This is a genomic window from Streptomyces sp. NPDC088157, from assembly GCF_044741545.1.
In the GTDB taxonomy this organism is placed as follows: domain Bacteria; phylum Actinomycetota; class Actinomycetes; order Streptomycetales; family Streptomycetaceae; genus Streptomyces.
This window is the reverse complement of the sequence record NZ_JBIUSU010000012.1, coordinates 8,201-64,833: the sequence shown is the minus strand read 5'-3', so window position 1 is coordinate 64,833 and position 56,633 is coordinate 8,201. Positions and strand designations below refer to the sequence as shown.

The 56,633-nt window shown below is 71.4% G+C and carries 52 protein-coding genes and 2 pseudogenes (1 of these 54 cut by a window edge); 20 read left to right on the top strand and 34 right to left on the bottom strand.

What is annotated here, in order from left to right:
* Positions 1-1,270, top strand: partial view of an ABC transporter substrate-binding protein gene (locus ACIPFH_RS37555; RefSeq protein WP_401833721.1) — the 3' portion only. It extends 287 nt beyond the left edge of the window; only the last 1,270 of its 1,557 coding nucleotides appear in the window; the start codon falls outside the window, past its left edge; the stop codon is at positions 1,268-1,270.
* 12 nt (positions 1,271-1,282) lie between these two features.
* Here ACIPFH_RS37555 and ACIPFH_RS37550 read toward each other — a convergent pair whose 3' ends face one another.
* The 9 genes from ACIPFH_RS37550 to hemL form a co-directional block, all read right to left on the bottom strand.
* Entirely contained in the window at positions 1,283-1,447 is a 165-nt protein-coding gene (locus ACIPFH_RS37550) for a hypothetical protein (protein ID WP_401833719.1), read from the bottom strand.
* Positions 1,448-1,515: 68 nt separating this feature from the next.
* The gene (locus ACIPFH_RS37545) at positions 1,516-1,704 is read right to left on the bottom strand and encodes an RNA polymerase sigma factor (protein WP_401833717.1); all 189 of its coding nucleotides are present in this window, start codon (positions 1,702-1,704) and stop codon (positions 1,516-1,518) included.
* A gap of 76 nt (positions 1,705-1,780) precedes the next feature.
* Complete coding sequence (gene ccsB, locus ACIPFH_RS37540; RefSeq protein WP_356248420.1) at positions 1,781-2,857, bottom strand: c-type cytochrome biogenesis protein CcsB; 1,077 nt, start codon at positions 2,855-2,857, stop codon at positions 1,781-1,783.
* Positions 2,854-4,587 carry a cytochrome c biogenesis protein ResB gene (locus ACIPFH_RS37535; RefSeq protein ID WP_401833714.1) on the bottom strand — a complete coding sequence of 578 codons (1,734 nt, stop codon included), beginning with the start codon at positions 4,585-4,587 and terminating at the stop codon, positions 2,854-2,856. Before ACIPFH_RS37535 ends, ccsB begins: the two co-directional genes overlap by 4 nt.
* A 3-nt stretch (positions 4,588-4,590) precedes the next feature.
* Positions 4,591-5,361, bottom strand: coding sequence for a cytochrome c biogenesis CcdA family protein (locus tag ACIPFH_RS37530; protein ID WP_401833713.1), 771 nt, complete (start codon positions 5,359-5,361; stop codon positions 4,591-4,593).
* A 1-nt stretch (position 5,362) separates the two neighbouring features.
* The gene (locus ACIPFH_RS37525; RefSeq protein WP_401833710.1) at positions 5,363-6,001 is read right to left on the bottom strand and encodes a TlpA family protein disulfide reductase; all 639 of its coding nucleotides are present in this window, start codon (positions 5,999-6,001) and stop codon (positions 5,363-5,365) included.
* Positions 6,002-6,138: 137 nt separating this feature from the next.
* Positions 6,139-7,449 carry a hypothetical protein gene (locus ACIPFH_RS37520; RefSeq protein WP_401833707.1) on the bottom strand — a complete coding sequence of 437 codons (1,311 nt, stop codon included), beginning with the start codon at positions 7,447-7,449 and terminating at the stop codon, positions 6,139-6,141.
* Between the two features lie 148 nt (positions 7,450-7,597).
* Positions 7,598-8,245 carry a histidine phosphatase family protein gene (locus ACIPFH_RS37515; protein ID WP_401834006.1) on the bottom strand — a complete coding sequence of 216 codons (648 nt, stop codon included), beginning with the start codon at positions 8,243-8,245 and terminating at the stop codon, positions 7,598-7,600.
* A gap of 128 nt (positions 8,246-8,373) precedes the next feature.
* Positions 8,374-9,693 carry a glutamate-1-semialdehyde 2,1-aminomutase gene (hemL, locus tag ACIPFH_RS37510; RefSeq protein WP_356248410.1) on the bottom strand — a complete coding sequence of 440 codons (1,320 nt, stop codon included), beginning with the start codon at positions 9,691-9,693 and terminating at the stop codon, positions 8,374-8,376.
* A gap of 301 nt (positions 9,694-9,994) precedes the next feature.
* On the opposite strand from hemL, the gene ACIPFH_RS37505 reads away from it, so the two are divergent.
* Positions 9,995-10,711 (top strand): hypothetical protein, encoded by a 717-nt coding sequence (locus ACIPFH_RS37505; RefSeq protein ID WP_401833705.1) that lies wholly within the window; start codon positions 9,995-9,997, stop codon positions 10,709-10,711.
* Positions 10,712-10,800: 89 nt separating this feature from the next.
* Positions 10,801-11,658 carry an SAM-dependent methyltransferase gene (locus tag ACIPFH_RS37500; protein WP_356248406.1) on the top strand — a complete coding sequence of 286 codons (858 nt, stop codon included), beginning with the start codon at positions 10,801-10,803 and terminating at the stop codon, positions 11,656-11,658.
* Positions 11,659-11,768: 110 nt separating this feature from the next.
* On the opposite strand, the gene ACIPFH_RS37495 is transcribed toward ACIPFH_RS37500, so the two are convergent.
* From ACIPFH_RS37495 to ACIPFH_RS37465, 7 genes are all read right to left on the bottom strand, one after another.
* Positions 11,769-12,656: a PaaX family transcriptional regulator C-terminal domain-containing protein gene (locus ACIPFH_RS37495; RefSeq protein ID WP_401833703.1), complete on the bottom strand. Its 888-nt coding sequence runs from the start codon at positions 12,654-12,656 to the stop codon at positions 11,769-11,771.
* Positions 12,657-12,804: 148 nt separating this feature from the next.
* Positions 12,805-14,187, bottom strand: coding sequence for an MFS transporter (locus tag ACIPFH_RS37490; protein ID WP_401833702.1), 1,383 nt, complete (start codon positions 14,185-14,187; stop codon positions 12,805-12,807).
* A gap of 101 nt (positions 14,188-14,288) precedes the next feature.
* Positions 14,289-16,733 (bottom strand): SpoIIE family protein phosphatase, encoded by a 2,445-nt coding sequence (locus tag ACIPFH_RS37485; RefSeq protein ID WP_401833701.1) that lies wholly within the window; start codon positions 16,731-16,733, stop codon positions 14,289-14,291.
* Positions 16,734-16,878: 145 nt separating this feature from the next.
* Positions 16,879-18,348, bottom strand: coding sequence for an ATP-binding protein (locus ACIPFH_RS37480; protein WP_401833698.1), 1,470 nt, complete (start codon positions 18,346-18,348; stop codon positions 16,879-16,881).
* A gap of 13 nt (positions 18,349-18,361) precedes the next feature.
* Complete coding sequence (locus tag ACIPFH_RS37475) at positions 18,362-19,087, bottom strand: response regulator transcription factor (protein WP_401833695.1); 726 nt, start codon at positions 19,085-19,087, stop codon at positions 18,362-18,364.
* 211 nt (positions 19,088-19,298) lie between these two features.
* Positions 19,299-19,907 carry an FMN reductase gene (locus ACIPFH_RS37470; protein WP_401833693.1) on the bottom strand — a complete coding sequence of 203 codons (609 nt, stop codon included), beginning with the start codon at positions 19,905-19,907 and terminating at the stop codon, positions 19,299-19,301.
* Positions 19,904-21,013 carry an LLM class flavin-dependent oxidoreductase gene (locus ACIPFH_RS37465; RefSeq protein ID WP_401833692.1) on the bottom strand — a complete coding sequence of 370 codons (1,110 nt, stop codon included), beginning with the start codon at positions 21,011-21,013 and terminating at the stop codon, positions 19,904-19,906. The genes ACIPFH_RS37470 and ACIPFH_RS37465 overlap by 4 nt, the downstream gene beginning before the upstream one ends.
* 253 nt (positions 21,014-21,266) lie before the next feature.
* Between ACIPFH_RS37465 and ACIPFH_RS37460 the strand changes: the two genes are divergently transcribed.
* Positions 21,267-22,061, top strand: a complete 795-nt coding sequence (locus ACIPFH_RS37460; protein WP_401833691.1) for a DUF6597 domain-containing transcriptional factor — start codon at positions 21,267-21,269, stop codon at positions 22,059-22,061.
* A gap of 304 nt (positions 22,062-22,365) precedes the next feature.
* Here ACIPFH_RS37460 and ACIPFH_RS37455 read toward each other — a convergent pair whose 3' ends face one another.
* Positions 22,366-23,247 carry an NADP-dependent oxidoreductase gene (locus ACIPFH_RS37455; RefSeq protein ID WP_401833689.1) on the bottom strand — a complete coding sequence of 294 codons (882 nt, stop codon included), beginning with the start codon at positions 23,245-23,247 and terminating at the stop codon, positions 22,366-22,368.
* A 134-nt stretch (positions 23,248-23,381) separates the two neighbouring features.
* On the opposite strand from ACIPFH_RS37455, the gene ACIPFH_RS37450 reads away from it, so the two are divergent.
* A complete protein-coding gene (locus ACIPFH_RS37450; protein ID WP_401833688.1) occupies positions 23,382-23,816 on the top strand; it encodes a winged helix-turn-helix transcriptional regulator in 435 nt (144 codons plus the stop codon).
* 70 nt (positions 23,817-23,886) lie between these two features.
* Here the strand turns inward: ACIPFH_RS37450 and ACIPFH_RS37445 are convergent, their stop codons facing one another.
* The 4 genes from ACIPFH_RS37445 to ACIPFH_RS37430 form a co-directional block, all read right to left on the bottom strand.
* Positions 23,887-24,651, bottom strand: coding sequence for a TIGR03943 family putative permease subunit (locus ACIPFH_RS37445; RefSeq protein WP_401833686.1), 765 nt, complete (start codon positions 24,649-24,651; stop codon positions 23,887-23,889).
* Positions 24,648-25,682, bottom strand: coding sequence for a permease (locus tag ACIPFH_RS37440; protein WP_401833685.1), 1,035 nt, complete (start codon positions 25,680-25,682; stop codon positions 24,648-24,650). Before ACIPFH_RS37440 ends, ACIPFH_RS37445 begins: the two co-directional genes overlap by 4 nt.
* A 6-nt stretch (positions 25,683-25,688) precedes the next feature.
* Entirely contained in the window at positions 25,689-26,162 is a 474-nt protein-coding gene (locus tag ACIPFH_RS37435; protein ID WP_401833684.1) for a MarR family winged helix-turn-helix transcriptional regulator, read from the bottom strand.
* Between the two features lie 68 nt (positions 26,163-26,230).
* Positions 26,231-26,767: a hypothetical protein gene (locus ACIPFH_RS37430; RefSeq protein WP_401833682.1), complete on the bottom strand. Its 537-nt coding sequence runs from the start codon at positions 26,765-26,767 to the stop codon at positions 26,231-26,233.
* 287 nt (positions 26,768-27,054) lie between these two features.
* On the opposite strand from ACIPFH_RS37430, the gene ACIPFH_RS37425 reads away from it, so the two are divergent.
* The 3 genes from ACIPFH_RS37425 to ACIPFH_RS37415 are packed head-to-tail and all read left to right on the top strand — an operon-like array spanning position 27,055 to position 29,344.
* Positions 27,055-27,831: an SDR family NAD(P)-dependent oxidoreductase gene (locus ACIPFH_RS37425; RefSeq protein ID WP_401833680.1), complete on the top strand. Its 777-nt coding sequence runs from the start codon at positions 27,055-27,057 to the stop codon at positions 27,829-27,831.
* The gene (locus tag ACIPFH_RS37420; protein ID WP_356248378.1) at positions 27,828-28,028 is read left to right on the top strand and encodes a hypothetical protein; all 201 of its coding nucleotides are present in this window, start codon (positions 27,828-27,830) and stop codon (positions 28,026-28,028) included. The genes ACIPFH_RS37425 and ACIPFH_RS37420 overlap by 4 nt, the downstream gene beginning before the upstream one ends.
* Positions 28,029-28,087: 59 nt before the next feature.
* On the top strand, positions 28,088-29,344 hold the full coding sequence (locus tag ACIPFH_RS37415) for a GNAT family N-acetyltransferase (protein ID WP_401833677.1): 1,257 nt from the start codon (positions 28,088-28,090) through the stop codon (positions 29,342-29,344).
* Between the two features lie 157 nt (positions 29,345-29,501).
* Here the strand turns inward: ACIPFH_RS37415 and ACIPFH_RS37410 are convergent, their stop codons facing one another.
* Positions 29,502-30,695, bottom strand: coding sequence for an RtcB family protein (locus ACIPFH_RS37410; protein WP_401833675.1), 1,194 nt, complete (start codon positions 30,693-30,695; stop codon positions 29,502-29,504).
* Positions 30,696-30,922: 227 nt separating this feature from the next.
* Between ACIPFH_RS37410 and ACIPFH_RS37405 the strand changes: the two genes are divergently transcribed.
* The 3 genes from ACIPFH_RS37405 to ACIPFH_RS37395 all read left to right on the top strand — a co-directional run bounded on the left by ACIPFH_RS37405 (position 30,923) and on the right by ACIPFH_RS37395 (position 34,209).
* Positions 30,923-31,744 carry a DUF3558 domain-containing protein gene (locus ACIPFH_RS37405; protein WP_401833673.1) on the top strand — a complete coding sequence of 274 codons (822 nt, stop codon included), beginning with the start codon at positions 30,923-30,925 and terminating at the stop codon, positions 31,742-31,744.
* A 118-nt stretch (positions 31,745-31,862) separates the two neighbouring features.
* Positions 31,863-32,855 (top strand): DUF3558 domain-containing protein, encoded by a 993-nt coding sequence (locus ACIPFH_RS37400; RefSeq protein WP_401833672.1) that lies wholly within the window; start codon positions 31,863-31,865, stop codon positions 32,853-32,855.
* A gap of 76 nt (positions 32,856-32,931) precedes the next feature.
* Complete coding sequence (locus ACIPFH_RS37395) at positions 32,932-34,209, top strand: DUF2637 domain-containing protein (RefSeq protein ID WP_401833669.1); 1,278 nt, start codon at positions 32,932-32,934, stop codon at positions 34,207-34,209.
* Positions 34,210-34,290: 81 nt separating this feature from the next.
* Here the strand turns inward: ACIPFH_RS37395 and lysS are convergent, their stop codons facing one another.
* Positions 34,291-36,030 carry a lysine--tRNA ligase gene (gene lysS / locus ACIPFH_RS37390; RefSeq protein ID WP_401833667.1) on the bottom strand — a complete coding sequence of 580 codons (1,740 nt, stop codon included), beginning with the start codon at positions 36,028-36,030 and terminating at the stop codon, positions 34,291-34,293.
* A 140-nt stretch (positions 36,031-36,170) separates the two neighbouring features.
* Here lysS and argS point away from each other — a divergent pair, with 140 nt between their 5' ends.
* The 3 genes from argS (at position 36,171) to ACIPFH_RS37375 (ending at position 39,235) form a co-directional block, all read left to right on the top strand.
* On the top strand, positions 36,171-37,940 hold the full coding sequence (gene argS / locus ACIPFH_RS37385) for an arginine--tRNA ligase (protein WP_401833665.1): 1,770 nt from the start codon (positions 36,171-36,173) through the stop codon (positions 37,938-37,940).
* Between the two features lie 154 nt (positions 37,941-38,094).
* Positions 38,095-38,244: a hypothetical protein gene (locus ACIPFH_RS37380; RefSeq protein ID WP_401833664.1), complete on the top strand. Its 150-nt coding sequence runs from the start codon at positions 38,095-38,097 to the stop codon at positions 38,242-38,244.
* 157 nt (positions 38,245-38,401) lie between these two features.
* Positions 38,402-39,235 carry a DUF4253 domain-containing protein gene (locus ACIPFH_RS37375; protein ID WP_401833662.1) on the top strand — a complete coding sequence of 278 codons (834 nt, stop codon included), beginning with the start codon at positions 38,402-38,404 and terminating at the stop codon, positions 39,233-39,235.
* An 18-nt stretch (positions 39,236-39,253) separates the two neighbouring features.
* Here ACIPFH_RS37375 and ACIPFH_RS37370 read toward each other — a convergent pair whose 3' ends face one another.
* Positions 39,254-40,507 carry a PLP-dependent aminotransferase family protein gene (locus ACIPFH_RS37370; RefSeq protein WP_401833661.1) on the bottom strand — a complete coding sequence of 418 codons (1,254 nt, stop codon included), beginning with the start codon at positions 40,505-40,507 and terminating at the stop codon, positions 39,254-39,256.
* Positions 40,508-40,575: 68 nt separating this feature from the next.
* Positions 40,576-41,523, bottom strand: coding sequence for an SAM-dependent methyltransferase (locus tag ACIPFH_RS37365; protein ID WP_401833660.1), 948 nt, complete (start codon positions 41,521-41,523; stop codon positions 40,576-40,578).
* Positions 41,524-41,669: 146 nt separating this feature from the next.
* On the opposite strand from ACIPFH_RS37365, the gene ACIPFH_RS37360 reads away from it, so the two are divergent.
* The gene (locus ACIPFH_RS37360) at positions 41,670-41,954 is read left to right on the top strand and encodes a hypothetical protein (RefSeq protein ID WP_401833657.1); all 285 of its coding nucleotides are present in this window, start codon (positions 41,670-41,672) and stop codon (positions 41,952-41,954) included.
* Here the strand turns inward: ACIPFH_RS37360 and ACIPFH_RS37355 are convergent.
* The gene (locus tag ACIPFH_RS37355; protein WP_401833655.1) at positions 41,894-43,243 is read right to left on the bottom strand and encodes a helix-turn-helix domain-containing protein; all 1,350 of its coding nucleotides are present in this window, start codon (positions 43,241-43,243) and stop codon (positions 41,894-41,896) included. The genes ACIPFH_RS37360 and ACIPFH_RS37355 overlap by 61 nt on opposite strands.
* A gap of 187 nt (positions 43,244-43,430) precedes the next feature.
* Between ACIPFH_RS37355 and ACIPFH_RS37350 the strand changes: the two genes are divergently transcribed.
* The gene (locus ACIPFH_RS37350) at positions 43,431-44,183 is read left to right on the top strand and encodes a DUF4232 domain-containing protein (protein ID WP_401833652.1); all 753 of its coding nucleotides are present in this window, start codon (positions 43,431-43,433) and stop codon (positions 44,181-44,183) included.
* 39 nt (positions 44,184-44,222) lie between these two features.
* On the opposite strand, the gene hemB is transcribed toward ACIPFH_RS37350, so the two are convergent.
* Entirely contained in the window at positions 44,223-45,215 is a 993-nt protein-coding gene (hemB, locus tag ACIPFH_RS37345) for a porphobilinogen synthase (protein ID WP_401833650.1), read from the bottom strand.
* A gap of 156 nt (positions 45,216-45,371) precedes the next feature.
* Here hemB and ACIPFH_RS37340 point away from each other — a divergent pair, with 156 nt between their 5' ends.
* Positions 45,372-46,766 carry an FAD-binding oxidoreductase gene (locus ACIPFH_RS37340; protein WP_401833648.1) on the top strand — a complete coding sequence of 465 codons (1,395 nt, stop codon included), beginning with the start codon at positions 45,372-45,374 and terminating at the stop codon, positions 46,764-46,766.
* A gap of 85 nt (positions 46,767-46,851) precedes the next feature.
* On the opposite strand, the gene ACIPFH_RS37335 is transcribed toward ACIPFH_RS37340, so the two are convergent.
* The 5 genes from ACIPFH_RS37335 to ACIPFH_RS37315 all read right to left on the bottom strand — a co-directional run bounded on the left by ACIPFH_RS37335 (position 46,852) and on the right by ACIPFH_RS37315 (position 52,544).
* Positions 46,852-48,558, bottom strand: coding sequence for a uroporphyrinogen-III synthase (locus ACIPFH_RS37335; protein WP_401833646.1), 1,707 nt, complete (start codon positions 48,556-48,558; stop codon positions 46,852-46,854).
* Complete coding sequence (hemC, locus tag ACIPFH_RS37330) at positions 48,555-49,526, bottom strand: hydroxymethylbilane synthase (protein ID WP_356248326.1); 972 nt, start codon at positions 49,524-49,526, stop codon at positions 48,555-48,557. The genes ACIPFH_RS37335 and hemC overlap by 4 nt, the downstream gene beginning before the upstream one ends.
* 5 nt (positions 49,527-49,531) lie before the next feature.
* Positions 49,532-51,250 carry a glutamyl-tRNA reductase gene (locus ACIPFH_RS37325; RefSeq protein ID WP_401833643.1) on the bottom strand — a complete coding sequence of 573 codons (1,719 nt, stop codon included), beginning with the start codon at positions 51,248-51,250 and terminating at the stop codon, positions 49,532-49,534.
* On the bottom strand, positions 51,247-52,011 hold the full coding sequence (locus ACIPFH_RS37320) for a redox-sensing transcriptional repressor Rex (RefSeq protein WP_401833641.1): 765 nt from the start codon (positions 52,009-52,011) through the stop codon (positions 51,247-51,249). The genes ACIPFH_RS37325 and ACIPFH_RS37320 overlap by 4 nt, the downstream gene beginning before the upstream one ends.
* Positions 52,012-52,271: 260 nt before the next feature.
* Positions 52,272-52,544, bottom strand: coding sequence for a glutaredoxin family protein (locus tag ACIPFH_RS37315; RefSeq protein WP_401833638.1), 273 nt, complete (start codon positions 52,542-52,544; stop codon positions 52,272-52,274).
* Positions 52,545-52,646: 102 nt separating this feature from the next.
* On the opposite strand from ACIPFH_RS37315, the gene ACIPFH_RS37310 reads away from it, so the two are divergent.
* From ACIPFH_RS37310 to ACIPFH_RS37300, 3 genes are all read left to right on the top strand, one after another.
* On the top strand, positions 52,647-53,594 hold the full coding sequence (locus ACIPFH_RS37310; protein ID WP_356248318.1) for an HAD-IB family hydrolase: 948 nt from the start codon (positions 52,647-52,649) through the stop codon (positions 53,592-53,594).
* Positions 53,595-53,992: 398 nt separating this feature from the next.
* Positions 53,993-54,772: an ECF subfamily RNA polymerase sigma factor, BldN family gene (locus ACIPFH_RS37305; protein ID WP_401833636.1), complete on the top strand. Its 780-nt coding sequence runs from the start codon at positions 53,993-53,995 to the stop codon at positions 54,770-54,772.
* A gap of 255 nt (positions 54,773-55,027) precedes the next feature.
* Positions 55,028-56,278 (top strand): DUF5667 domain-containing protein, encoded by a 1,251-nt coding sequence (locus ACIPFH_RS37300; RefSeq protein ID WP_401833634.1) that lies wholly within the window; start codon positions 55,028-55,030, stop codon positions 56,276-56,278.
* Positions 56,279-56,351: 73 nt separating this feature from the next.
* Here ACIPFH_RS37300 and ACIPFH_RS37295 read toward each other — a convergent pair.
* Positions 56,352-56,447: pseudogene (locus tag ACIPFH_RS37295) on the bottom strand (glycerol acyltransferase); the annotation flags it as partial.
* A gap of 100 nt (positions 56,448-56,547) precedes the next feature.
* Positions 56,548-56,633 (bottom strand): annotated as a pseudogene (locus ACIPFH_RS37290) (glycerol acyltransferase); the annotation flags it as partial.

Below are 56,633 nucleotides of genomic sequence, written 5' to 3'. Positions count from 1 at the left end.
GAGTCGTGTCACGGTCGCGCTGATGCTGCCGTACACCGCCTCCACCCCCTCGACGCTCAGCGACATCCAGCACGAGGTGCAGGGCGCCTATCTGGCGCAGTGGCAGGCCAACCACACCTCCAACGGGCAGGCCCCGGCGATCCGCCTCGTACTCGCCAACCCGGGTGCCACCAGCGACCACTGGGAGACGATGGTCGACCAGCTGGAGCGGATGGCGAAGGGCGCCGACCGGTTGCGCGCGGTCGTCGGGGTCGGGCAGAGCACCGACAACAACAAGAAGGCGGTGGCGGAACTGACCCGGCGGGGCATCCCGGTGGTCGGCGCCTCCATCACCGCCGACGATCTCGCCAACGGGCAGACCGGCACGGACCCCTTCCCCGGCCTGGCCCGGGTCGCCCCCACCAACACCGACGAGGCGCGCGCCCTGGCCTCGTTCGCCAAGGTCGACGCGGGCCGGGCGCTGCTGGTGTACGACAAGCCCGGCGACCCGTACACGCGGACGCTCCAGACGTCGTTCGCCGCCCTGTTGAAGGGTTCGCCCTACGAGCCGCAGCCGTTCACCCCGCCCGCCGACCGCACCCAGGAGGGGACGACGGCGAACACCTTCCGGCAGATCACCCACCTGGTGTGCGACACCTCGGCGGGGACGGACACGATCCTGTTCGCGGGCCGGCACACACAGCTGCGGCAGTTCATCAACGCGCTCGGCACGCGCGGCTGCCAGAACCGGAAGTTCACGGTGCTGACGGGCGACGAGGGCTCGTACCTGTCCGGCGACAAGAAGCTGGACCGCACCGCCCTCACCCACGACCTCTCCGTCCGCTACACCTCGCTCGCCCACCCCGACGCCTGGGTGAACGCCCCCGCGGGGCAGCCGGGCGGCTCCGCGCAGGACGCGAAGGTCCTCACCGACCTGCTCGCCCGCAGCGCCCGTGAGCCGGTCGGCCCGATCGGTGACCTCGCCCTGGAGGACGGCCAGCTGATCATCGCCTTCGACGCGATGACGCTGGCCATCCACGGCATCCGCGAGGCCACCCCCGACGGCGGGACCGTCCCGCCCCTCGCGGACGTCGGCCTCCAGTGGCCGCAGGTCAAGGGCTCGCTGCGGGTGAGCGGGGCGAGCGGCTGGATCTGCCTGGACGTGCACGGCAACCCGTACGACAAGGCCGTGCCGATCGTGGAACTCCACGCGGACGGCGGCTCCCGCTTCGTACGCATCGCCTGGCCGGAGGGAAAGCCCCCGGCCCGGGACTGCCTGCCGCCGTCCTAGGCCGGGCCTGCCCTACGGCCGCTCGCCCGCCTTGTCGACGACGGCGCGGCGCAGGGCGGCGTTGTCGCGGAGCACCGCCCCCTTCTTCAGGCTGCCGAAGTCCTCGGTGAGGGTCAGCCGCTGCCCGAGGAACGCGTACGTCTTCGCGTCGAGGACCCACTCGACCCGAAGGGGCATTCCCGCATCCTGCCGTGTGACCCCGATACCGTGCCGCCCGAGGGAGTCGACCGCGCCCTCGACCACCTTCACCCCCGGGATGCGGGCGGGAAGGTCAGCGACACGACGTCCTCGGCGACCGCCCACTCCCCCGTGAGCCGGTAGGCGTGGTTGCAGACGGAGCGCGCGTAGGCGTCGAAGAGCTCGCCGAAGGCGTCGTGGCCCCCCGCGCGGATGCGTTTCCTCAGTGTTCCCGTACTGCTCGGAGTCGTATCCACGCCCTTCTACCTGTCCGTACGACGAAGGCCGGTTCCCGTGACCCACGTCATAGAAACCGGCCCGCTGTCCCTTCGGTCAGACGCCCGCGTACGAGTGCTTCCCGGAGACGAAGATGTTGACGCCGTAGTAGTTGAACAGCCAGCAGCCGAAGGCGATCAGGGCCAGGTAGGCGGCCTTGCGGCCCTTCCAGCCGGCCGTGGCGCGGGCGTGCAGGTAGCAGGCGTAGGCGACCCAGGTGATGAACGACCAGGTCTCCTTGGGGTCCCAGCCCCAGTAGCGGCCCCAGGCGTCGCCCGCCCAGATCGCGCCCGCGATGATCGTGAACGTCCACAGCGGAAAGACGGCCGCGTTGACGCGGTAGGCGAACTTGTCGAGCGAGGCCGAGGCGGGCAGCCGGTCCAGCACCGAGTTCGCGAACCTGCCGGGCTTGCCGCCGCTCGCGAGCTTGTTCTCGTAGGCGTCCTTGAACAGGTACAGGATCGTGGCGACCGCGCCGACGTAGAACACCGCTCCGCAGAAGATCGCGGTGGAGACGTGGATGTACAGCCAGTACGAGTGCAGCGCCGGGACCAGCTGGTCGCTCGCCGTGTACAGGACGGTGACCGCGAGACCCAGGTCCAGCAGGACCGACGTGATCAGGAACAGGCCGAGCCAGCGCACGTTCTTCTTCAGCGCCAGCAGCCCGAGATACACGCCGACGGCCACCGTGGAGAAGGTGAGGTTGAACTCGTACATGTTGCCCCACGGCGCCCGCTCCACCGAGGCCGCGCGGGCGATCACGCCCGCCAGCTCGACCAGGAACGCGAGCACCGTGAGGGAGATGGCGATCCGGCCGTACATGTCGCCCTGCTCGTCACCGCCGTGCGCGCCGGGCCCGTCGGGCACGTCCCGCGCGCCGGCGGCCGAGCGGACGACGACCTGCGGCCGCTCCATGACGGCCGTGCCGCCGTTCTTCTTGACGGTGACGGCCGGGCCCTTGGCCACGGCCGTGGCGGTGAGCGCGGCGGCGGTACGGCCGACCTTGCTGCGGCTGCCGAGGAGCCATTCCGCGATGTACGCGAAGAAGGCCAGGGTGTAGACGGCCATCGCGGAGTAGATCAGCGTGTTGCTGATGTTGGCGAGGTTTTCGTTGGTGGCGGCGGCGAGAGTCACTTCTCAGCCCCTTCGGCAGGTACGGCTAGGGGTTCGGAGGAATCGGGGGAGTCGGGGGTGTCGGGGGTGTCGGGGTCTGCGGGCGCCTGGTCGTACAGGATGCCGGCGAGGTCGCCGAGTTCCTCGGGCACCTTGGCGGACTCGCTGCGGCCGAGCCCGCCCATCTCGACGACCGTCACTCCGTCGTCGCCCTGCACCGCGCGCACCCACACCCGGCGGCGCTGGATGAACAGGGAGCCGGCGAGGCCGAAGATCGCGGCGAGGGCGCCGGCCAGCGCCCAGCCGCTGCCGGGCTCCTGGGTGACCTGGAAGTTGGCCCACTGCTTGGTGTCGTCGTAGGTGATCGACCCGGCGCCGTTCGGGAGGGTCATGGTCTCCCCGGGCTTCAGGTTCGACCTGAGCTGCGCGCCCTTGGAGTCCTTGAACTCCTTCATGTGGGTCTTGTCGAGCTGGTAGACGCTCTGCGGGATGCCCGAGTTGACGCCGAGGTCGCCGCGGTACGGCGTCAGGTTCAGCATCGGGTTGCCCAACGCCGGGAACGTGGAGGCGGTCTCGCTGCCCGGCGTGTAGGTCGGCAGGAAGAAGGCCGAGATGCCCAGCTGCTCGCTGACGCCCTTCGCGTTCTTGTAGCCGTCGAGAACCTTGACCACACCGGTGGAGGTGACGTTGGAGTCGAGCGGCAGCAGCGGTACGGCGTCGTGGAAGACGATGTCGCCCTTGCCGTCGCGGACGGTGATGACGGGCGCGTAGCCGTGGGCGGTCAGGTACACCTTCGAGTCGTCGATCTCCAGCGGGTGGTTGACCTGGATGGTGGTCTTCCGGTCCTTGCCGTACGCGCCCTCGCTGTAGGTGAGGCCGGCCTCGTAGGTGCGCGGGGTGCCCTTGTTGGGGCCCGAGGTCTCGTAGGTGCCGGTGAACTTGTCCAGGGTGAAGCTGAACGGGTTCAGGTCGCCGACGTCGAAGAGATTGCCGGACTTGAAGTCGTCGTAGGAGATCAGGGTGTTGGAGAACCCACCGTTGCCCTCGACGAGGAGCTTGTTGCCCTCGGACTTGAAGAGCTGGCCCCAGGCGAAGGCGATCAGCATCACGATCAGCGCGAGGTGGAAGGCGAGGTTGCCCACCTCGCGGAAGTAGCCCTTCTCTGCGGCGACGGCGTCCCCCGCGAGGTGTGCGCGGAAGCGGCGCTTCCTCAGCAGGACGAGCGCGGCCTCGCGGACCTGCTCCGGCTCGGCGTCCGTGCGCCAGGTGGTGTAGGCGGGCAGCCGGGTCAGGCGCTTGGGGGCGCCCGGCGGGCGGCTGCGCAACTGGCCGACGAACTGCCAGGTGCGGGGCACGATGCAGCCGATGAGGGAGACGAACAGCAGGATGTAGATCGCGGAGAACCACGCCGAACCGTAGACGTGGAAGAGGCCGAGCCTGTCGTAGATCGGCGCGAGCGTCTCATGGGCCTTGCGGAAGTCGGCGACCTTGGTCTCGTCGGTGCCGGACTGCGGGATCAACGAACCGGGGATCGCGCCGAGCGCGAGCAGCAGCAGGAGCAGCAGCGCGACCCGCATGGAGGTCAGCTGGCGCCAGAACCAGCGGGCCCAGCCGACGATCCCCAGGGCGGGCCCACTGGCCAGTGTGTCCACGGGCGCGGTGGACAACTGGGAGCCTGCGGCGCCGAGGTCCTGCTCGTCGGGGGCGACCGGGGTCTCGCCGGGCCCGGCGCCGACTGTGCTCTTGCTCATGTGTCAGATCCCCACAGTGAAACCGGCGGACCAGGACTGCATGTCCTGTACGAGGCTGTCCCAGACGCCGGTCAGCAGCAGCAGACCGGTCACGATCATCATCGTGCCGCCGATCCGCATCACCCAGACGTAGTGGCGTTTGACCCAGCCGAAGGCGCCGAGCGCCTTGCGGAAGGCGACCGCGGCGAGCACGAAGGGCACACCGAGGCCGAGGCAGTAGGCGACGGTCAGTATGGCACCGCGGCCCGCACTCGACTGCTGCGAGGACAGGGCGAGCACGGAGGCGAGGGTCGGACCGATACAGGGCGTCCAGCCGACCCCGAAGAGCGCGCCGAGCAGGGGGGCGCTGACCAGTCCGGCCACGGGCCTGCGATGGAAGCGGAACTCCCGCTGGGTCATCCAGGGCATCAGCCCCATGAAGAACACGCCCATGACGATCATGAGCCCGCCCAGCACCTTGGACAGGACACCCTGCTGCTCCTGGAGCGTCGCCCCGAAATAGCCGAACAGGGCTCCGCCGGAGACGAACACGGCGGTGAAGCCCGCCACGAACAGCGAGGCGCCCGCGACCATCCGGCCGCGCCCGGCCTCGGCCAGATCGGTGCCGGTGAAACCGGTGACGTAGGACAGGTAGCCGGGGACCAGCGGCAGGACGCAGGGAGAGAAGAAGGAGACGAGTCCGCCGAGCAGTGCGACGGGCAGGGCGACCAGCAGAGCGCCGTTGAGCACCGTGCCGTTGTAGCCGTCGGCGGCGAGCGTGGTGACCGCGCTCACGTCACTTCTCCGCGAGGACCGGGTTGATCATGGAGCGCAGTTTCTCCTCGCTGATCGCGGCCAGCGAGCGGGCCGCGATCTTCCCGTCCCGGTCGAGGACGAGCGTGGAGGGGATCGCCTGCGGGTTGAGCGTGCCCTTCTTGAAGCGGAGCATCAGCTTGCTGCTCGGGTCGTACAGGCTCGGGTAGGTGACGCCGTAGTTCTTCTCGAAGGCGAGGGCGCTCTGGACCTTGGGGTCGGCGACGTTGATGCCGACGAACTGCACGCCCTTCGCCGCGAGGTCCTTGGAGACCTTCTCGAAGTTGGGGGCCTCGGCGCGGCAGGGGGCACACCAGGAGCCCCACACGTTCACGACGACGACCTTGCCCTTGAACGAGGAGACCGCGAGCTGTTTGGCGTCGATCGTCTTGCCGGACAGGTCCGGGGCCGGGTCGCGCTTGCCCTTCTCGACCGTGGAGATGCCGTCTTCACCCAGGATGAACTTGGTGTCGCCGCCACCGCCGGAGAGGCCTCCGGAGGAGCAGGCGGACAGCAGCAGCGCGGCGGCCGCGGCACCGGTGGCCGTCGTCAGGACGGCACGGCGCGAGCGGATCCAGGTCGTCGAGCTGGTCGAGCACAGGGGGGTGCGGGCGGCACTCATGTGAAAAGTTTCGCATGCCCGTTCCGGGGATCTTGCCCGCCCCCCTTGCGGGGAGAAAACCCCATTTCAGGCGGCGTTGACGGGGACGGCGTCGGCCGCCGTGGACCGGGCCGCGGAGGTGGACGTCAGGCCGACGTCTAGGAGGACGCGGAAGAAGACGCGGAGGTGGACGGGGACGGGGACGCGGAGGTGGTGCTCGCGCCGAGGAACGTCTTCCAGCCGCCGGCCGGCTGCTGCCCGACGTCGAGGGTGCGCAGCTTCTCGAGGACCTCCGGCTTCTGGACGTCGATCCAGTCCACGAACTGCCGGAAGGAGACCAGCCGCACGTCCGCGCCCTTCTCCTTCTCCCGCGCGATGTGCTTGAAGGCCTCCTCGACGGCGTCCATGTAGATGCCGCCGTTCCACTGCTCGAAGTGGTTGCCGACGAAGAAGGGCGCGCGGTTCGTCTCGAATGCCCGCTTGAATCCCTGTATGTACGCCTGCGAGGACTGCTGGCGCCAACCCGGGTAGTTGTGGCTCGGCGCCTTGGTCGAGTTGATCGACTGGTTGGCGAGCATGTTGTAGTCCATCGAGAGGACTTCGAAAGAACGGCCGGGGAAAGGTATCTGCTGCAACGGCAGGTCCCAGAGCCCGCCCTTCTTCTGCGGCCACACCTGACGCCCGCCCGGCGAGGAGGCGTCGTAGCGCCAGCCGAGGGCGCGGGCGGTGGGCAGCAGGTTGTCCTGGCCGAGCAGACAGGGCGTCCGGCCGCCGACGAGCTCCTTGTCGTAGTCGAAGGGCAGCGCGGGCAGGTCGCTCCAGCCGGAGTTGGTCCGCCACTCCTTCACGAACGACTTCGCCTGGTCTATCTCGCTGCGCCACTGCTGGGACGTCCAGTCGCCGACGGTCCCGTGCCCCGAGCAGAAGTGGCCGTTGAAGTGGGTGCCTATCTCATGCCCTTCGAGCCAGGCGCGGCGGACGCCCGCGAGCGTCAGCTTGATGTGCCCGTCGGTGAGGTAGCCGATGTCGGAGGCGCCCCGCGCGTTGTTCGGCGGGTCGTAGAGCCGCTTCTTCGACTCGGGCAGCAGATACAGCCCGGAGAGGAAGAAGGTCATGCTCGCGCCGTGCGCCTTGGCGAGGTCGAGGAAGCGGTCGAAGAGTCCGTTGCCGACCTCACCGGCGCCGTCCCAGGAGAAGACGACGAACTGCGGCGGCTCCTCGCCGGGCTGGAGCGGCACCGGCTTGGCCGGCTGGTGGGGCTGCTTGCCGGTGAAGGAGGTGGAACCGTCGCCGATGGGGCGGGCGGTGACCTTCGGGCTGGGGCTGCCGGACGGCTTCCCCGAGCCGCTGGAACCGCCGCGGGCGCTCGGCCCGTCCGAGTTCGTCAGGCTGCCGCAGCCCACGAGTCCGGCAGCGGCGGCGGCCCCGGCACCGAGTCCGAGTGCTCCCCTTCGGGTGATGGCGCGCATGGCAACCCCGTTCGTCACGTTCGCTGGTGGTCACCCATTCAGAGCACATGACGAACGAGGGGGTTCCGCCGGTACTTCCGGATTCCGTAACAGAGCAGCCGATTTCAGCCACGGGTTCCGGCCACGCGTTCCGGCCGGGAGGCGGCCGCTACGCCCCGAAGGCCTTGCCCTTCCCCTGCACCGGCCTGGCGCCGGCGCGGAGATGGGCGGGCACCAGGTCGATGGCGGGTTCGCTGTAGCCGACAGACACGATCCTGTCGCCCTGGTACGTGAAGGTCGTCAGCGAGGCGAGCGTGCACTGCCGCTTGCGCGGGTCGTGCCACAGCCTCCGCCGCTCCACGTAGGACCGCACGATCCAGATCGGCAGCTGATGGCTGACGAGCACCGCCTCGTGTCCGCGGGCCGCGTCCTTCGCCGCGTTCAGCGCCCCCGTCATCCGGACGACCTGGTCGACGTACGGCTCGCCCCAGGACGGCCTGAACGGGTTGACGAGGTGCTTCCAGTTCTCCGGCCGGCGCAGGGCGCCGTCCCCGACGCCGAACGTCTTGCCCTGGAAGACGTTCTCGGCCTCGAGGAGGCGCGGGTCGGTGGCCAGGTCGAGCCCGTGCGCCTTGGCGATCGGCGTCGCCGTCTCCTGCGCCCGCTCCAGCGGGGAGGCCACGACGTGCGTGATGTCACGGGGGGCGAGGTGTTCGGCGACCCGGTCGGCCATCTGCCGGCCCAGCTCGGAGAGGTGGTAGCCGTCGAGACGGCCGTAGAGGACGCCGTCGGGGTTGTCGACCTCACCGTGCCGCATGAGGTGGACGACGGTGAGGTCCTTGCCGCGCTTGTCGCCCTTGCCGCCCGAGGAGTTCTCGAAGGCGCTCTCGAAGGCCTCCTCGGAGGCCTTCTCGGCTGCGGTCCGGGGTGCGTTTTCCGGGGTGGTCATGCTGCTGTGGCCTCCGCAGCCGCTCGGGCCGCCGCCGGAAGGGCGTCGGCGATTCTCTGGACGGCCCGGTCGTCGTGGGCCGTGGACACGAACCAGGACTCGAAGGACGACGGCGGCAGGTAGACGCCGTTCGCCAGCAGCGAGTGGAAGAAGGCGGTGAAGCGGAACGACTCCTGCGCCCTGGCGTCGTCGTAGTCCCGCACGGGCCGGTCCGTGAAGAAGACCGAGAACATGTTGGAGGCGCTCTGGAGCGTGTGCGCGACACCCTCCTTGGTCAGCGCCTCCGACACCAGGGACTGGATCCGGGTGGAGACGTCGTCGATCGTGGCGTAGGCGGCGTCGTCGAGGAGCCGGAGCTGGGCGAGCCCGGCGGCGGTCGCCACGGGGTTCCCCGAGAGGGTGCCGGCCTGGTAGACGGGCCCGGCGGGGGCGAGGTGCGCCATGACGTCCGCCCGGCCGCCGAAGGCCGCGGCGGGGAAGCCGCCGCCCATGACCTTCCCGAAGGTCATCAGGTCGGGCCGCACGCCGTCGATGCCGTACCAACCGGCCCGGCTGGTCCGGAACCCGGTCATGACCTCGTCGGAGATGAAGAGCGCGCCGTTGTTCTGGCAGGCGTCCTTGAGCCCCTGGTTGAAGCCGGGCAGGGGCGGCACGACCCCCATGTTCCCCGGCGAGGCCTCGGTGATCACACAGGCGATCTCGCCGGGGTGCCGGTGGAACGCCTCCTGCACGGCCTCGAGGTCGTTGTACGGCAGGACGATGGTGTCGCCGGCCTGGGCGCCGGTGACCCCGGGCGTGTCGGGGAGCGCGAAGGTCGCCACCCCGGAGCCGGCCGCCGCGAGGAGCGAGTCGACGTGCCCGTGGTAGCACCCGGCGAACTTGATCACCTTGGTGCGCCGGGTGAAGCCGCGGGCGAGCCTGATGGCCGACATGGTGGCCTCGGTCCCGCTGGAGACGAGCCGCACCTCCTCCAGGGGCTCGATACGGTCGACCATCTCCTCCGCGAGCGTGACCTCGCCCTCACCGGGCGTGCCGAAGGACGTACCGCGCGACACGGCGTCCTGGACGGCGGCGATCACCTCGGGGTGCGAGTGCCCGAGGATCATGGGCCCCCAGGAACAGACGAGGTCGACGTACTCCCGGCCGTCGGCGTCCGTCAGATACGGGCCGGTGCCGGACACCATGAACCGGGGCGTCCCGCCCACCGCGCGGAAGGCGCGCACCGGCGAGTTCACACCACCCGGCGTGACGGCGGACGCACGGTCGAACAGCGCCTGCGATACAGGCGCATCGTATGAATAGGGCAGTTCGCTCATGACCTGCGACTTCTCCGACCTTTTCCGACTTGCTGGACTCCGGTTGCCAGTGACCTCCCAGAGTAGGCCAGCGACGGCCGGGACCGGCGGGGCCGTGATCCGCTTCGCCATCTGCGAAACTGAGTCGGAACAGGCCTGCTGGACGTAGCTCACACCGACCGTGTGTCCAGTGGCTGCGAAGATCCTGCGGACAGGTGTTTCAACGCACGTTTCGGCGGGCGGCCGTGGGGGAGGTCACTGACACGATGATCGGGTTGCGCGGCGGGGGCCTCGCGTCCTAGAAAAGCAGTCGGGTGGAGATATGCATCGCGGTGGTGGACTGGGCGAGGGGACTGACGACCTGGGTCCTCGACGTGCCCGGCGGGGAAAGCACCGGCGCGACGCGGAGGAAGCGAACGAAGCACGCCAGACGCAGGCACAAGGTGTACCGAGTGAGCCCGAGCGGATCGACCGCATCGATCAGATCGACCGGCTCGACCGGATCGAGGGGTTCGACCCGATCGAGGGGTTCGACCCGATCGAGCGGCGAGTCGACCAGCGGGTCGAACCCCTTCGTGCGGGGAGCAGGAATGGTGGTCGGGTGGGGGTGACGTACAAGTACTTCGGCGCGCCCGACGGAGCGACCGCGGCCCGCGTCCCGATCTCGATGCGCCCCGAGGAACTCGGCGGCGACGAGCTCGGCATGAACGGCATGTTCACCAAGATCAAGCCCGAGACGATGGCCGCGATGGTGCTGACCGGCATCCAGGGCGTCCCCCTCAACAAGGTGCCCCCGCTGGAGCTGGTCGTCCTCCACCCCGACTACGCCGTGGTGAAGCTCCCCATGACGGTCGTGGACCCCCTGCGCGAGATCGGCGAGGAAGCGGTGGGCGCGGCGGCCTTCATCTGGTCCACGGTCCCGGACCGGGGCGGCCCCCGGGACGCGTTCAACGTCTACCAGCTGCTCCACGAGTGGCAGGACTTCTCGCACCGGCTGCACGAGGCCGGGCACCAGCCGTACTGCCTGGTCTGGCCCTGAGCCGGAGACCGCTGACGGGGGGCGGGGCCTTCGGGTCCTGCCTTTGTCATTGCGGGAACTCCCGCCGTGGTTCCGGGCGTTCGGGTGGCATGACCTCTCCCCTCAGCGGCAGCAGCAACGCCGGCGGCACCGGCAGCCCCTTCTTGAAGATCGACACGAGCCGGCCCCACCCCGCCCGGATGTACGACTACTTCCTCGGCGGGAAGGACAACTACGAGGTCGACCGGGATGCCGCCGAGCAGTTCATCAAGGTGGCCCCGGAGGTGCGGGACGGGGTCCGCGCCAACCGGCGCTTCATGCACCGCGCGGTCCGGCACGTCGTCGAGGAGGGCGGCATCCGGCAGATCCTCGACATCGGTACGGGCCTGCCCACCGAGCCGAACGTGCACCAGATCGCGCACGCCACAGCCCCCGGCACCCGCGTCGCGTACGTCGACAACGACCCGATCGTCAGCACGCACTCGATGGCCCTCATGGCCGAGGCCGACAGCGGGACCGGCACGGACACCCACACCTCCGTCGTCCTGGCCGACCTGCGGGATCCCCGCGCCGTCCTCGACCACCCCGACGTACGCAGGATCATCGACTTCGACGAGCCCGTGGCGCTGCTGCTGGTGGCCGTCGTGCACTTCCTTGCCGAAGCGGACGACCCGGACGCCGTGGTCGCGACCCTCCGCGACGCGCTGCCCATCGGTTCCTACCTCGTGCTGTCGCACGCCACGGGCGATGTCCACGAGGACCGGCGCGAGGACGCGGCCTCCGTCTACAACAAGGCCAGCGCCTCCCTGAACCTCCGCCCGCACGCCCGGGTCCTGGACTTCTTCGGCGACTTCACGCTCCTCGCCCCGGGCCTGGTCCCGGTCCCGGACTGGCGCCCCGAAGAGCCCCCGACGCCGAACACGCCGCCGATCGGCATCTACGGCGGAGTAGCCCGCAAGAACGGCTGACCGGAGGGCAGCAGTCTCGCCGGAACGGCAGAACGCCGGAAGCAGGAGGCCGGAACGGCGGAACTGTCCGGTGACGGCTCCGGGGCCGAGTGCCCCGGGCCGACGGTCGGCTACCTCGACGGGGTTGTTTCCAGAAGTCGGTGGGCCAGGTGGTCGGCGGGGATGGCGGTCTGGTCCGCGACTCGGCGGAAGGTGTCCTGGGCGGGACGGGCCGGCCAGTCCGGGGGGAGGTGGCGGGCGGGGAGCCGGGGGTCCGCGCGGATCGTCCAGAGCCATTCGCTGACCAGGCGCAGGCGGGTGCCGATCGGGTCCTCGCCCGGGCCGGCGTTCAGGTGGGCGGTCCAGCGCTTGTCGAAGGAGACATAACGGGCGGCGACGCTCTCCAGGTCCCAGGTGTCGCGGATCATGAGGCCGATGTCGGTGGCCTCGTCGGCCGAGGCGTGGAAGATCTTGACGTGGGCGGTCAGGCCGAGCTCGGCGACGACGGCGGCGACATCGACCCTCCCCGGCGCGATCCACAGCCCGCTGTACAGCGCGCCGAACCCGGACCAGGCGAGCCGTGAGCGCAGGTCGTGGCGCTCGCGCTGGCGGGACTCGGGGAGCGAGAAGCCGAGCAGCGTCCAGTCGCCGTCCCAGTCGTCGTTGACCGCGCCCTCGCGCCAGATGCGGGTACGGCCGTCCTTCAGGACGCGCGTCGCCTGCTCGGTCAGGCCGAAGTACATCCTGCGGCCCTCCCGCTGCCGCCGTAGCAGACCCCGGCTGACCATGCGGGTCAGCGTGGACCGTACGGCCTGTTCACCGACGCCGACCCGGCCGAGTACGTCGATGATGCTGCCCGAGTAGACGCACAGGTCGCCCTCTTCCAGGACGTGGTTGCCGAAGAAGGCGAGCATGAGCGACTGCGGGCGCAGCTGCGGGGCGCCGCCGTCCGAGGTGTCCTCCGGCAGGTCGTCCCGCAGGTCGTGCGGCGGGGTGTCCGGGATGTCGTCGTCCTCCACGGAGGAAAGGGTACGACCGCCCGTCGGCGGGTGCGGTGGGCGGTCGTACGGAGTCATCGGGTGAGGTGGTCGGCGGGGTGGGCGAGGTCGGAGGGGCGCGGGTGAGGCGGGGTGGGGTACGTGAGCTGCCGGGCGCGCGAGCGGGGCCTCATGCCGAGATTTCCTGCGTATGGGGGGAGTCGGAGCCTTCGGCGGCGCCGGTGGCGCCGGCGAGGGACGCCCGGCTGGTCTCGCGCACGAAGAGGACGGTCACGGCGGTGATCACGGCGCCGCCGCAGAGCAGCAGGGAGACGGGGGTGCTGCTGTCGCTCCCCGCCACCAGGCTGCCGGCGATCATCGGGGAGAAGCCGGCGCCGATCAGGGTGGCTCCCTGGTAGCCGAGGGAGGCGCCGGTGTAGCGGACCCGGGTGCCGAACATCTCGGTGAGCAGGGCGCCCAGCGGGCCGTACATCATGGACTGGGCGACGCCGTGGCCCAGGACCACGGCGAGGATCAGCAGGCCCGGTGACTTCGAGTCGACCAGCGCCATGACGGGGAAGGCGAGGGCGGCCGAGGCGAGGGCGCCGACGAGGACGACCGGGCGGCGGCCGACCCGGTCGGAGAGCGCGGAGGCGCAGGGCAGCACGACCAGCGCGACCGAGGCGGACACCGTGAGCGCGGTGAGCACCTGCGGGCGGGCGTAGCCGATGCCGGTGGCGTACGCGATCAGATAGCTGGTGAGCAGCGACTGGGCGGTGAAGGCGCCGATGCCGACGCAGCAGGCCAGCAGCACCGGGCGCGGGCGCCGCAGCACCTCGATGATGGGCAGCCGCGACTCGGCGCGGTCCTTCTTCACCTCGGCGAAGAGCGGGCTCTCGACGACCTTCAGGCGGACGAAGAGCCCGACGCCGAGCAGCACCACGCTCAGCAGGAACGGCACCCGCCAGCCCCATGCCGCGAACTCGTCCCTGGGCAGGGCGACGACGAGCGTGACGACGGCGGTGGACAGCAGGGAGCCGAGCGGGGCTCCCATCTGCGTGAAGCTGGACCACAGTCCGCGCCGCCGCTCGCCCGCGTGCTCGACGACCATCAGCGTGGCGCCGCCCCACTCACCGCCGATGGCGATGCCCTGGACGACGCGCAGGGTGATCAGCAGCACCGGCGCCCACATGCCGATCGTGTCGTACGTGGGCAGCAGTCCGACGAGGAAGCTGGCGCCGCCCATCAGACCCATGGTGAGCAGGAGCATCGACTTGCGGCCGAGCCGGTCGCCGAAGTGCCCGAAGATGATGCCCCCGAGCGGACGGGCGACATAGCCGGCGGCGAAGGTGCCGAACGCGGCGATGGTGCCGACGGCGGGGTCCGCACCGGGGAAGAACAGCTCGCCGAAGACGAGGGCGGCGACGGTTCCGTAGACGAGGAAGTCGTAGAACTCCACGGCGGTGCCGAGCAGTCCGGAGGCGGCGACCACGCGCAGCTGCCGGGTTCGTTCGGCGGTCGTGGACGGTGATGGTGACGGTGACGCGGGTGATGCGAGGGGGGAGGGGGGCATCGCGGTCTCCCTTGAGCGGGGGAAGGGAAGGACACCGCGAAGTTAGGCCCTGAAGTGACTGCCGTCAATAAAGTGCACAACATTGATCGTGGAGGCCGCGCTCAGGGCCAGGAACCGTCCGCCCGCTCCTCGATCTCCTGTTCCGCCCAGATCGTCTTGCCCTTGGCGCCCGGGCGGGTGCCCCAGCTCCGGGTCAGCTGGGCGACCAGGAGGAGGCCTCGGCCGCCCTCGTCGTAGGTGCGGGCCCGGCGCATGTGCGGGGCCGTGCCGCCGCCGTCGGAGACCTCGCAGATCAGGGTCCGGTCGTGGATGAGGCGCAGTTGGACGGGCGGTTCGCCGTGCCGGATGGCGTTGGTGACCAGCTCACTGACGATCAGCTCGGTCACGAAGGCGGCCTCGGTCAGGCCCCAGGCCTCCAGTCGGCCGACCGCCTTCTTCCGGGCGTCGGCGACCGCGGCGGGGTCGGTGTCGATCTCCCAGGTGGCGACGCGCGAGGCGTCGAGTGCCCGGGTGCGGGCGAGCAGGAACGCCACGTCGTCGGCCGGCAGCCGGGGGAGCATCCGGGCGAGGACCGAGTCGCACACGACGTCCAGGGAGGCCGCGGGTTCGGCCAGGGCCCGGCACAGGCGGGCGGCGCCGTCGTCGATGTCGCTGTCGCGGGACGGCGACAGGATCAGCCCGTCGGTGTAGAGGGCGAGCAGGCTGCCTTCGGGCAGCTCGATCTCGAGCGACTCGAAGGGCAGCCCGCCCAGGCCCAGCGGAGGTCCCGCGGGCAGGTCGAGCAGTTCGACGGTGCCGTCGGGGCTCACCACGGCCGGCTGCGGGTGTCCGGCCCTGGCCAGCGTGCAGTGCCGGGAGACCGGGTCGTACACGGCGTACAGGCAGGTCGCCCCGACGTCCGCGGCGGGCTCCCCCTCGCCGAGCGCGTCCGCCTCGGTGGCCAGCCGGCCCACCAGGTCGTCGAGATGGGTGAGCAGCTCGTCGGGGGGCAGATCGATGTCGGCGAGGGTGCGGACGGCCGTCCGCAGCCGTCCCATGGCCGCCGAGGCGTGTATGCCATGGCCCACCACGTCGCCGACGACCATCGCGACCCTGGCCCCGGACAGCGGGATCACGTCGAACCAGTCGCCGCCCACCCCGGCCCGGGCGTCGGCCGGAAGGTAGCGGGAGGCGACCTCCACGGCGGACTGCTCGGGCAGCTCCCGCGGCAGCAGACTGCGTTGCAGGGTGACCGCGGTCGCGCGCTCGCGGGTGTAACGCCAGGCGTTGTCGATGCAGACCGCCGCCCTGGCCACCAGCTCCTCGGCCAGCACCAGGTCGTCCTGCCGGAACGGCTCGGGATGCCGGTGCCGGGCGAAGACGACGACGCCCAGGGTGCTGCCACGGGCCGACAGCGGCACGGCCATCACGGAATGGAAGCCGAAGTCACGGATACGGGCCGTGCGCAGCGGATCCCCGGCGACCCACTCGGCGATCGCGGACTCGGTCACCCGGCGGCTCACGGCTCGTCCCGAGCGCAGGCTCTCGGCCGGCGGGGAGCTCTGCGGGTACTCGTCCACCTCCCCCAGGGCGAGGACCGCCTCGGGGACACCCGGCAGCACGGACTGGTGGGCGACGCGCCGCAGCAGCAGGGACCGGCCGGCCGCGGACTCCTCCGGCCCCGTCGGCTCCTCCCGGCCGTCCTCGAACGACGTCAGCAGGTCCACGCTGAGGAAGTCGGCGAGGTCCGGAACCGCGACGTCCGCCAGCTCCTGCGCGGTCCGCGTCACGTCGAGCGTGCTGCCGATGCGGCTGCTGGCCTCGGCGATCAGCTGGAGGCGCTTGCGGGCCCAGTACTGCTCGGTCATGTCGTGCCCGGTCGCGGCCACGCCCAGGACGCGGCCGTCCGCATCCTCCACCCGGTAGAGGTGGACCGACCAGGCGTGCTCACGGGACTCACCGGGGGCCCGCGCATGGTTCTCCACGTACTGCGGCTCACCGGTCTCCAGGGCCAGCCGCATCCGCCGTTCGACCTCCGACGACAACGGCATGGGCAGCACGTCCGTCATCCGCAGCCCGCGCAGCTCCTCCTCGCTCAGGCCCAGGGCGTGCTGCGCGGACCGGCTGGAGCGGCGGTAGCGCAGGTCCGTGTCGTACACCGAGGTCGCGCAGGACGGGGACTGGAGCATGCACCGCCGCATGAGCGCGTCGTCCTCGGGCCGCAGCCGCGCTCCGGACACGGCGCTGACCAGGAGCCAGTCGCGGGTCCCGTCGTCCGCGGTCCGGTGATGCGCGAGGACCCTGGCCTCCATACGGTGGCCGTCCCGGTGCCGGAGGGCGAGCGTGCCGTGCCATCTGGGGAGCGCGGCGAGCGGCGGGAGAGCCGGCGTCGGCGGCGACGCCGGGTCCTCGGCGAGCAGCCCCGCCGCCGGCCGGCCGACGATCTCTGCCGGGGCGTACCCGAGCAGCCGTACGGCTCCGTCGTTCCAGCCGGTCACGGTCCCCTGCCGGTCGACGGTGACACGCGCGGTGAGCGCCTCGCCGGCCTCGTCCGTTCCACCACCCATCCAGTTCTCCCCTTACTCCCGCATAAGGCATATTTCATACTAGAAGGGCCCTCAAACACTCCGTCGCGGCCCCTCCCGAGACCGATCACGGCATGGCTGCTCGCCGCGGCCCCGCACCTCGGGCGCGGGAGGGGCGGAGCGCCTCTCACCCGCGGCGGTCGTGGGTCCGTTCCTCCGGGCGGGACCCCTCCGGGAGCTCGCCGCCCACCGTGAAGCCGAGCACCGAGCCGCCGCCCGCGCGGCGGAAGGCGAACGGTGCTCCGCCGTGGGCCAGGGCCACCTCGCGCACGATCGACAGGCCCAGACCGGAACCCGGCAGGGAGCGCGCGTCGGCGGCGCGGTAGAAGCGGTCGAAGACCCGGGTCAGGTCGCTCTCGGCGATACCGGGCCCGCGGTCGAGGACCTCGACGCGGACGACCCCCGACCGGGACGGCCCGGTGACGGCGATCTCGACGGGCGCTCTGCCCTCCCGGTCGAACTTGGTCGCGTTCTCGACCAGGTTGGACACCGCCCGCTGAAGCATGCCCGGCCGCCCGTAGAGGGTGGTGTCACCGCTCGCCAGCATCAGGATCGGCCGCCCGGTGCGGCGCCTGGCCAGGCCCGCGACCTCCTCCGCGATGTCGGCGAGGTCCAGCCTGCGGGGCGGCTCGGTGTCGGACTGACCGGCCGCGAGGTCGACGAGTTCGTTGACCAGGTCGGTCAGTTCCCTGGCCTCCTGGGTCAGATCCGCCACCAGCTCGTCCCGGATGTCCGGGGGCAGCTCGTCGATGCGGCGCAGCAGCGAGATGTTCGTACGCAGCGACGTCAGCGGCGTCCGCAGTTCGTGCCCCGCGTCCTGGACCAGCCGCCGCTGATCCTCCTCCGACTGGGCGAGCCGGCCGAGCATGCGGTCGAAGGCGCGGCCCAGCCGGCCCACCTCGTCGTGCCCGGTGACCGGCACCTGTACGCCGAGCCGTCGCGTGCGGGCGACGTCCTCGGCTGCGGTGGTGAGGATCACCAGGCGATGGGTGATGCGCCGGGCCAGCCACCAGCCGAACAGCCCCGCGGCCGTCACCACCGCGATCATCAGGATCAGCGTGCGCTGCTGGAGCGCACGCAACAAATCCTCGGTGTCGCTGAACTCCTGCGCCACCTGCACCGCGCCCCGGCCGCCGCCCAGGGAGACGGTGGCGATCCGGTAGACGTCGCTGCCGACGTCGACGTCCTTGTGCTCGGCGATCCGCCCGGCCGTCGCCGCCACCGCGATCGTGCGGTCGGCGGCCACGACGGGCAGTCCGGGACTGCCGCCGTCCACGACCGAGCCGTCCGGGCCCAGCACCTGTACGTCCGTACGGGCCGGCCGCACGATGTCGTGCCCCGGCGCGGACGAGGAGAAGTCCTCCGCCGCCATCCGGTGGTCGCGCACCTCGTCCCGCAGGTCCTGCACCACCTCGTCGAACACGGACTCCTGGTCGACCCGGACCAGCCGGGCGGCCGCCGAGTACGACAGGACGCCGACGAGCACGGTGACCGCGGCGGTCACGGCCGCGAACGACACCGCGAACGTGGTGCGCAGCGACACCAGCTTCGGCCGTGGCCGGGACAGCAGGCGGCGCAGCGGACGCGGACGACTCACCCGTCCCCGTCCCTCAGTCTTCCCGCAGCACGTAACCCACCCCGCGCACGGTGTGGATCAGCTGCGGGGCGCCGGGCTGGTCGAGCTTGCGGCGCAGGTAGCCGACGTAGACGGCGAGGTTCTTGGAGCCGGGACCGAAGTCGTAGCCCCAGATGCGGTCGTAGATCGTGGCGTGGTCCAGGACGATCCCGGCGTTGCGCGCCAGCAGTTCCAGCAGCTCGAACTCGGTCCTGGTCAGCTCCAGCTCCTGCCCGCCCCGCCAGGCCCGCCGCGCCTGCGGGTCCATCCGCAGCCCGGCCGCCTCCACATGCCGCTCGGGAGCCCGCTTCGGGGGGTCGGGTACCGGCACGGCGGCCTCGGGGGCGGTGCCGGGGCCGGTCCGGCGCAGCAGCGCCCGCAGCCGGGCGAAGACCTCCTCGACATCGAACGGCTTCACGACGTAGTCGTCGGCGCCCGCGTCCAGACCGGCGATCCGGTCGGCGGTCTCCACCAGCGCGGTCAGCATCAGGATCGGCGTGCGGTCACCCTCGGCGCGCAGCACCCGGCAGACCTGGAGACCGTCGATGCCGGGCATCATCACGTCGAGGACGAGCACGTCGGGCGGGTTCTTGTGGGCGTGCGCCAGCGCCTCGACCCCGTCGGCGACCGCGGTGACGCGGTAGCCCTCCAGGGCCAGGGCGCGTTCCAGGGCGTTACGGATGGCACGGTCGTCTTCGGCGAGCAGCACGGTGGGAGGCACCCGCCCAGTCTGCCAAGGCCTCCGGCGGTTGGGCGGGGCGGACGGTCCTACGATCACCCTTCTTACTCGGCTCTCACCGTTCGGGTGGGCGTACCCGGGAGTGCCCTCCGGACGGGGCACCCACGGACGGGACACCCCCGGACAGGACGCCCCGGGCGGGCTGTATCTCCCCGCCCGGCGCCCGGAAGCGCACCGTCTGCCGCTCAGGGGTTCAGCGAGCGGCCAGTGCCGCCAACTGTTCGGCGAACGGCACCACCGTGAACTCGGCCTTCTCGGCCTTCTCGGCCTTCGCCGGGCCGGACGGCGCGGACAGGCCGGCCATCAGCGCCGCCAGCTCCCCCGCCGCCCGCTCGATCCGCCCGGGCAGGCCCTCCGCGCCCCAGTCCTCCGAGGCCGCGTAGACGGCGGTCGGGACGATCACGGCGCGGAGGTAGGAGAAGAGCGGCCGCAGGGCGTGCTCGAGCACCAGCGAGTGCCGGGCGGAGCCGCCCGTGGCGGCGATCAGCACCGGCTTGCCCGCCAGCGCGTCCGGGTCGATCACGTCGAAGAACGACTTGAACAGGCCGCTGTAGGACGCGGAGAACACCGGCGTGACGACGATCAGGCCGTCCGCCGCCGTCACCGCCTCCAGCGCGGCCGCCAGCTTCCGCCCGGGGAAGCCGTTGGTGAAGTTGTGGGCGATCTCGACGGCGAGGTCACGCAGCTCCACGACCTGCACCTCCGCCGAGGTCCGCCCGGCGGTCGCGGCCGCCAGCCGGTCGGCCAGCAGCCGCGTCGACGACGGGACGCTCAGCCCCGCCGAGACGACGACGAGCTTCATGCGACGTCCACCCCTTCCTGGGAGGTCCGGGCCGCCTGGGCCGCCCTGAGCAGGGACTCGTGGGTCGGCGCGTCCGGCACGTCGGCCGGTCGGCCGACGGCGAACTCCTTGCGCAGCACCGGAACGACCTCCTCGCCGAGCAGGTCGAGCTGCTCGAGCACGGTCTTCAGCGGCAGCCCCGCGTGGTCCAGCAGGAACAGCTGGCGCTGGTAGTCGCCGGCGTACTCGCGGAACTTGAGCGTCTTCTCGATGACCTGCTCCGGCGTGCCGACGGTCAGCGGGGTCTGCTCGGTGAAGTCCTCCAGGGAGGGCCCGTGACCGTAGACCGGCGCGTTGTCGAAGTACGGCCGGAACTCACGCACCGCGTCCTGCGAGTTCTTCCGCATGAACACCTGCCCGCCGAGTCCCACGATGGCCTGCTCGGGCGTGCCGTGCCCGTAGTGCGCGTACCGCGCGCGGTACAGCTCGACCATCCGCTTGGTGTGGTCGGCCGGCCAGAAGATGTTGTTGTGGAAGAAGCCGTCACCGTAGAACGCGGCCTGCTCGGCGATCTCGGGCGAGCGGATGGAGCCGTGCCAGACGAACGGCGGCACGTCGTCCAGCGGGCGGGGCGTGGAGGTGAAGCCCTGAAGCGCGGTGCGGAACTTGCCCTCCCAGTTCACGACGTCCTCGCGCCACAGCCGGCGCACCAGGGCGTAGTTCTCGATGGCGAGGTTGATGCCCTCACGGATGTCCTGGCCGAACCAGGGGTAGACCGGCCCGGTGTTGCCGCGCCCCATCATGAGGTCGACCCGGCCGTCGGCCAGGTGCTGGAGCATCGCGAAGTCCTCGGCGATCTTCACCGGGTCGTTGGTGGTGATGAGCGTGGTGGAGGTGGAGAGGACCAGCTTCTCCGTGCGCGCGGCTATGTACCCGAGCATCGTCGTCGGGGACGAGGGCACGAACGGCGGGTTGTGGTGCTCACCGGTGGCGAAGACGTCGAGGCCGACCTCCTCGGCCTTCAGCGCGATGGCGACCATGGCCTTGATCCGCTCGCGCTCGGTCGGCGTACGGCCCGTGGTGGGGTCCGGCGTGACATCGCCGACGCTGAAGATCCCGAACTGCATGGTCGCTCAACCTCCAAAGTTGTTGACCGTTAAACTATACCGCCCTAACGGCATCCCTCCTCCTCCTATTCCGCCCCCTGTCACGACCTTGCTCCGCCCCCTGTCACGACCTTGCTCCGCCGGTCGGCACAGCCGCGCTCCGCCGGTCGGCACAGCCACGTTCCCCCGGTCGGCACGGCCGCGTGGCACGGGCCGCCCCTGCCGCGTTCCGCCGGTCGGCACGACTGTCAGTGCCCCGTTCTACGATCCGGAGATGGCCACCCCACGCCGTGACACCCGAGGCATCGTCGACGCCGCGGACTTCCTCGCGCGCGTGCGCTTCCGCCGCCCCGAACCGGCCCCGCCCCTGCGTCCCTACGTCGAGCACTACTGGCTGATCGACTGGGACCTGACCGAGCCGTACGTCTCCCACGTGGTCCCGCACCCCGCCGTCCACCTCGTCTTCCAGCGGTTCGAGGGCCAGGAACCCTTCGTCGAGATCGCCGGCGTCCAGCAGGGCCTCTTCACCCAGAAACTGGCGGGGCTGGGACGCGTGTGCGGCGTCAAGTTCCGGCCGGGCGGATTCCGCCCCTTCGCCGTCGGCCGACCGGTCTCCCACTGGACGGGCCGCCGGGTCCACCTCACCGGCTCCGACCCGGCCCCGGTCCTCGACCCGGTCGACGAGAGCGCCCGGGTAGCCGCCCTGGACGCCCACCTCCTGGCCCTCGCCCCCCGCCCCGATCCGCAGGCGGACCTCGCGATGACCCTCGTCGACCGCGTCCGCACCGACCGCGCGATCCGCAGGGTGACGGACCTGACGCGGGGCGAGGGCCTCTCGGTGCGCCTGCTCCAGCGCCTGTTCGCCGCATACGTGGGGGTCGGTCCGAAGTGGGTCATCCTGCGCTACCGCATCCACGAGGCGCTGGAACGGGCGGAGGCCGAGCAGGCGGTGGACTGGGCGGCACTGGCCGCCGACCTGGGCTACGCGGACCAGGCCCACCTGGTACGGGACTTCACCGCGACAGTCGGGGTCCCCCCTGCGACCTACGCGAGACATCGCGCCGCGTAGGAAGCGCGGCACGGAAACACACGCGGCTCTCACCACCCGGTACCTGGAGGAGGCCGACGAGCTCGCCGACCGTATCGCCGCCGCGCGGGCGGGGACGGGCAGCAGCGGGTGGCGACTGGGGGCAGGGGCAGGGGGCGAGGGGGGGCCGGGGCAAACAGGTGGCCGGGGGCGACGAGCCACAGCCCACCCGCACTCCAGCGCGCCGCCCCGCTGCCCGTCGACGCCCGTCCGACCGCACCGGCACCGGGCATCCCGCAGCCGCCCCGCACCCGCACCCGCACCCGCACCCGCACCCGCACCCGCACTAGGGGACGATGACCAGCCGGCCCCGGATGCCGCCCTCCCCCAGGCGGGCGTGCGCCTTCGAGACATCGTCCAGCGAGTAGGTCTCGGCCACCCGCAGAGTCAGTTCGCCCGCGTCGACCGCCTGTACCAGCTCCGCCAGCCGTGCCCCGTCCGCGCTCACCTCGACGGCAGCCGTCCGCACCCCCCGCTCCGGGGCCGGCTGAGCCTGCGGAATCACCCCCGCGTACGCGCCGCCGTCCCGCACCAGGGCCAGCGCCTCGGAACCGAGCACCGCCGCGTCCAGCACCGCGTCGAAGCCCCCCGCGCCGCCGACGAAACGCGTGGCCCCCAGCGACCGGACGAACTCCTCGTCCTCCGCCCGGACCAGCGCGGTCACCCGCACGCCCCGCCGCGCGGCCAGCTGGACGGCGTACCCGCCGACCGCCCCCGCACCCCCGGTCACCAGCAACGACTCCCCCGGCGAGAGCGACAGCAGATCCAGCGCCTGCACAGCGGTCAGCGCGTTCAGCGGCAGCGTCGCCGCGTGCACCGCGTCCACGGAGGCCGGCGCGAGCGCCACCGCGTCCGCGTCGACGACGACGTACTCGGCATGCGCGCCGAGCGGCTTGGCCACCCCGTGGTCGATCGCGACCACCTCGTCCCCCGCACTCCACGCGGCGGCGACCCCCACCGCGTCCACGGTCCCGGCGACATCCCAACCGAGCCCGACCTGCTTGCCCGCGCCGCCGAAGACACCGGAGCGGACGCCGGCGTCCACCGGGTTCAGCGCTGCCGCCGCCACCTTGATCCGCACCTGCCGGGCGGCCGGCTCCGGCAGCCCCACGTCCACGATCTCCACGGCCTCGGGCCCGCCGAACGTCCGCACCACTGCTGCACGCATGACAACTCCCCTGAACACGCGGGTATGTGCGGGACTCTCCCGCTTCCCTCTTGCTGCCACGACCCTAGGAAGAGTTACTATCCACGGGGAAGTAGTTACCCGAAGGTGCCTTCGTCACCGGGAGGAGAGCCACCATGGCCACCACGACAGCCGCCCAGCGGCGCGAGCGGGCCCGCACCGAGTACGACGCCTTCCTCCGCAGCTGCCCGACCAACCAGCTCCTGGACCGCCTCAGCGACAAATGGGTCAGCCTGGTCGTCTCGGCTCTCGCCCCCGGCCCCCAGCGCTACAGCGACCTGGCCCGCAGGATCGCCGGCGTCAGCCCGAAGATGCTGACCCAGACCCTGCGCACCCTGGAACGCGACGGCATCCTGACCCGCACGGTCACCCCGTCCGTCCCCGTCCGCGTCGACTACGAGCTGACCCCCCTCGGCGCCAACCTCGCGCTGCTGCTGACGGCCGTGAAGGACTGGGCGGAGATCCACTTCGACGAGGTCCAGGCGGCCCGCCGGCGCTACGACACGGACAGCACGGCCGATACGACCGGCACGGACAGGACGGACGTCTGAGCGGTGCCCCGCCGGCCGGGCCGGTACGGCTCAGAGGATGCCGCTCGGGGGTACCGATCAACGGTGTCGCTCAGCGGGTGCCGAAGGGCAGGGCGTCCATGTAGCTGTTGGACGGCTTCCCGACCTTCTTCACACTCCGGGCGTCCAGCGCGATCGCCGCCGACGACGTGCCCAGTGTCCCGCTCCCGTGCCAGGTCCCGGTGACGTTCACCCAGGTGTCGGCCTTCGGCGCCGCGACCCCCTGGACCAGCACCTTCACGGACGACGCGTCCGCCGCACAGCAGCTGACGATGATCCGGGTCAGATACCAGCCGTCCTGCCCGCGCGAGGCCGGGCTGGCGAAGCCGGTCATCACGACCGTGCGGCCCCGGATGGCCAGCGACCGGTCCTGCTGCACCCGCTGCGTGAAGTCGGTGAGCGTGATCGGCAGCGGATCGGTCGCGGGCAGCGGATCGAAGTCGTCCTCCTGCACGGCGACCGCCTTGGCGGGCTCCCGCGAGGCCGTGTACGAGCCGAGCGCGGGAGGCGCGTAGAAGAGCAGGCTCAGCACGGGCAGGAACAGCAGCCAGGCGACCCGCGGAACACCGAAGTGGTCATGCCCATGCCCCTCGTGCCCCTGGCCGTGCCCGTCGTCGTGTCCCTGGCCGTGCCCCTCCTTCGGTGGTGAGGCCCACGCCTCCGCCACCCCCAGCACCAACAGCAGCACCCCCGAAGCGACGAGCAGCGGCCGCATCCCCACCTTGACGAACCGCAGGTACTCGTCCGTGAACAGCGAGGTGTGCAACAACCCCAGCCCGGCCAGCACCAGCAGCCCCACCTGCGCGAACCGCCTCACAGCAGCACCCCTCCGATCACCGCGCTGCACACCACGGCGACCACCGCCGTGGCCGACGAGAACCGCACCGCGAAGGCCCACCCGAACGTCCCCGCCTGGAGCGCGATCAGCTTGAGGTCGACCATCGGCCCCACCACCATGAACGCGAGCCGCGCGACCGGCGAGAACCCGCTCAGCGAGGCCGCCACGAACGCGTCCGCCTCGCTGCACACCGCCAGCACGATCGCCAGCGCCGCCAGGAACAGCACCGACAGCCACGGCGACCCCGCGAAGGTGTCGAGCAGCGAACGCGGCACCGTCACGTTGAACGTCGCCGCCGCCATCGCGCCCACCACCAGGAAGCCTCCCGCATGCAGGAAGTCGTGCTGGAAACCACGGCGGAACTCCGTGAAACGGCTGTGCCCGGGCACATGGCCACTCTGGCGGACGACGGTGGGCCGCAGCCACTCCTCCCGCCCCAGCCAGAGCCACAGCCAGCCCATCGCGGCGGCGGTGACCAGCGAGGCGAGCAGCCGGGCGAGCACCATCTCGGGATTCCCCGGGAAGGCGACGGCCGTGGCCGTCAGCACCACCGGGTTCACGGCGGGCGCCGACAGCAGGAACGCGAACGCGGCGGCCGGCGTGACCCCCCGCCCGATCAGACTGTTCGCGACCGGCACCGACGCGCACTCGCACCCCGGCAGCACCACCCCCGCCACCCCCGCGACCGGAACGGCCAGCGCGGCCCGCTTCGGCAGCAGCCGGCTGAAGACGCGCGCCGGCACGAACGCGTTGATCGCCCCCGAGAGAGCCGTGCCCAGCAGCAGGAACGGCAGCGCCTGAACGGTCACGGCCAGACACACCGTCCGCCACGCCTGCACCGCCGGATCGTCCAGCGACCGCCCGACGAGCACCAGCAGCACACCCGGCACCACCGCCGCGCCCAGCAGCAGCAGCGGCCAGTTCCGGGGCAGTTCCCGCACCGGGCGGGCGTCCGCTGCCCGCCCTCCCTCGTCCGCCGCGGCGGACGGCCGTATCTCTGTCTCCTGCATCCCGCCCTAGACCCGGCCTTCCCGCAATCGCGTGACCTGTTCCGCGCCGAACTCCACCGTGCGCCGCATATGTCGCACGATCACCGCGAGTTCGGTGTCCGGCAGGTCCTCGAAGAGCGGCATCCAGTCGCCGCCCAGCCGCTCCCACATCCGTCCGAACTCCGCGATCCGCTCCGGCACCGCCACCACCAGGACCCGCCGGCGATCGGCCGCGTCCCGCTCCCGGACGACGTAGCCGGCCTTCTCCAACCGGTCCACCAGCCTCGTCGCCGACCCGGTGGTCAGCCCCGTCAGCTCGGCGACCCGGCCCGTCGTCACCGGCTCCCGCTCCAGCATCAGCAGGTTCAGGCACTGGAGATCCGTGGGATGCAGCCCGAGGCGGTCGGCGAGAGCCTGGTTGAACAGGGCGTACGCGGCCACGTACCGACCCGATACGACGGCCAGCTCGTCCAGCAGCCGCGACCGCACGTTTCCGGACATCGCACCCCTTCGTCGGCACCGGCGTCAGCGCCGTCCGCAGATCGTACGACGCTCCGGTCCCGCGAGCGTCAGAAGAAGTACGCGTCCCCGGTGTCCAGGACCAGCACCTGCTCCCGGTCGTTCGACCGGTTGCGGTCCACCGCCCCGCCACCCCACAGCGTGTCGACGTCCATCGTCACCTCCGTCGGCCGCCCCCGCAGCCACACCCGCAGCGCGATCACCTCACCGAGCCCGTCGGCGGCCAGCTCTCCCGTCCGGCAGACCACCTCCTGGCGGCCCGTCCGCGCGCAGCCCACCGGGAGCCGCTGCGCCCCGGCCGCCAGCGGCACCGACCAGCGCAGCCGCACGGTCGCGTCGGAGACGTCCGCCGGACCGTGGTTGCGCGGAGTCAGCCGGACGTCGATCCGGCCGCCCGCCATGACGGCGGAGCCGTGGTACGACAGGTCGGCCTCGGTCGCGTCCCCGACCACCTCGCCCACCGCCGTCGCCTCGCCGACGGCCGTTCCCGCCGCCTCCCCCGTCGCCGACCGCGCCGGCGAGACCCCCGTCCCCACCGCCGCCGTCAGCACCGCGCCCCACACCGCGAGACTCCGCATCCTGCGCATGCCACCACTCCTGGATCAGAAAGATCAGAACCCGCCCGAGTGGTACAGGTCCCACGGGTCGTACGGGTCCCGCAGGGCGTACAGGCCCCGCGGGTCGTACGGGTCGTTACGAAGGGGATGTATCCCACGCCCGGCGCCCGGCAGGCGCCCTCCAACAGGTGACAGCGCACCGCCGTGCCGGCCGGACGGCCGTGATCACGAGGGCCCGGAGGAACGGCGGCCGGCCCCGATACCCTGGGCGGCAGTCGATCGTATGAATGAGCACCCCCGTGCATGAGGAGCAGCCCATGGCCACCGCCGCACCGTCCGCCGCCTCCCGCATCGCCGTCGTCACCGGTGCGAGCAGCGGAATCGGCGCCGCCACCGCCCGGCAGCTCGCCGCGGCCGGCTACCGGGTCGTCCTGACCGCCCGCCGCAAGGACCGCATCGAGGCGCTGGCCGAGGAGATCACCCGGGCGGGCGGCTCCGCGACCGCGTACCCGCTGGACGTCACGGACCGCGCGGCGGTCGACGAGTTCGCCGGCGCCTTCCGCACGATCGGCGTCCTCGTCAACAACGCGGGCGGCGCACTGGGCGCCGACCCCGTCGCCACCGGCGACCCGGCGGACTGGCGCACGATGTACGAGACGAACGTCCTCGGCACGCTCAACGTCACCCAGGCCCTGCTTCCGAAGCTGGTGGCGAGCGGCGACGGAGTGGTCGTGGTGGTGTCCTCGACCGCCGGTCACGGGACGTACGAGGGCGGCGCGGGCTATGTCGCCGCCAAGCACGGCGCCCACGTCCTCGCCGAGACCCTCCGCCTGGAGGTCGTCGGCCTGCCGGTGCGCGTCATCGAGATCGCCCCCGGCATGGTCAGGACCGACGAGTTCGCCCTCACCCGCTTCGGCGGCGACCAGGACAGGGCCGCCAAGGTCTACGAGGGCGTCGCCGAACCCCTCACCGCCTCCGACGTGGCCGAGACGATCACCTGGGCGGTCACCCGGCCCAGCCACGTCAACGTCGACCTCCTCGTCCTGCGCCCCCGTGCCCAGGCGTCCAACACGAAGGTCCACCGGGAGCTGTGACGGCCGAGGAGGAGACCGCCGGGAAGAACGCGAACCCCCTGGAACAGCGCTCGCCGGAACAGCGCGCACTGGAACAGCGCCGCCTCGACCAGGAGACCAAGGACGAGCGCAAGATGTGGGTCTTCCTGGCCTACTTCCTCTTCGGCATCCACGTCGTGGCGTTCGTCATGATCTACGCGGTCCGCCACGCGAAGTGACGGCCACCGCGAAGTGACGGGCACCGCGAATGACGGCCGCCGCGAAATAGGGTTTCCACGTGGACAGACACATACCGTTCGAGACACTGCACAACTTCCGTGACCTGGGCGGATACCCGACCAGTACGGGTCACCGGGTCCGCGCGGGCCGGCTGTTCCGCGCGGACTCGCTCGGCAAGCTGAGACCGGACACCCCGGACTGGGACCGCTTTCTCGCCCTGGGCGTCCGCACGGTGATCGACCTGCGCCACCCGTGGGAGGCGGAGGCGAGAGGCCGGATCCCGGAGCACGGCTCCTTCACCTACCAGAACCTCAGCATCGAGCACCGCCCGTACGACCAGGCGGCGTTGACCGCGGACGTCGACCCCGGCCCGTACCTCTCCGCCCGCTTCATGGAGGTGGCGCAGGACGGCACGAAGGAGATCGCGGCAGCCCTGGAGCTGGTGGCGGAGGCGAAGGAGGGGCTGGTCTTCCACTGCGCCTCGGGCAAGGACCGCACCGGGCAGCTGGCCGCCCTGGTCCTGAGCCTGCTGGGCGTCCCGGACGAGGTGATCATCGAGGACTTCACCCTGACGGAACTGGCGACTCCGGCCCTGCTCGCCGACTGGCGCGCGCGAAACGACGGCCGCTCCCCGGCCTGGCCGTCCTTCGCCCGCGCCCCCGAGTCGGTGATGCGCCTGTTCCTCAAGGCGCTGAGGGCCCGTTACGGCTCAGTGGAGGCGTATGTGACAGGGGCCCTCGGCATGGACGTGGAGGCCTTGTCGGCGGCGCTCCGAGCCGGCCTCCTCGAACCGGCTCCCACCACCTGGCCCGAGCCGACCCACCGCAGGGCGGAGCCGCGGGACGCCCCTCTCCTGGTCCGTCTGCGCGACACGGCGGCCCTGTGGCAACTGGCCCGGGGCATCGAGCAGTGGCAGCCGGGCGAGAAGACCGAGGCCCACTTCGTCGACCGTATGCGTGAGGGCGAGGTCTGGCTCGCGTACGCGGACGGCGCGGTCGCGGGCGCCTGGGAACTCTGGTGGGACGACCTGGCCGCCTGGGGCCCCCGCCCCGCCGACGCGGGCTACGTCCACCGCCTGATGACGACCCCCCACACGTCCCCACCGGGCACGGGCCGCAGGATGCTGGCGCAGGCCGAATCCCGTATCGCCGCGGCCGGTCGGCCCTACGCCCGCCTGGACTGTCTCTCCGCCAACCCCCGCCTGCGCGCCTACTACGAGTCCGCGGGTTACACGGTCGTCGGCGAACAGCGCGCCAAGGAGGGCGGCCCGGGAAGCCCGTACGCGGTGACCCTGCTGGAGAAACGGCTCGGTTGAGGCAGGGACGCGCGAGGGGCCCGAGCCGGTTCGGCCCTGGCCCCTCACCACGGACCCCCGCCGTCGAGCGGCGGAGTCGGCCCTGCGGACATCAGCCCTGAGGGCATCAGCCGTTCGTCGGCCTCAGCCGTTCACCGGTATCAGCCGTTCATCTGCCTCAGCCCTTCACGCAGACGACCTGCTTCAGCTTCGCCACGACCTCCACCAGGTCCCGCTGCTGGTCGATGACCTGCTCGATCGGCTTGTAGGCGCCCGGGATCTCGTCCACGACTCCGGAGTCCTTGCGGCACTCCACGCCGCGAGTCTGCTCCTCCAGGTCCTTGGTCGAGAAGCGACGCTTCGCCGCGGTGCGGCTCATCCGCCGACCCGCTCCGTGCGAGGCCGAGTTGAACGCCTTCTCGTTGCCCAGGCCCTTGACGATGTACGAACCGGTGCCCATCGAGCCCGGGATGATGCCGTACTCGCCGGCCCTGGCGCTGATCGCTCCCTTGCGGGTGACGAGCAGGTCCATGCCCTCGTAGCGCTCGCGGCTCACGTAGTTGTGATGACAGCTCACCTCGGGCTCGAAGGTGACCCGGGCCTTCTTGAACTCCCTGCTGAGCGCGTCCTTGAAGAGGGCCATCATGATCGACCGGTTGTACTTCGCGTACTCCTGGGCCCAGTAGAGATCGTTCTGGTAGGCCGCCATCTGCGGGGTGTCCGCGATGAAGACGGCGAGGTCCCGGTCGATCAGCCCCTGGTTGTGCGAGAGCTTCCGGGCCACGCCGATGTGGTGCTCGGCCAGTTCCTTGCCGATGTTCCGGGAGCCGGAATGGAGCATGAGCCAGACCGATCCGTCATCACTTATGCAGACTTCCGCGAAATGGTTTCCGCTTCCCAGCGTTCCCATCTGCTTGGTGGCACGCTCCTGACGGAATTTGACCGCTTCCGCAATCCCGTCGAACCGCCCCCAGAAGTCGTCCCACCCCGTGGTGGCGAACCCGTGGAACCGTCCGGGGTCGACGGCGGAGTCATGCATCCCCCGGCCCACCGGAATGGCCTGCTCGATCTTCGACCGCAGCCGGGACAGGTCGCCGGGAAGGTCGTTCGCCGTCAACGACGTCTTCACCGCCGACATCCCGCACCCGATGTCGACCCCCACCGCCGCGGGACACACCGCGCCCCGCATCGCGATGACCGAGCCGACCGTCGCCCCCTTGCCGTAGTGGACGTCCGGCATGACGGCCAGGCCCTTGATCCACGGCAGGGTCGCCACGTTCCGCAGTTGCTGGAGTGCGCCCTCCTCGACCGACGCCGGGTCGGTCCACATACGGATGGGTACCTTCGCGCCCGGCATTTCCACGTACGACATATCGCCCTCATTCCCCCGGAATCAATACAGAAGCCTCAAGTCGCAAAACTGGCGCCAAGGTCAACGAACAGGACAACGGACCGGCATCCACAGCTCCACGTGCGATACACATTGTCTCCAGGGACCGCCCCCGTCCGGCAAGCGAATAACCAGCGGGGACACCGGACCAACGACCATCCCCGACCGTGGAACCGACGGTCGAACATGACCGTCGAGAGGAGCCGACCGTGCAGCGGAAGGCATACGTACCCGGCGTCGTCGCGCTTCTCGCGGCGCTGCTGGCCGGCTGCACCGGCGGTTCGGACGAAGGCGGCCAGACCGACGACTCCAACCCGGGCGAGACGGGAACGGCCACCGCGGTCGCGCAGCCCGGCAAGTACGCCACGCTTCCCGAGGCCTGCGGTGTGGTGAGCCGGTCCACGCTCGACTCACTGCTGCCCGGCGTCAAGCAGCTCGCCGACGAGACGCAGCGGGACACGGCCTACGCGGGCGAGGCGACGCTGACGTACGACACGGACCGCAAGGTGGGCTGCCGTTGGAAGGTGGAGTCGACGGACGCCACCGACCACCTCCTCATCGACTTCGAGCGGGTCGTCTCGTACGACAACGCGGTGAGCGACGACAACCAGGCCGAGGCCCTCTTCGCGAAGAAGGTGACCGCGGCCGACCTCCCGGCCCCCACCGCCACCGCGACGACCGGTTCGCCTTCCGCGAGCGGGAGTCCCTCTCCCTCGGCCACCGCCTCCCCCTCCTCCGCCGTCTCTCCGTCGGCCTCGGCCTCGGCCTCCTCCACCGTTCCCCCCGCCGCCCTCCAGCCCCGCCTCCTGGAGGACCTGGGCGACGAGGCGTTCATCGACGACACGCTCAGCAGCTCCGGTTCGACGGCCAAGCAGCGCACGGTGATTGTGGCGTTCCGCACGTCGAACGTCTTGGTGACCATCCAGTACGAGGAGCAGCCGGCGACCGTCGGCACGGTGCCGGACAGCGAGGAAATGCAGGACAAGGCCCGGAAACTGGCCGCGCAGCTGGATGACTCGCTGGCGGGCTGAGGGCACTTCGCCCCGGTTCGTGCCTCACTCGCAAAGCCTTCGAAGCGGAACCGCACAGCTTCTTCACCGACTACCGTGACCCCTCGGACCCGATCCGACCGCAGGAACCACGAGCGTCATGAGTGAAGGAACCATGCAGCGACGAGCCCAGCGAGACGGCCAGTTTGAACAGCGCGAGCAGCGTGCCGAGCGAGTACACCGGGCCGGAGGGCTGAACCGCCTGCTGGCCGCGGCGGTCGCCGTCCCGGTGATGCTGATCGCCGCGGGCTGCTCCTCGGACTCCGGCTCGGGCGACGACGCGAAGGACACCAGCGCCTCGACCGGTTCCGGTTCCGGTGCCGACTCCGCGGCGAGCGCGGCGCCCACCGTGCAGGCGGCGGCGTACAAGACGCTGCCCGAGGCGTGTGCGGTGGTGTCCAGGAAGACGCTGACGGAGCTGGTCCCGAAGGGGGCGGCCAAGGGCAAGAAGGGGACGTCCAGTGACACCGCGGACCGGGCCAGCTGCTCCTGGTCCAGCCTCGCCAACAACGGGGTGAAGGGCTCGCAGTTCCGCTGGCTGAACGTTTCTCTGCTGCGCTTCGAGTCGGATGCGACGACCGGAGACGGCGAGTCGCAGGCCAAGACGTACTACGCGAAGCAGGTCAAGGACGCGCAGGCGGTGTCGGGCGCGAAGAACACGAAGTCCGAGCCGGTCGCCGCGACGGGTGACGAGGCCACGGTGGTGCGTTACGACCTGAAGAAGTCGGAAGGCAACTTCAAGCAGCAGACGGTCGTGGTCCGGGTCGAGAACGTCGTGCTCTCGCTCGACTACAACGGCGCCGGTCTGGCGGGCGACAAGGCGCCGAGCACGGACACTCTCACGAAGTCGGCGGAGAAGGCGGCCAAGGAGGCGGTGGCCGCGGTGCGGTCGGCCAACGGCGAGGGTGGCACCGGCAGTTCGGACACCTCGACCAAGAGCCCGTCGAGCCCGGCGCCCTCCGCGTCGGCCTCGTCCGCCCCGTCCGCGACGCCCTCCAAGAACCCCTCCAAGTCGGCGTCGGCGACCCCCGGGGCGACGGCGTCCAAGGCGGCGGCAGCGGGCCCGAAGGCTTCCGCTTCCGCGAAGAGCTGACGGACCGGCAACACGTGCGGCGCACACATGTGCCACCCTGTTGCGCGCAAGAACACGCAAGGGGAGGGGAGTACGGGTGTCCGCGCCAATACAGCTGACCCGGACGCACCGCGTTCTCATCGGCGTGGTCGTGGCCGGCGCAGTCGTCATCGCCGGCATCGGCTTCGCCGGTTCGTACGCGGCCGTCCGGGAGCTGGCCCTCGAGAAGGGCTTCGGCAACTTCTCGTATGTGTTCCCGATCGGCATCGACGCGGGCATCTGCGTCCTGCTGGCCCTGGACCTGCTGCTGACCTGGATCCGCATCCCCTTCCCGCTGCTGCGGCAGACGGCGTGGCTCCTGACGGCGGCGACGATCGCCTTCAACGGCGCGGCGGCCTGGCCGGACCCGCTGGGCACGGGCATGCACGCGGTGATCCCGATCCTGTTCGTGGTGTCCGTCGAGGCGGCCCGGCACGCGATCGGCCGGATCGCGGACATCACGGCGGACAAGCACATGGAGGGCGTGCGCATCACGCGCTGGCTGCTCTCCCCGCTCCCCACCTTCCTCCTGTGGCGCCGTATGAAGCTGTGGGAGCTGCGCTCCTACGACCAGGTGATCAAGCTGGAGCAGGAACGTCTCGTCTATCAGGCGAGGCTGCGTTCGCGCTTCGGCCGCGCCTGGCGCCGCAAGGCCCCGGTGGAGTCGCTGATGCCGCTGCGGCTGGCGCGTTACGGCGTCCCGCTGGCGGAGACGGCCCCGGCGGGTCTGGCGGCGGCGGGCATAGAGCCGGCCCTGCTGCCCCCGGCGCCGGTGCCGGCGCAGCTCCGGGCGCCGACGCCGGTGCCCCAGCAGGAACTGGCGGCGGCCCCGGTACGGCAGCAGCGGCAACCGCAGCCCCCGCCGGCGGAGCAGCCGCCCTGGCCGCCCGAGGAGGACCAGAGCCCGTGGTTCCAGGCGCCGCACGAGGTGGCGTACCAGGGGGGCTACGACCCCACGTACGACCCCTCGGAGCAGTACGCCCAGTGGTACGAGGAGCAGCAGCGGGCCGAGCAGTACCAGGACCAGTACCAGCAGGAGCCTCCGGCGCAGGAGCCCTCCCCGGAGGAGACCGGCTCGTTCCCGATCCCGGTGGGTCCGAACCGCAGTCGGGAGCTCGGTGAGGGTGGCGGCACGCCGCTGATCGAGCCGGACGAGGAGTCGTACTACCAGGTGTTCCGTCAGTCGATAGACGGCAGCTACCCCACGCCCCGCGTTCTCGGCGACAACATCCAGGCGACCTACGGCTCGACGCTGAGCCCCAGCGAACTGAAGACCCTCGCGGAACGGTTCCAGCAGCGCCACACGGCGGAACTGGAAGAGGACCACATCGCGTGACCGGCTGACACGCGGACACGCGGACACGAGGAGGGGGCGCCCGGTGCAGCACCGGGCGCCCCCTCCTCGTACGACCCGGGGCTACTCCCCAAGCAGGGCCCGCACCCGCTCCTGGCCCACGGCCAGCAGCAGGGTGGGCAGCCGCGGACCGGTGTCACGCCCCACCAGCAGGTGGTAGAGCAGGGCGAAGAACGTCCGCTGGGCGGTCTTGATCTCGGGCGGGAGTTCCTTGGGCGTGGCATCGGCGGAGAAGCCGGCCTGGACCTTGGGAACGCCGTAGACGAGGTGCGAGAGGCCGTCCAGGGACCAGTGGCCGGCGAGTCCGTCGAGGAGGAGCCGCAGGGACTGCTGGGAGGCCTCGTCGAGGGACTTCAGCAGCTCGGCGTCGGGTTCGGCGCGGACGATGGTCCGCTGGTCGGCGGGGACGTGGGTGTTGATCCAGGCCTCGGCCCTGTCGTACCGGGGACGGGCCTCGTCGAGGGAGCCCAGCGGGTTCTCCGGGTCGAGTTCGGAGAGGATCCGCAGGGCCTGGTCCTGGTGTCCGGCGGTGATGTCGGCGACGGAGGCCAGCGTGCGGTACGGCAGCGGCCGGGCGGTGCGCGGCAGCTCGCCGGCGGCCGTGCCCACCGCGCGCGAGTGCGCGGCGACGTCGGCCGGGAGGGCCGACCCCTCGGCGACCTTGGCGTCCAGCTTGTCCCACTCGTCGTAGAGCCGCTGGATCTCCTGGTCGAAGGCGATCTTGAAGGACTGGTTGGGGCGGCGGCGGGCGTAGAGCCAGCGCAGGAGCTGCGGCTCCATGATCTTCAGCGCGTCGGCGGCGGTGGGGACACCGCCCTTGGACGACGACATCTTGGCCATGCCACTGATGCCGACGAACGCGTACATGGGCCCGATGGGCTGCTCGCCGCCGAAGATGCCGACGATCTGGCCGCCGACCTGGAAGCTGGATCCGGGGGACGAGTGGTCGACGCCGCTCGGCTCGAACACGACGCCCTCGTACGCCCAGCGCATCGGCCAGTCGACCTTCCAGACCAGCTTGCCGCGGTTGAACTCGTTCAGCCGGATGGTTTCGGCGAACCCGCAGGCGGTGCAGGTGTAGGACAGCTCGGTGGTGTCGTCGACGTACGAGGTGACCGTGGTGAGGTCCTTCTCGCAGTTGCCGCAGTAGGGCTTGTAGGGGAAGTAGCCGGCCGTGCCGGACGAGCCGTCGTCCTCGGCGGCCGCGCCCGACCCCTCCGCCGCCTCGAGCTCGGCCTCGTCGAGCGGCTTCTGCTGCTTCTTCGCGGGGGCCTTCTTGGTGCGGTACTGGTCGAGGATCGCGTCGATGTCACCGCGGTGCTTGATCGCGTGCAGGATCTGCTCGCGGTAGACACCGGAGGTGTACTGCGCGGTCTGGCTGATCCCGTCGAACTCCACGCCGAGCTCGGCCAGCGATCCGACCATCGCGGCCTTGAAGTGCTCGGCCCAGTTCGGGTGCGCCGAGCCCCGCGGCGCCGGGACGGAGGTCAGCGGCTTGCCGATGTGTTCGGCCCACGCACCGTCGACCCCGTCGATGCCCTGGGGCACCTTGCGGAAGCGGTCGTAGTCGTCCCACGAGATCAGGTGGCGGACCTGGTGGCCGCGGCGGCGGATCTCGTCGGCGACCAGGTGCGGGGTCATGACCTCGCGGAGGTTGCCCAGGTGGATGGGGCCGGAGGGGGAGAGTCCGGACGCGACGACCACAGGTTTGCCGGGGGCCCGACGCTCCGACTCCTCGATGACCTCGTCCGCGAAACGGGAGACCCAGTCGGTGGTCTCGGTGCTCAGAGCCACGATCGGCACGTCCTCTTGTTCTGAAGGCTTCCGGGTTTGAAGTGCGCTCCATTGTCCCAGACGGCCCCGCGCCCGGGAAAACCGCTTTACCCCCCATGGGATACTGACGGTGCCCATCCATCCCCACGAGGAGAACGGCACCCACTCCTATGGCCCCGGTCACGTCCCTCAGCCACTCCGTCGAACAGCGTCTCTCGTCCGCCCTCTCGGCCACCCTGCCGGAGGCCGCCGGCGCGGACCCGCTGCTGCGACGAAGCGACCGGGCCGACTTCCAGGCCAACGGCATCCTGGCGCTGGCCAAGAAGGCGAAGGCGAACCCGCGGGAACTGGCGACGCAGGTCGTGTCGCAGGTGGTCACGGGTGACCTGATCAAGGAGATCGAGGTCTCGGGCCCCGGCTTCCTGAACGTGACGATCACCGACAGGGCGATCACCGAGAACCTGGCCGCGCGGTACGCGGACGCGGACCGCCTCGGCGTGCCGCACTCCGGCCACCCCGGCACCACGGTCATCGACTACGCCCAGCCGAACGTGGCGAAGGAGATGCACGTCGGTCACCTGCGGTCGGCGGTCATCGGCGACGCGACGGTGCAGATCCTGGAGTTCACCGGCGAGAGCGTGGTCCGCAGGCACCACATCGGCGACTGGGGGACCCAGTTCGGCATGCTCATCCAGTACCTGGACGAGCACCCGCACGAGCTGGACCACAAGGACACCCGGGTGAGCGGCGAGGAGGCGATGTCGAACCTCGACCGCCTCTACAAGTCCGCGCGCAAGCTGTTCGACGCGGACGAGGAGTTCAAGACCCGTGCCCGGCGCCGGGTGGTGGACCTCCAGGCGGGCGACCCGCACACGCTCGCGACCTGGCAGAAGTTCGTCGACGAGTCGAAGATCTACTTCTTCTCGGTCTTCGAGAAGCTGGACATGGAGGTCCGGGACGAGGACATCGTCGGCGAGTCGGGTTACAACGACATGCTGGCGGAGACCTGCCGTCTCCTGGAGGAGTCCGGGGTCGCGGTCCGCTCCGAGGGCGCCCTGTGCGTCTTCTTCGAGGACGTCAAGGGCCCGGACGGCAACCCGGTCCCGCTGATCGTCCAGAAGTCCGACGGTGGCTACGGCTACGCGGCGACCGACCTGTCGGCGATCCGGGACCGTGTCTTCAACATCAAGGCGAGCACGCTGCTGTACGTCGTGGACGCCCGTCAGTCGCTGCACTTCAAGATGGTCTTCGAGACGGCGCGCAGGGCGGGCTGGCTCAACGAGGACGTCAAGGCGCACCAGTTGGCGTTCGGCACGGTCCTCGGCAAGGACGGCAAGCCGTTCAAGACCCGGGAGGGCGAGACGGTCAAGCTGGTCGACCTCCTCGACGAGGCGGTGGACCGCGCGACGGCCGTCGTCGGCGAGAAGCGCGAGAAGGTGGGCCTGACGGACGAGGAGGTCGTCGAGAACGGCCGGTACGTGGGCGTCGGAGCGGTGAAGTACGCCGACCTGTCGACGTCCGCCGTCCGGGACTACAAGTTCGACCTGGACCAGATGGTCTCGCTGAACGGCGACACGTCGGTCTACCTCCAGTACGCGTACGCCCGGATCCAGTCGATCCTGCGCAAGGCCGGCGAGGCCCGCCCGACCGCTCACCCGGAGCTGGAACTGGCCCCGGCCGAGCGGGCGTTGGGCCTGCACCTGGACCAGTTCGCCGAGACGGTGCACGAGGTCGCGGCGGCCTACGAGCCGCACAAGCTGGCGGCGTACCTGTACCAGCTGGCCTCGCACCTGACGACGTTCTACGACCAGTGCCACGTGCTGTCCCCCGACAACCCGCCGGAGGTCGTCGAGAACCGCCTGTTCCTGGTCGACCTGACGGGCCGCACGCTTCACCTGGGCATGGCCCTGCTGGGCATCCGGACGCCCGGGAAGCTCTGAGCCGGCCCGATGCGACACACCGCGGCCCGTCCTCTCCCCACGGGGAGGGCGGGCCGCGGCGCAGGCGACTCCGCCCGCCACCGACCCGGCCTGCCGGGGCGCCGGCCTCGGGGGCGGCTTCGCGCAGCCCGACCACGAGTGTGAGGAGCGGTGGTTGAACGAGGATCCGTCCATCGGCGAGGCTCTGCTCGGCCTCCTGCTCATCGGAGGAGCGGGCGTGGTGATACCGGCCGCCGTCCTCCTCCCGGCGATCGGCGCGGGAATCTGGCTGACGCACCGCCGGCGGTCGCGGAGGACCCGATGACCGCCTGTCGCCACCACGTGAACGGCCCGCCCGCCGAAGCCCGTTGGACAGAACAGCCGGAGGACGGCCCGGCAGGACGTCAGTCGGTTGCCCGAGCCACGGCCACCGGACCTGAGTATCGGCGTCAATGTCAGTGCCTGCCCCTACAGTCACCGGCATGGCGACTCTTCCCAACCCGCTGCCCAGGCTCACGACCGACCCGAGCGGCCGCTCCCTCGGGCTGCGGCTCCCGCCCGGGAGACTGATCGGCTCGTCCGACGAGGATCCGTCGGACGAGCCGGTGCTGTGGCACTCCGACAAGGCCGCCGCGCCCGGCAACTGGACGGTGCTGGGCGGGCAGGCCGGGCGGACCGGACTGCTGCCGGTGCTCGTCGACGTGGGTGGCGGCGGGGGCGGTCCGCAGAAGTGGGGCCTGATGCCCGGCGAGGCGTCCTACCCCGGGGATCATGACGCCGAGGACGTCCTTGCCGACTTCTGGGAGGTCGACGAGGAGGAGGACGAGGGGTACTGGGACGACGAGACGGCCGAGATGCTCGCGCCCTTCGGCCCCGACTGGCCCGGCCTCGCGCCCTCCCCCTCCCTCACCATCGACCCGGCCGTCTGCGCCGCCCAGGTCGCCGACCAGCTGACCGACGGCACCCGTTCCTGGCCCGTGGAGCCACGCCTGGCTCTCGTCCCGGCCCGCCGTTCGGCGGACGTCCCGGCCGCCCTCGGCTGGTCCGGCCCGCTCAACCACACGAACGACGTGGCCCTGCTCTGCGCGGTACTGCGTTCCTGGGAGGACCGCTTCGGCATACGGGTCGTCGCGCTCGGCTTCGACCTGCTCGTGGTCTCCGTGGCCGCCCCGCCCACCACGACGGAGGCGGCGGAGGCCGTGGCAGCCGAGCACTTCGCGTTCTGCCCGGACAACATCACCCAGGGCCCGGGCAGCCTGCGGGCGTACGCGGAGCAGCTGGTCGGCGAACGGGCCTGGCACTTCTGGTGGGACTGAGCCCCGCTCCGGCGTCGCCTACCTGAGCCCCAGGCGCAGCCTCCGCAGCCCCTCCGCGATCTCCTCCGGGGTCTGCGTCACAAAGCACAGGCGCAGGGTCGAGCGGTCGGGCTCCCCGGCGTAGAAGGGGGCGCCGGGGACGTAGGCCACGTCCTGGGCGACGACCCGTGGGAGGAGGGCCGTGGTGTCGTACGACTCGGGGAGGCGGGCCCAGAGGAACATGCCGCCGTCGGGGCGGGTCCACACCGACCCCTCCGGCAGCGCCTCCGCCAGCCCCGCCAGCATGGCGTCCCGGCGCGCGCGGTACACGGCGGCGACGCGGGCCACATGCGCGTCGAGGTCGAAGGCGGCCAGATAGCGTGCCGCGGCGAGCTGGTTGACGGTCGGGGTGTGCAGGTCGGCGGCCTGCTTGGCGACGGCGCAGGCCCGACGCAGCTCGGCCGGCGCGCGCAGCCAGCCCAGCCGGATGCCGGGGGCCATGACCTTGGAGAAGGAACCGAGGAGGACCGTACGGTCGTGGGCGTCGGGGTGGGCGGCGATCCAGGCGACCCGCTCACCGTCGTAGCGGAGTTCGCCGTAGGGGTCGTCCTCGATGATCCACAGGCCGTGCCGGGCGGCGACGGAGGCGAGGGCGGCGCGGCGCTCGGCGGGGAGGGTGCGGCCGGTGGGGTTCTGGAAGTTGGGGACGGTGTAGAGCAGCTTCGGCCGTTCCCGGACCACGAGCTCGGCGAGCGCCTCGGGGTCCGGGCCGTCCGCGTCCCCGGGCACGGCGAGGATCCTCGCTCCCGCCAGGCCGAAGACCTGAAGGGCGGCCAGGTAGCAGGGGGCCTCGACGAGGACGGTGTCTCCGGGGTCGAGGAGCGCCGTCGCCAGCAGGGACAGGGCCTGCTGGGAACCCGTGGTGACGAGGAGGTCGTCGGCGGTCGTGGGCAGTCCGCGGGCCGTGGTCCGCGCCGCCAGCCGCTCACGCAGGATCGGCTCGCCCTCGGTGGTGGCGTACTGGAGGGCCTGGGCCGGAGCCTCCTCCAGCGCGTACCGGAACGCGGCGGCCACGCCCTCACGGTCGAACAGCTCGGGCGCGGGCAGCCCGCCCGCGAAGTTGATCATCCCGGGGCGGGCGGTGACGGCGAGGATGTCCCGCACGGGCGAACCGCCGATCGACCGGACGCGGGCGGCCAACGGGGGGACGGCGGCGGCAGGCCCGGGGAGGGGAACGGGGACGGAGACGGAGACGGGGGCGGACGCGCTCGGCGACTCGGCTGCGACAGTCATGTCCGCACCCTAGGGAGATACATGCCGCCTACACACGGGTTTCTGCCATGTGGACAGCGGCGCCGCGTTCACACCTTCGTCCCCGTCGCCCCGTACACGTTGATGTCGTCGTCCGTCACGTCGTTGATGTCGCGGTGGCGGATCTTCCCGATGTCGTCGAGCGCGGCGAAGACGTCCGGCGCGACGGCGGGCGGGGCGGGCGCCGGTCCAGGGTTCCACCGGTGCACGGGCACGACACCGGGCGCGTCCAGCACGAGCCCCGGGGTGTCGCCGAACAACCGCTCCACCTCCGTCCTCGACCGGAAGACGAAGGTGAACCCGCGTTCCGTGTACGTCCGCCGGACGGCACGGGTCGGTTCGGGATGCAGCTCGTCGGTGAGGTGGGTGAGGACGAGCCTGCTCCCGGAGGGCAACGCCTCCACCAGTTCCCGCAGCACCGGGTACGCCTCCTCGTCCTCGACGAAATGCAGGACCGCCACCAGGCACAGAGCGATCGGCTCGGCGAAGTCGAGGGTCCTGGCGGCCTGTTCGAGGATCCGGCCCGGCTTCAGCAGATCGGCGTCGAGGTAGTCCGTCCGGCCCTCGGGGCCACTGGTCAGCAGGTCGCGCGCGTGCGCGAGCACCACCGGGTCGTGGTCGACGTACACCACCCGCGCCTCGGGGACGATCCTCTGCGCGATCTGGTGCACGTTCTCCCCGGTGGGCAGCCCGGTGCCGAGGTCGAGGAACTGGCGTATCCCGTCGACGGCGGCCAGTCTCGTCACGGCCCGCCGCATGAAGTCGCGGTTGTGCCGTACGTCGAGGTAGCCGCGCGGATTGGCGGCGAGGGCGGCGGCCGCGGCGGCACGGTCCACCGGATAGTTGTCCCGGCCACCGAGGAACACGTCGTAGACACGGGCGGGATGCGCTCTGCCCGTGTCGATCCCCGAGGGCTCCGCGGGCTGCGTGGACTGCGCGGGCCCTGCGGCCGGGGCGGGGTGCTCGGACTGTGCGGGGTGCTCGGACTGTGCGGACAAAGGGCTCTCCTCAGGCAGTCGGGCGTCCCACATCCCGTCCCATCAGGGCACTGTTCCCGCAGGTCGGACGCTGTGGGACCGAACGAACGTCCCGACTTGAGCCGCGGATGTGGAGGGTCGCGGGCCGTACGACTCAGGCTTGCCCCATGCCCACACGCCCCACTCCCCCCACCCGCCCCCGCGTCCGTCTGCTCGCCGCCGCGCTGACCGCCGCCGCGGCGCTCGCCCTCACCGCGTGCCAGGACGGCGAGGGCCTGCGCGACGAGGGTCCGTCGAGCTCCAGCACCCTGAAGGGGGCCGGCGCCCTGACAAGGCCCGGCACCCTGACGGCGGCGGCCCTGACGGCGGCGGCCCTGACGGGGGTCGGCGCCTACGAATCCGGAGAGGCTCCCGCCCGCCCCCACGCGGAGCCGCCGAGCGGGAACTCGTAGTCGGGACGCCCGTTCTCGCCGCTCGTGCGGAACGGCCTGCCCTCGTCGTCGATCCTCAGCGTGCCGTGCCGCGAACCGCTGGACCAGGCCAGCTCCAGATACCAGCGCACGTCGTACGCGGAGGCGTCGGCCGTGACGTAGTAGACCTCCGGGTCGGACTCGCTCACCGTGAACGGGAAGTCCCTGTGTCCCGCCTCGGGCACCAGCGCGGGCCGCGCCGCGTCGAGGGCGACGGAGAAGGCGCGCGTCGGCACCCCGCCGCCGCAGCCGACGCCCGGGTAACCCATGGCGTAGTCGTTCCAGGCGAGCGGCGTGGCCTTGGATACGGTCCGGACCGTCAGGCTCTGTACCACCACGGTCTCCTCACCGGTCCCCTGCACGGTGAGCTCCAGATACTGCTCCCCCGCCGACACGGCCCCGTGCCGCGCGACCCACGCGGGCGCCTCCTCCTCGACGGGCGGCGGCACGACCTGGGCCGGCCCCCGCTCGATCAGGTAGTGCTGGCTGCAGGGGCTGATCCAGGCGTACGGACGGGTGCCGACCGTCAGTGGGACGAGGTCGTCGGCCCGCGAGTCCGCGCCCGGCGCCGAGGAGGAAGCGGCGGCGGAGGCCGACGGTGAGGCCTGCCCCGAGGCCGAAGTCGTGACGGAAGCGGACGGGGACGCGGACACGGACGCGGACGCGGACGCGGACGGCGAGGCCGTGCCCCCCGCTCCCCGGCCCTGCACGGACGCCCCGGCTCCCGCGGCCCGAGCGCCGTCACCCTCGCCGGACCCGCCGGCCGGCAGGGTCAGCGCGAGGGCCAGGGCCGCTGACCCGAGGGCGGCCACGACACCGACACCGGCAAGCACCAAGGAGCGACGGATACGACGGCTCCCGTCACCCCCCGTACCGTCCGCTCCCGCGGCGGCCGCGTCCGTGGCAACCGCTTCGTCAACGACCGCCGAGTCCTCGACCACCGCCTCCGCAACGGCCCTGCCGGCGACGGCGTCAGCGGCCTCGCCGACGGCGCCGTCTCCCGCGCCCGCCCCCGCCGCACCGGCCTTCCTCCCCCGCACCGCGTCCGCCAGCACCCACCGCCTGTGCAGCTCGACGAGCTCCTGAGGCGACGCCTTGCAGAGCCGGGCCAGCCGCTCCACGGGCGCGTAGTCCGTGGGGACGGCGTCCCCGTTGCAGTAGCGGTGCAGCGTCGACGTACTCATGTGGAGCCGTTTCGCGAGCACTCCGTAGCTGAGCCCGGACCGCTCCTTCAACTCCCGCAGCAGCTCCGCGAACTCGGTCGCAGACACGTTCCTCAACTCCCCATGTCCCATCCCCGTGTTCCAGGGACGGTCCGTTTCCCCAGGTCAGAACTATTGCGGGCATTCCAGCGTCCCTGATCGTCCGCCGGTCGTGGCGGCCGGGACGGATGCCCCCACAAGCTTTGGCCATCCAAGCACGTCGCTTCAACCCGCCATTCCGGAAGAGGACTTCACCATGCGCATCCGCCGCACCCGCCACCTGCTCGCCCTCACCGCCCTGACCACCCTCGCGCTCACGGCATGCGAGAACGGGACGGGCGTCAAGGACGAGGGCGCGTCGCACCCGGCGTCGTCGTCGGCCTCCGCACAGCCGACGAAGCCCGGCACCACGTCCGGTTCGACGTCCGGTTCGGCGTCGGGTTCGACGTCGGGTTCGACGTCGGGTTCGGACTCGAAGCCCGCCGGTACCTCCGCGGACCCGGCGAAGGACACAGCGGGCTCGACCGGCGGGGGCACCGGCAAGAGCACGAGCACCGGCGGCGGGAACGGCGGCACCGCGGCCCGCGTCCTGTGCAACGGCTCGAACACGAAGGTCACCGCGCAGCCGGTGACCCGCCCGCTCAACCACATGCTGCTCACGGTGACCAACACCGGCAGCAGGACGTGCGACCTGACCTACTACCCGGTCCTGCGCTTCGACGAGATGCAGTGGGTGCCGCAGGGCGCCAAGGAGACACAGCCGCAGGCCGTGACGACCCTGGCGCCCGGCGAGTCCGGCTACGCGGGCGTCCTGCTGTCCGCCGCCGACGGCAGCGGGGACGGCGGCCTGACGGCCAGGAAGCTGACGGTCGCCTTCCAGGGTTACACCCCGAACAGCGACGGCGGCGCCTCCGCGACGCCGCCCCTGCCCGCCAAGGGCGTCTACTACGACAGCTCGCTGGCGGTGACGTACTGGCAGCGGGACATGGACGACGCGCTGTCCTGGTGAAAGAGGCTGGGCTGCCTCGGCCGGCCTACCGCGGCTGAACTACCGCAGCTTCTGGGCCGCTTCGGTGGCCCAGTAGGTGAGGATGTTCCGCGCCCCGGCCCGCTTGATGCCGGTCAGCGTCTCGAAGATCGCCCGGTCCCGGTCGACCCAGCCCTTCTCGGCGGCTGCCTCGACCATCGAGTACTCGCCCGAGATCTGGTAGGCGGCGACCGGCACGTCGACGGTGTCGGCGACCCGGGCCAGGATGTCCAGGTAGGGGCCGGCCGGCTTCACCATGACCATGTCAGCGCCCTCCTCCAGGTCCAGCGCCAGCTCGCGCAGCGACTCACGGAGGTTCGCCGGATCCTGCTGATAGGTCTTGCGGTCGCCCTTCAGCGAGGACCCGACCGCCTCCCGGAAGGGCCCGTAGAACGCGGACGAGTACTTGGCGGTGTAGGCGAGGATCGCGACGTCCTCCCGCCCGATCTGGTCGAGGGCGTCGCGGATGACCCCGATCTGCCCGTCCATCATCCCGCTGGGCCCGACGACATGGGCACCGGCATCGGCCTGGACCTGCGCCATCTCGGCGTACCGCTCCAGGGTGGCGTCGTTGTCGACGCGCCCTTCGTCGTCCAGAACCCCGCAGTGCCCGTGATCGATCGTCTCGTCCAGGCACAGGTCGGACATGACCAGCAGGTCGTCCCCGACCTCGGCCCGCACGTCCCGGATGGCGACCTGGAGGATTCCGTCGGGGTCGGTGCCCGGCGTCCCGAGCGCGTCCTTCTTCGACTCCTCCGGCACGCCGAAGAGCATGATCCCGGAGATCCCGGCCTGCACGGCCTCCAGCGCGGCCTTCTTCAGACTGTCGCGCGTGTGCTGCACGACGCCGGGCATGGCCTGGATCGGCACCGGCTCGCTCACGCCCTCCCGCACGAACGCGGGAAGGATGAAGTCGGCCGGGTGCAGCCGCGTCTCGGCGACCATGCGCCGCATGACGGGGGTGGTACGCAGCCGCCGGGGACGCGAACCGGGAAAGGATCCGTACTTCGTCATACGCCCTACGCTACGCCCGCCCCGCCCCTGCCTTTGCCGACGTCCCGTCGGCCCGGAGGGCGAGCGCCACCCCCGCCCGCATGCACCCCGAACGCTCGGGGTCCATCCTGAAAAGGAGGACCCGGGACGGCCACTCCTGCGCTCAAGGAGGCCGCGATGACCGCCACGCACCATCACCACACCCCCGACCTGTTCGCGCTGTCCGACGTGCACGGCCCGGTGCTGCGCCCGGGGGACGGGGGCTACGACGCCGAGGTTGCCGCGTTCAACCTGGCGGCCCGGCACGCGCCCGACGTCGTCGTGGGCGCGACCGGCGACGACGACGTCGTGACCTCGATGCGCTGGGCCGCCGCCACCGGCACCCCGGTCGCCGTCCAGGCCACCGGACACGGCGCGAACTTCCCCGTGGACGGCGGGCTGTTGATCAACACCGCCCGGATGACCGACGTGACGATCGACGTCGAGGCGCGCACCGCGACCGTCGGCGCCGGTGTGAAGTGGCGACTGCTGCTGGAGGCCTCGGTCCCGCACGGCCTGGCCGCGCTCAACGGTTCCGCCACCGATGCCGGAGTGGTCGGCTACATCCTGGGCGGCGGGCTGCCGCTGCTCGGCCGGACCTACGGCTTCGCCTCCGACCTGGTCCGCTCCTTCCAGGTCGTCACCCCGGACGGCACCCTGCACGAGACGGACGCCGCACACGAGCCCGACCTGTTCTGGGCGCTGCGCGGCGGCAAGGGGAACGTGGGCGTGGTGACCTCCCTGGTCACCGGCTTGGTGCCGCTGAGCCGCGTCGTCGGCGGTGGCATCTACTGCGCCGGGGAACACACCGAGCCCCTGCTGCGCGCCTACGCGGACTGGGCTCCCACCGTGCCACCCGAGATGTGCACCGGCTTCACGCTGCTGCGGCTGCCCCCGCTGCCGAACATCCCCGAACCGATGCGCGGCCGCTTCCTCGCCCGCGTCGCCGTCGCCTGGACCGGCGACCCGGCCGAGGCGGACCCGCTGCTGGCGCCGCTGCGCGCGGCCGCGCCGGTCGAGTTCGACACGGTGGCCGACCTGGACTACCGCAAGGTCGACGAGATCTACCAGGACCCGCAGGACCCCATTCCCGCCCGCGAGTCCTGCGCCCTGCTGCGCGAGCTGACCCCCGGGGCCGTGGACACGCTGCTGGAGCAGGCCGGCCCGGACGCCGGCGCGGACTACCCGCTCCTCATGGTCGAACTGCGTCACATGGGCGGCAGGTTGGCCGAACCGGCCCCCGTCGAGGACGCGGTCTGCGCCCGCGACGCCGCGTACCTGCTGGAGTCGGTCGGCGTCCTCACGGGCCCGGAGGCCGCCGCCGCGGTGGAGGCGGCCACGGCAGCCCTGTACACAGCGATGGCCCCGCACGGCACGGGCCGCACGATGGTCAACCTCCACGGCACCCCGGGCGACGACGCCGACCGCGCCCGCGCCTGGACGCCGGAGATCCACGACCGCCTACGCCGCACGAAGTCGACGTACGACCCGCACAACCTGCTGCGCTACGGGCACACGGTGACACCGCGATAGCCCGCGGGGACGCACACGCGCGGCCCCGGACCCGGTTCGACGGGTACGGGGCCTCATGCGCACGGTCGGTCCGCGTCCCGCGGTCTCAGGTCGCCCGTCGCCGCCGCGCCCCCGGACGCCGCTCGCTCGGCCGGCTGACCGGGTCCCCGGCCTCGCGTGCCGCCGCCCGTCGGCGCAGTCCGAAGTCGGCCAGTGCCTCGGCCAGCTTGAGCGCGGACGGCTCGGGTGCCATGACGTCCACCCGCAGCCCGTGCTCCTCGGCCGTCTTGGCCGTGGCTGGGCCGATGCACGCGATGACGGTCACGTTGTGCGGCTTGCCCGCGATGCCCACCAGGTTCCGCACGGTGGACGACGACGTGAACAGCACCGCGTCGAAGCCACCGCCCTTGATCGCCTCCCGGGTCTCCGCCGGCGGCGGCGAGGCCCGCACGGTCCGGTAGGCCGTGACGTCGTCGACCTCCCAGCCCAGCTCGATGAGCCCGGCGACCAGGGTCTCGGTGGCGATGTCGGCGCGCGGCAGGAACACCCGGTCGATCGGGTCGAAGACGGGGTCGTAGGGCGGCCAGTCCTCCAGCAGCCCGGCGGCCGACTGCTCGCCGCTCGGTACGAGATCCGGCTTCACACCGAAGGCGATCAGCGCCTTCGCCGTCTGCTCGCCCACCGCGGCGACCTTGATGCCCGCGAAGGCACGCGCGTCGAGCCCGTACTCCTCGAACTTCTCGCGCACCGCCTTGACGGCGTTCACCGAGGTGAAGGCGATCCACTCGTAGCGGCCCGTCACCAGGCCCTTGACCGCCCGCTCCATCTGCTGGGGCGTGCGCGGCGGCTCGACGGCGATCGTCGGCACCTCGTGCGGCACGGCCCCGTACGACCGCAGTCGGTCGGAGAGCGACACCGCCTGTTCCTTCGTACGCGGTACGAGCACCTTCCAGCCGAACAGCGGCTTGGACTCGAACCACGACAGCTGGTCGCGCTGGGCGGGTGCGGAACGCTCACCGACCACGGCTATGACCGGCCGGCCGCCCTCCGGGGAGGGCAGCACCTTCGCCTGCTTCAGCGTCTGCGCGATCGTGCCGAGGGTCGCCGTCCACGTCCGCTGCCGCGTCGTCGTACCGGCCACCGTGACCGTCATCGGCGTATCGGGCTTGCGCCCCGCCGACACCAGTTCGCCCGCGGCCGAGGCCACGGAGTCGAGGGTCGTCGACACGACGACCGTGCCGTCGGACGCCCCGACCTCGGTCCAGCAACGGTCCGAAGCCGTGCGCGCGTCGACGAACCGTACGTCCGCGCCCTGCGCGTCCCGCAGCGGCACACCGGCGTACGCGGGCACGCCGACGGCGGCCGCGACACCGGGTACGACCTCGAAGGGAACGCCGGCCGCCGCGCACGCGAGCATTTCCGCCGCCGCGTACGTATCGAGTCCCGGGTCCCCGGTCACCGCACGGACGACCCGCCTGCCGCCCCGCGCGGCCTCCATGACAAGATGTGCGGCATCGCGCACAGCGGGTACCTCAACGGGTGTTGACGTGCCGTCAACGAGCGTCGGTAGGGGCGCGCCCGTGCCCGCAAGAGGGTCCGACGAGGGACCCGCTTCCGTGTTCACGACGGTGACGCCCGGCCTCGCGTGCGCCCGTACGACGTCGAGCACTTCGTGCTCGGCGACGAGGACGTCCGCGTGCGCCAGCGCCTCCACGGCGCGCAGAGTCAGTAGTCCCGGATCCCCGGGTCCGGCACCCAGGAAGGTGACGTGCCCGTGTTCAGGACCAGCGGCTGGAAGGGTGGTGGGGCTCACTGTGCTCGCTCCCCCATCAGACCGGCCGCGCCCTGGGCAAGCATCTCGGCGGCGAGTCCGCGACCGAGCGCCATTGCCCCGTCGTGCGTCTCGGGCACGGGACCGGTGGTGGACAGCTGCACCATGCGTGTGCCGTCGGTGGTGCCGACGACGCCGCGCAGGCGCATTTCCTTGACAATCTGCCCGTCGGCCAGAAGGTCGGCCAGCGCGCCCACAGGGGCGGAGCAGCCGGCCTCCAGGGCGGCGAGCAGTGACCTTTCGGCGGTCACGGCGACCCGCGTGAACGGGTCGTCGAGCTCACCGAGCGCCGCGATCAGCTCAGTGTCCTGGGCGGTGTTCCCCGCCCGGCACTCGATCGCCAGTGCTCCCTGGCCGGGAGCGGGCAGAACCGTGTCTATCGACAGGAAGTCGGTGACCTCGTCGATGCGGCCGATCCGGCTGAGGCCGGCCGCCGCCAGCACCACCGCGTCCAGCTCGCCGTCGTGCACGTACCCGATCCGCGTGTCGACGTTCCCGCGGATCGGCACCGTGTGTATGTCCAGCCCGTGGCTGCGCGCGTACGCGTTCAGCTGCGCCATGCGGCGCGGCGAACCCGTACCGATGCGCGCCCCGCGCGGCAGGTCGGTGAACTTCAGCGCGTCCCGGGCGACGATCACGTCGCGGGGGTCCTCGCGCACCGGTATGGCGGCCAGGACCAGGTCCTCGGGCTGCGTGGTCGGCAGGTCCTTGAGCGAGTGAACCGCGAAGTCGACCTCGCCCTTGGCCAGCGCGTCGCGCAGCGCGGTCACGAAGACTCCCGTGCCGCCGATCTGCGCGAGGTGCTCGCGGGAGACATCGCCGTAGGTGGTGATCTCGACGAGTTCCACGGGCCGTCCGGTCACCCGGCTCACGGCGTCCGCGACCTGCCCGGACTGGGCCATGGCGAGTCTGCTTCGCCTCGTCCCCAGTCTCAGTGCCTTCGTACTCATGCCGCTCATGCCGGCCCTCGGTTCTCTGCGTTCTTCTCGGTGCTTTCCTCGGCCCGGGACACGGCGGCCACCGCCTCCGGGTCGAGGTCGAACAGGGTCCGCAGCGCGTCCGCGTACCCGGCGCCGCCGGGCTCGGCCGCGAGCTGCTTGACCCGTACGGTCGGGGCGTGCAGCAGCTTGTCGACGACCCGCTTCACGGTCTGGGTGATCTCGGCGCGGTGCTTGTCGTCCAGGCCGGGCAGCCGCCCGTCGAGCCGGGCGATCTCGGTGGCCACGACGTCGGCGGCCATGGTGCGCAGGGCGACCACGGTCGGCGTGATGTGCGCGGCCCGCTGCGCGGCGCCGAACGCGGCGACCTCGTCGGCGACGATCCGCCGCACCTGGTCGACGTCGGCGGCCATCGGCGCGTCGGCCGATGCCTCGGCCAGCGACTCGATGTCCACCAGCCGTACCCCGGCGAGTCGGTGCGCGGCCGCGTCGACGTCCCGCGGCATCGCCAGGTCGAGCAGGAAGAGGACCGGCTCCGGCCGGACGAGCGCGGCGACCGGCTCGGGCCGTCGGCGCTCGGGGATGCGGCCGACGGTGGCGGCGAGCGCGGCGAGCGCGGTGATCAGCTCGGCGTCGGTCTCGGGGCTGCGGCGGGCGGTCGGCCGGCGGTCCACGCCGGCGTTGTCGACCCAGGCGGCGTGCTGCTCCAGCGTCGCCGCGTCCATCCCGGCGACGGCGGCCTCCCCCAGTACGGAGAACCCGGACTGCTGCACGGCGGACTGCTGTACGGCGGCCAGGTCGAGGGGGCAGTTCTCGTCGGTGCCCACGGAGGTGGGCGGCAGCGGCCGTACGTCCGTCGGCGCGGTCTGCTCGTCGAAGGCGACGGGTGCTCCGGTGCGGTCCTCGACCGCCGTCGCGACCGCTTCCGCCGTCAGGACCAGGCCGGTCGCCCCGGTACAGGAGACGGCGACGTCAACACGTGTCAGCTCGGCCGGCACCGACTCCATCGGTACCGCGCGGGCCGACACGTCCGCGCCGTCGGCCTCGGTCAGTATCTGTACGAGCCGCTCGGCCCGGTCAGGGGTGCGGTTGGCGACGACGACCTCGGCGACCCCGGCGCGCGCGAGGGTGGCGGCGGCCAGCGAGGACATCGAACCGGCCCCGATGACCAGCGCCTTCTTGCCCCGGGCCCACTCGGTCACGTCAGCGCCCGCGGCCAGCTGCTCCAGGCCGAAGGTGACCAGGGACTGCCCGGCCCGGTCGATGCCGGTCTCGGAGTGGGCGCGCTTGCCGACCCGCAGGGCCTGCTGGAACAGATCGTTCAGCAGCCGTCCGGCGGTGTGCAGCTCCTGCGCCCGGGCCAGCGCGTCCTTGATCTGTCCGAGGATCTGCCCCTCGCCGACGACCATGGAGTCGAGGCCGCAGGCCACCGAGAAGAAGTGGTGGACGGCGCGGTCCTCGTAGTGCACGTAGAGATAAGGGGTGAGCTCCTCGAGCCCGACCCCGCTGTGCTGGGCGAGCAGCGTGGACAGCTCGGCGACGCCCGCGTGGAACTTGTCCACGTCGGCGTACAGCTCGATCCGGTTGCAGGTGGCGAGGACGGCGGCCTCGGCGGCCGGTTCGGCGGCGACCGTGTCCTGGAGCAGCTTGAACTGGGCGTCCGTGGACAGCGAGGCCCGCTCCAGCACGCTGACGGGGGCGCTGCGGTGGCTCAGCCCGACGACGAGGAGACTCATGCCGGCATCACGGCGGGTACGTCCCCGTCGGGTCCCTGGTCGGTGGAGTCGGCGCGGCCGACGGGGGCCGGGACGGCGTTCTCGTTCGCCGCGGCCTCCTCGCCGGCCTTGCGCTGCTCGTGGAAGGCGAGGATCTGGAGCTCGATGGAGAGGTCGACCTTGCGCACGTCGACGCCGTCCGGAACGGTGAGCACGGTCGGCGCGAAGTTCAGGATGGACGTGACTCCGGCGGCCACGAGCCGGTCGCACACCTGCTGGGCGACGCCGGGCGGCGTGGTGATGACGCCGATGGAGACGCCGTTGTCGGAGATGATCTTCTCCAGGCCGTCGCTGTGCTGGACGGAGATCCCGGCGACCTGCTTCCCGGCCATGGTGGGATCGGCGTCGATGAGCGCCGCGACCCGGAAGCCGCGCGAGGCGAACCCGCCGTAGTTGGCCAGGGCCGCGCCGAGGTTACCGATGCCGACGATCACGACGGGCCAGTCCTGGGTGAGCCCGAGCTCACGGGAGATCTGGTAGACGAGATACTCGACGTCGTAGCCGACCCCTCGCGTTCCGTAGGAACCCAGGTAGGAGAAGTCCTTGCGCAGCTTCGCGGAGTTGACCCCCGCGGCGGCCGCGAGCTCCTCGGAGGAGACCGTGGGCACCGAGCGCTCCGACAGTCCGGTCAGCGCGCGGAGGTAGAGCGGAAGGCGGGCGACGGTGGCCTCGGGAATCCCTCGGCTACGGGTCGCCGGTCGGTGAGTTCGGCCAGTTGCCACGGTGCTCCTGCGGGTAGAGCGGGGCTGTAGGCGGTCACACGTACCCAGACCGCCCCGTCGACAGCAGGCTATGTCTTTGTGAACGCGTGCACAAAGATGGTGTCCGATTTGCCCGGCCAACGTGACCGGGGTCACGCACATCATTCCAGGGGGCAAAACCGCCACTCTCCTCGTGAATCCCGCCCCCGAGACAAAACCGCCATCGATCCTAAGCGACGTTCAGTACAACCTTGTACTTCTCGGTCGCTTCCCGGCCGGTACTAGCCGGCCAGCTCTTTGCGCAGGCGACCCTCGTCCACCCTCCAGAAGGTGTGCTGCCTGCCGTCGACCAGCACGACCGGGATCTGCTCCCAGTACTGGTCGTACAGGTCCCGGTCGTCGCCGATGTCCTTCTGCTCCCAGGGCACGCCGAGTTCCCCGCAGACCCGCTCGATCACACGCTCGGCGTCGTCGCACAGATGACAACCGGACTTGCGGATGAGAGTGACCGACCGCTCGCTCGATGCGGCCTTACGTCCAAAGAGGGGAGTCATACCGCCATTCTCGCGCTTCTTTTACGGCGCGGTCGCGGAGAGTTCACACCCTTCGAACCTCACGGCTCCGGAACCACCGAACAGAATGGCTATGCTCACGCCATGGCCGCTCTAGGATGGCTCACCCCCCGTAGGCGCTCCGCCACGGCGCGGAGCGTGTTGGCAGGCGAGGCCTCGGCGGAGGCAGCCCGCAAGTCCAGCCAGGAGGCCCTGGACTCCCAGGAGACCCTGGCACCCCTGGACACACCCGACCGGGAACCGCAGTTCCCGGTGCACGGCGATGCGATGGCCGCCGCCTTCTTCGATCTCGACAACACCGTGATGCAGGGCGCCGCGCTCTTCCACTTCGGCCGCGGCCTGCACAAACGCAAGTTCTTCGAGACCCGCGACCTGGTCCGCTTCGCCTGGCAGCAGGCGTGGTTCCGGCTGGCCGGCGTCGAGGACCCCGAACACATGCAGGAGGCCCGCGACTCGGCCCTCTCCATCGTGCAGGGCCACCGCGTCTCCGAGCTGATGTCGATCGGCGAGGAGATCTACGACGAGTACATGGCCGAGCGCATCTGGCCGGGCACCCGCGCCCTCGCCCAGGCGCACCTGGACGCGGGCCAGAAGGTGTGGCTGGTCACCGCGGCCCCGGTGGAGATCGCCCAGGTGATCGCCCGCCGCCTCGGCCTCACCGGCGCGCTGGGCACGGTCGCGGAGTCCGTCGACGGCGTCTACACGGGCAGGCTGGTGGGCGAGCCGCTGCACGGCCCCGCCAAGGCGGAGGCGGTGCGCGCGCTGGCGGCTGCGGAGGACCTGGACCTCTCCCGCTGCGCCGCCTACAGCGACTCCCACAACGACATCCCGATGCTCTCCCTCGTCGGCCACCCCTACGCCATCAACCCCGACGCCAAGCTCCGCAGGCACGCGCACAGCCTCGACTGGCGGCTGCGCGACTACCGCACGGGCCGCAAGGCGGCGAAGGTCGGCATCCCGGCCGCGGCGGGCGTGGGCGCGGTGGCCGGCGGCACGGCGGCGGCCATCGCGCTGCACCGACGGCGGCGCTGAAGACGGCTCGGCAACACGACGGAGCGGCCGGGGCGACACAGCCCGGCCGCTCCGTCGCGTTCGCGGACAACACCTCACACCGGTCGCCGGACCCGGCCAATCCAACGGTCGTACCCCCGTAACCCCCCATCCAGTCCTGTTGTCCGCGCACAGCCACAACACGCCCTGGACCGACCCGAAACTCGAACCGTTTCGGTCAGCAATCGTTCACTCCAGGCAACTTGATCGAGCGTCAATAGGCCACAGAAGCGACGTAATCGATGATTTGAGCAACTCGGTGTAGCAGGGCCTGCACGAAGCGTTATTCTCCTCAAACGCAATCCGGTACCCCTTCCGTCGCTACGACGGGTGAATGGTTCCGTACTGCACGTGATGCAAGCTCTGCCTCTGGGAGTCCCGTGTACCCACACGTCGGGGTTGACACCTCGGGCCTGGCTACGCTGCGCGCAACGGTCGCTACGGTCCATGACCTCTTGCGCGGCGTCGTCCCCACCGCGTACGCCGTCCCCGCCTTCGCCACCGCCGCTCCGCTCGGCCCGTGCTACGCACTGGCCGAGGGCAGCGCCGCGGTGGGCAGACGAGGACGCTCGGCCGGCGCGGCCACCGCCCGTCGGCCGGCCGCCGACAGTGACAGCGCCCGGATGATGGACCTCGTCGAGCGCGCCCAGGCCGGTGAGGCCGACGCTTTCGGGCGCCTGTACGACCAGTACAGCGACACGGTCTACCGCTACATCTACTACCGGGTCGGCAGCAAGGCGACCGCCGAGGACCTCACCAGCGAGACGTTCCTGCGCGCCCTGCGCCGCATCGGGACGTTCACCTGGCAGGGCCGCGACTTCGGCGCCTGGCTGGTCACCATCGCCCGCAACCTCGTCGCCGACCACTTCAAGTCGAGCCGTTTCCGGCTCGAGGTGACGACCGGCGAGATGCTCGACGCCAACGAGGTCGAGCGCTCACCCGAGGACTCCGTCCTGGAGTCCCTCTCCAACGCCGCGCTGCTGGACGCCGTGCGCCGGCTCAACCCCCAACAGCAGGAGTGCGTGACGCTCCGCTTCCTCCAGGGGCTCTCCGTCGCCGAGACGGCACGCGTGATGGGCAAGAACGAGGGCGCCATCAAGACCCTTCAGTACCGGGCCGTCCGCACCCTCGCCCGCCTCCTGCCGGAAGACGCTCGCTGAACCCGTCCCCCACCCGCGACCGACGCCACACACCCCGTGACGCCAACTCACCTTCAGCGAAAGTCCGTTGCCTTCCCGATCCGATCATCCGCAGTCCGTAACCCAAGTGCCGCGCCAGTCGTTGTGCCGGATACAGGCTCCCTGTGGTCACGTCCTGGCCGCCCCCGATCACTCGATCGTGTGGTCCCGGTCCAGGGCGTGCAACCGTCAGGACCCCAGGGGAGTCGACCGTCATGACGAGAGGAGGTGCCGCCAGTGATCGCGAACGTATCGGCGCACCGGCGGGCGAGCGCCTTCGCCCAGGCCCTGGAGGAGCAGTCCGACTGTTCCTCCCAGGGCACGGCGGCCGAGCAGACCGAAGGATCACCGCCGGCGCCGGCCGCTGCGGACCAGACCGGGCAGGGCCACCTACTGGCCCTCGCCACGAGTCTCGCCGAGCTGCCCAAACCGGAGTTCGATCCCGAGGTCAAGGTCGTCCAGCGGGCCCAGTTGGTCGCCGCTATGGAGGCCATGCTGCAGGCGGGCACCGCGGGAGGCGAAACGGCGGACCCTTCGGTGCCGGAGCAACGCTCCCACCGGGCCAGGGGTACTCATCGGGCCAGTCCGCTGGGGAAGCTCCGACCGCGTTCCCGCCTTGCCAAGGGCCTCACCGCGGGCGGCCTCAGCGTCGGCGTCGCGGCGGGCGCCTTCGGCGGGGTCGCCGCCGCGAGTTCCGACGCCCTCCCGGGCGACGGGCTCTACGGGCTGAAGCGCGGCATCGAGGACTTCAAGCTCAACTATCTGTCCGACGGCGACGACGAGCGCGGCCGGACCTATCTCGACCAGGCCTCCACCCGGCTCAGCGAGGCCCGTCGGCTCATGGAGCGGGGCCGCAGCGGCGACCTCGACCACGAGTCCCTCGGCGAGATCCGACGCGCCCTGAACGGCATGCAGCACGACGCGTCGGAAGGCCACCGCCTCCTCCACGAGGCGTACGAACGCGACCCGAACTCCCTGGGCCCCATCCAGGCCCTCGACGCGTTCTCCCGCTCGCACCGCGAGGTCTGGGGCGCCCTGCGCGACCGCCTGCCGGTCCAGCTCGGGGACGTCAGTCAGCAGGTCTCCTCGGTCTTCGAAGCCATAGACGAAGAGGTCGCCCCGCTGCAGTCCCTGCTCCCGCGGCCCCCCGCCCAGGGCGGCAGTGGCACCCGTCAGGGCTCAGGCTCGGCATCCACCGGCAGCACGGACACCGGCCACCCAGCCGCTCCCGGCAACGGCACCGGCCACGCCCCGAGCGACGGCACCGGCAGCAACACCGCCGGCAACCCGAGCAAGTCGTCCACCTCCGGCAACGGCGACGACGGCCTGCTCGGCGGCAACACCGGCGGCCTCCTCGACCCCCCGAAGGAAACCGGCGGCACCGCCCCGACCAGCATCGTCCCCAGCACCCAGCCGGACGTCACCCTCCCACCCCTCCTCCCGGGCCTGCTCCCAGGCCTGGGCATCGACAGCGAGGACGCGGAGTAGACCCGACCCGCACGACTGTGGGGGCGCCCCTCTCGAGAGGAGCGCCCCCACTGTCACACCCGAAGCCACCCGGTCAGAAGAACACCGACCGCCGCTGCACCAACAGCTTGTAGAGCGTGTGCTGAATCTGCTCGCGCACCTGGTCCGTCAGGTTGAACATCAGCATCGGGACCCATCCACACCGCCGACCTCGCACCGCTACGCGGGCTTCGCCCGGCTGGGCCGGACTCCGTCCGGCAGCCCACCGAACCCAACCCCCAGCCACCCGGTCAGAAGAACACCGACCGCCGCTGCACCAACAGCTTGTAGAGCGTGTGCTGAATCTGCTCGCGCACCTGGTCCGTCAGGTTGAACA

Coding starts and splice junctions, on each gene's coding strand:
- ACIPFH_RS37550 (WP_401833719.1), bottom strand. CDS start 1,447: ATGCCCCTTCGGGTCGAGTGGGTCCTCGACGCGAAGACGTACGCGTTC.
- ACIPFH_RS37535 (WP_401833714.1), bottom strand. CDS start 4,587: ATGAGCAAGAGCACAGTCGGCGCCGGGCCCGGCGAGACCCCGGTCGCC.
- ACIPFH_RS37525 (WP_401833710.1), bottom strand. CDS start 6,001: ATGAGTGCCGCCCGCACCCCCCTGTGCTCGACCAGCTCGACGACCTGG.
- ACIPFH_RS37520 (WP_401833707.1), bottom strand. CDS start 7,449: ATGCGCGCCATCACCCGAAGGGGAGCACTCGGACTCGGTGCCGGGGCC.
- ACIPFH_RS37515 (WP_401834006.1), bottom strand. CDS start 8,245: ATGCGGCACGGTGAGGTCGACAACCCCGACGGCGTCCTCTACGGCCGT.
- hemL (WP_356248410.1), bottom strand. CDS start 9,693: ATGAGCGAACTGCCCTATTCATACGATGCGCCTGTATCGCAGGCGCTG.
- ACIPFH_RS37505 (WP_401833705.1), top strand. CDS start 9,995: ATGCATCGCGGTGGTGGACTGGGCGAGGGGACTGACGACCTGGGTCCT.
- ACIPFH_RS37500 (WP_356248406.1), top strand. CDS start 10,801: ATGACCTCTCCCCTCAGCGGCAGCAGCAACGCCGGCGGCACCGGCAGC.
- ACIPFH_RS37490 (WP_401833702.1), bottom strand. CDS start 14,187: ATGCCCCCCTCCCCCCTCGCATCACCCGCGTCACCGTCACCATCACCG.
- ACIPFH_RS37485 (WP_401833701.1), bottom strand. CDS start 16,733: ATGGGTGGTGGAACGGACGAGGCCGGCGAGGCGCTCACCGCGCGTGTC.
- ACIPFH_RS37470 (WP_401833693.1), bottom strand. CDS start 19,907: ATGAAGCTCGTCGTCGTCTCGGCGGGGCTGAGCGTCCCGTCGTCGACG.
- ACIPFH_RS37465 (WP_401833692.1), bottom strand. CDS start 21,013: ATGCAGTTCGGGATCTTCAGCGTCGGCGATGTCACGCCGGACCCCACC.
- ACIPFH_RS37460 (WP_401833691.1), top strand. CDS start 21,267: ATGGCCACCCCACGCCGTGACACCCGAGGCATCGTCGACGCCGCGGAC.
- ACIPFH_RS37455 (WP_401833689.1), bottom strand. CDS start 23,247: ATGCGTGCAGCAGTGGTGCGGACGTTCGGCGGGCCCGAGGCCGTGGAG.
- ACIPFH_RS37450 (WP_401833688.1), top strand. CDS start 23,382: ATGGCCACCACGACAGCCGCCCAGCGGCGCGAGCGGGCCCGCACCGAG.
- ACIPFH_RS37440 (WP_401833685.1), bottom strand. CDS start 25,682: ATGCAGGAGACAGAGATACGGCCGTCCGCCGCGGCGGACGAGGGAGGG.
- ACIPFH_RS37435 (WP_401833684.1), bottom strand. CDS start 26,162: ATGTCCGGAAACGTGCGGTCGCGGCTGCTGGACGAGCTGGCCGTCGTA.
- ACIPFH_RS37430 (WP_401833682.1), bottom strand. CDS start 26,767: ATGCGCAGGATGCGGAGTCTCGCGGTGTGGGGCGCGGTGCTGACGGCG.
- ACIPFH_RS37425 (WP_401833680.1), top strand. CDS start 27,055: ATGGCCACCGCCGCACCGTCCGCCGCCTCCCGCATCGCCGTCGTCACC.
- ACIPFH_RS37410 (WP_401833675.1), bottom strand. CDS start 30,695: ATGTCGTACGTGGAAATGCCGGGCGCGAAGGTACCCATCCGTATGTGG.
- ACIPFH_RS37400 (WP_401833672.1), top strand. CDS start 31,863: ATGAGTGAAGGAACCATGCAGCGACGAGCCCAGCGAGACGGCCAGTTT.
- argS (WP_401833665.1), top strand. CDS start 36,171: ATGGCCCCGGTCACGTCCCTCAGCCACTCCGTCGAACAGCGTCTCTCG.
- ACIPFH_RS37375 (WP_401833662.1), top strand. CDS start 38,402: ATGGCGACTCTTCCCAACCCGCTGCCCAGGCTCACGACCGACCCGAGC.
- ACIPFH_RS37370 (WP_401833661.1), bottom strand. CDS start 40,507: ATGACTGTCGCAGCCGAGTCGCCGAGCGCGTCCGCCCCCGTCTCCGTC.
- ACIPFH_RS37360 (WP_401833657.1), top strand. CDS start 41,670: ATGCCCACACGCCCCACTCCCCCCACCCGCCCCCGCGTCCGTCTGCTC.
- ACIPFH_RS37350 (WP_401833652.1), top strand. CDS start 43,431: ATGCGCATCCGCCGCACCCGCCACCTGCTCGCCCTCACCGCCCTGACC.
- hemB (WP_401833650.1), bottom strand. CDS start 45,215: ATGACGAAGTACGGATCCTTTCCCGGTTCGCGTCCCCGGCGGCTGCGT.
- ACIPFH_RS37340 (WP_401833648.1), top strand. CDS start 45,372: ATGACCGCCACGCACCATCACCACACCCCCGACCTGTTCGCGCTGTCC.
- hemC (WP_356248326.1), bottom strand. CDS start 49,526: ATGAGTACGAAGGCACTGAGACTGGGGACGAGGCGAAGCAGACTCGCC.
- ACIPFH_RS37325 (WP_401833643.1), bottom strand. CDS start 51,250: ATGAGTCTCCTCGTCGTCGGGCTGAGCCACCGCAGCGCCCCCGTCAGC.
- ACIPFH_RS37315 (WP_401833638.1), bottom strand. CDS start 52,544: ATGACTCCCCTCTTTGGACGTAAGGCCGCATCGAGCGAGCGGTCGGTC.
- ACIPFH_RS37310 (WP_356248318.1), top strand. CDS start 52,647: ATGGCCGCTCTAGGATGGCTCACCCCCCGTAGGCGCTCCGCCACGGCG.